The organism is Bacillus sp. hwrm1 (genome assembly GCF_040207805.1).
Taxonomy (GTDB): Bacteria; Bacillota; Bacilli; order Bacillales; family Bacillaceae; genus Bacillus; species Bacillus velezensis.
Map to the genome: position 1 here is coordinate 57,672 of NZ_CP157943.1, position 57,671 is coordinate 115,342.

At 45.3% G+C, this 57,671-nt stretch carries 57 protein-coding genes, 4 tRNA genes, 1 pseudogene and 1 riboswitch (2 of these 63 cut by a window edge); of the genes and pseudogenes, 49 read left to right on the forward strand and 13 right to left on the reverse strand.

Annotated elements, in window-relative coordinates; translation table 11 throughout:
- Positions 1–545: the 3' portion of a phosphotransferase gene (locus ABK447_RS00305; RefSeq protein WP_033574280.1), read on the forward strand. It extends 511 nt beyond the left edge of the window; only the last 545 of its 1,056 coding nucleotides appear in the window; the start codon falls outside the window, past its left edge; its stop codon occupies positions 543–545.
- Between the two features lie 22 nt (positions 546–567).
- A complete protein-coding gene (locus ABK447_RS00310; RefSeq protein WP_033574281.1) occupies positions 568–1,860 on the forward strand; it encodes a glycosyltransferase family 4 protein in 1,293 nt (430 codons plus the stop codon).
- A 79-nt stretch (positions 1,861–1,939) separates the two neighbouring features.
- Here ABK447_RS00310 and ABK447_RS00315 read toward each other — a convergent pair.
- Positions 1,940–2,191, reverse strand: a pseudogene (locus ABK447_RS00315) (hypothetical protein); the annotation flags it as partial.
- Between the two features lie 85 nt (positions 2,192–2,276).
- Positions 2,277–2,420, reverse strand: a complete 144-nt coding sequence (locus ABK447_RS00320; RefSeq protein WP_007407902.1) for a YycC family protein — start codon at positions 2,418–2,420, stop codon at positions 2,277–2,279.
- Positions 2,421–2,538: 118 nt separating this feature from the next.
- On the opposite strand from ABK447_RS00320, the gene ABK447_RS00325 reads away from it, so the two are divergent.
- Positions 2,539–2,748 (forward strand): hypothetical protein, encoded by a 210-nt coding sequence (locus ABK447_RS00325; RefSeq protein ID WP_015418617.1) that lies wholly within the window; start codon positions 2,539–2,541, stop codon positions 2,746–2,748.
- 30 nt (positions 2,749–2,778) lie between these two features.
- Here the strand turns inward: ABK447_RS00325 and ABK447_RS00330 are convergent, their stop codons facing one another.
- Positions 2,779–2,976, reverse strand: coding sequence for a DUF2188 domain-containing protein (locus ABK447_RS00330; RefSeq protein ID WP_015418616.1), 198 nt, complete (start codon positions 2,974–2,976; stop codon positions 2,779–2,781).
- Positions 2,977–3,146: 170 nt separating this feature from the next.
- On the opposite strand from ABK447_RS00330, the gene dnaB reads away from it, so the two are divergent.
- The 20 genes from dnaB (at position 3,147) to ABK447_RS00430 (ending at position 22,625) form a co-directional block, all read left to right on the forward strand.
- Entirely contained in the window at positions 3,147–4,511 is a 1,365-nt protein-coding gene (gene dnaB / locus ABK447_RS00335) for a replicative DNA helicase (protein ID WP_004393100.1), read from the forward strand.
- Positions 4,512–4,628: 117 nt separating this feature from the next.
- A complete protein-coding gene (locus ABK447_RS00340; protein ID WP_041482233.1) occupies positions 4,629–5,042 on the forward strand; it encodes a VOC family protein in 414 nt (137 codons plus the stop codon).
- 238 nt (positions 5,043–5,280) lie between these two features.
- The gene (purA, locus tag ABK447_RS00345) at positions 5,281–6,573 is read left to right on the forward strand and encodes an adenylosuccinate synthase (protein ID WP_004393102.1); all 1,293 of its coding nucleotides are present in this window, start codon (positions 5,281–5,283) and stop codon (positions 6,571–6,573) included.
- A gap of 202 nt (positions 6,574–6,775) precedes the next feature.
- Positions 6,776–6,851 (forward strand) — tRNA-Lys (locus ABK447_RS00350).
- Positions 6,852–6,859: 8 nt separating this feature from the next.
- Positions 6,860–6,931 (forward strand) — tRNA-Glu (locus tag ABK447_RS00355).
- An 84-nt stretch (positions 6,932–7,015) separates the two neighbouring features.
- A tRNA-Asp gene (locus ABK447_RS00360) sits at positions 7,016–7,092 on the forward strand.
- A gap of 36 nt (positions 7,093–7,128) precedes the next feature.
- Positions 7,129–7,201, forward strand: a tRNA-Phe gene (locus ABK447_RS00365).
- Positions 7,202–7,538: 337 nt separating this feature from the next.
- Positions 7,539–8,246 carry a cell wall metabolism DNA-binding response regulator WalR gene (walR, locus tag ABK447_RS00370; protein ID WP_004393104.1) on the forward strand — a complete coding sequence of 236 codons (708 nt, stop codon included), beginning with the start codon at positions 7,539–7,541 and terminating at the stop codon, positions 8,244–8,246.
- A gap of 6 nt (positions 8,247–8,252) precedes the next feature.
- Complete coding sequence (walK, locus tag ABK447_RS00375; protein WP_004393106.1) at positions 8,253–10,088, forward strand: cell wall metabolism sensor histidine kinase WalK; 1,836 nt, start codon at positions 8,253–8,255, stop codon at positions 10,086–10,088.
- On the forward strand, positions 10,078–11,436 hold the full coding sequence (gene yycH, locus ABK447_RS00380; protein ID WP_106080291.1) for a two-component system activity regulator YycH: 1,359 nt from the start codon (positions 10,078–10,080) through the stop codon (positions 11,434–11,436). The genes walK and yycH overlap by 11 nt, the downstream gene beginning before the upstream one ends.
- Positions 11,423–12,262 carry a two-component system regulatory protein YycI gene (locus ABK447_RS00385; protein ID WP_039063871.1) on the forward strand — a complete coding sequence of 280 codons (840 nt, stop codon included), beginning with the start codon at positions 11,423–11,425 and terminating at the stop codon, positions 12,260–12,262. Before yycH ends, ABK447_RS00385 begins: the two co-directional genes overlap by 14 nt.
- Positions 12,263–12,276: 14 nt before the next feature.
- Positions 12,277–13,071, forward strand: coding sequence for an MBL fold metallo-hydrolase (locus ABK447_RS00390; protein WP_007407895.1), 795 nt, complete (start codon positions 12,277–12,279; stop codon positions 13,069–13,071).
- Positions 13,072–13,157: 86 nt separating this feature from the next.
- Positions 13,158–14,354 (forward strand): S1C family serine protease, encoded by a 1,197-nt coding sequence (locus tag ABK447_RS00395; RefSeq protein WP_022554034.1) that lies wholly within the window; start codon positions 13,158–13,160, stop codon positions 14,352–14,354.
- A gap of 493 nt (positions 14,355–14,847) precedes the next feature.
- Positions 14,848–15,057: a winged helix-turn-helix domain-containing protein gene (locus ABK447_RS00400; RefSeq protein ID WP_099567235.1), complete on the forward strand. Its 210-nt coding sequence runs from the start codon at positions 14,848–14,850 to the stop codon at positions 15,055–15,057.
- Positions 15,054–16,472 carry a cell wall metabolism sensor histidine kinase WalK gene (locus tag ABK447_RS00405; protein ID WP_191973988.1) on the forward strand — a complete coding sequence of 473 codons (1,419 nt, stop codon included), beginning with the start codon at positions 15,054–15,056 and terminating at the stop codon, positions 16,470–16,472. Before ABK447_RS00400 ends, ABK447_RS00405 begins: the two co-directional genes overlap by 4 nt.
- A 231-nt stretch (positions 16,473–16,703) precedes the next feature.
- Complete coding sequence (locus ABK447_RS00410) at positions 16,704–17,711, forward strand: ThiF family adenylyltransferase (protein ID WP_191973989.1); 1,008 nt, start codon at positions 16,704–16,706, stop codon at positions 17,709–17,711.
- A complete protein-coding gene (locus ABK447_RS00415; RefSeq protein ID WP_191973990.1) occupies positions 17,708–19,030 on the forward strand; it encodes an ABC transporter substrate-binding protein in 1,323 nt (440 codons plus the stop codon). The genes ABK447_RS00410 and ABK447_RS00415 overlap by 4 nt, the downstream gene beginning before the upstream one ends.
- Before the next feature lie 18 nt (positions 19,031–19,048).
- A complete protein-coding gene (locus ABK447_RS00420; RefSeq protein WP_014306161.1) occupies positions 19,049–20,239 on the forward strand; it encodes an MFS transporter in 1,191 nt (396 codons plus the stop codon).
- 27 nt (positions 20,240–20,266) lie between these two features.
- Entirely contained in the window at positions 20,267–21,892 is a 1,626-nt protein-coding gene (locus ABK447_RS00425; protein WP_053104168.1) for an ABC-F family ATP-binding cassette domain-containing protein, read from the forward strand.
- Positions 21,893–21,905: 13 nt separating this feature from the next.
- On the forward strand, positions 21,906–22,625 hold the full coding sequence (locus ABK447_RS00430; RefSeq protein ID WP_033574289.1) for a cupin-like domain-containing protein: 720 nt from the start codon (positions 21,906–21,908) through the stop codon (positions 22,623–22,625).
- Between the two features lie 41 nt (positions 22,626–22,666).
- On the opposite strand, the gene ABK447_RS00435 is transcribed toward ABK447_RS00430, so the two are convergent.
- On the reverse strand, positions 22,667–24,052 hold the full coding sequence (locus ABK447_RS00435; RefSeq protein WP_033574425.1) for a sigma-54-dependent Fis family transcriptional regulator: 1,386 nt from the start codon (positions 24,050–24,052) through the stop codon (positions 22,667–22,669).
- A gap of 204 nt (positions 24,053–24,256) precedes the next feature.
- Between ABK447_RS00435 and ABK447_RS00440 the strand changes: the two genes are divergently transcribed.
- The 8 genes from ABK447_RS00440 to ABK447_RS00475 all read left to right on the forward strand — a co-directional run bounded on the left by ABK447_RS00440 (position 24,257) and on the right by ABK447_RS00475 (position 31,077).
- Positions 24,257–24,544 carry an autorepressor SdpR family transcription factor gene (locus ABK447_RS00440; RefSeq protein WP_015240946.1) on the forward strand — a complete coding sequence of 96 codons (288 nt, stop codon included), beginning with the start codon at positions 24,257–24,259 and terminating at the stop codon, positions 24,542–24,544.
- Positions 24,541–25,176: an SdpI family protein gene (locus ABK447_RS00445; protein ID WP_015418604.1), complete on the forward strand. Its 636-nt coding sequence runs from the start codon at positions 24,541–24,543 to the stop codon at positions 25,174–25,176. The genes ABK447_RS00440 and ABK447_RS00445 overlap by 4 nt, the downstream gene beginning before the upstream one ends.
- Positions 25,177–25,405: 229 nt before the next feature.
- A complete protein-coding gene (locus ABK447_RS00450) occupies positions 25,406–26,611 on the forward strand; it encodes an ornithine--oxo-acid transaminase (protein WP_004393130.1) in 1,206 nt (401 codons plus the stop codon).
- Between the two features lie 223 nt (positions 26,612–26,834).
- Positions 26,835–28,235, forward strand: coding sequence for an amino acid permease (locus ABK447_RS00455; protein WP_015418603.1), 1,401 nt, complete (start codon positions 26,835–26,837; stop codon positions 28,233–28,235).
- 73 nt (positions 28,236–28,308) lie between these two features.
- A complete protein-coding gene (rocF, locus tag ABK447_RS00460) occupies positions 28,309–29,199 on the forward strand; it encodes an arginase (protein WP_007407883.1) in 891 nt (296 codons plus the stop codon).
- A gap of 130 nt (positions 29,200–29,329) precedes the next feature.
- Positions 29,330–30,445: an aspartate phosphatase gene (locus tag ABK447_RS00465; protein ID WP_203249423.1), complete on the forward strand. Its 1,116-nt coding sequence runs from the start codon at positions 29,330–29,332 to the stop codon at positions 30,443–30,445.
- The gene (locus ABK447_RS00470) at positions 30,432–30,566 is read left to right on the forward strand and encodes a hypothetical protein (protein WP_007407881.1); all 135 of its coding nucleotides are present in this window, start codon (positions 30,432–30,434) and stop codon (positions 30,564–30,566) included. Before ABK447_RS00465 ends, ABK447_RS00470 begins: the two co-directional genes overlap by 14 nt.
- 37 nt (positions 30,567–30,603) lie before the next feature.
- Positions 30,604–31,077: a GNAT family N-acetyltransferase gene (locus tag ABK447_RS00475; protein ID WP_033574290.1), complete on the forward strand. Its 474-nt coding sequence runs from the start codon at positions 30,604–30,606 to the stop codon at positions 31,075–31,077.
- Positions 31,078–31,106: 29 nt separating this feature from the next.
- Here the strand turns inward: ABK447_RS00475 and ABK447_RS00480 are convergent, their stop codons facing one another.
- Positions 31,107–32,087, reverse strand: a complete 981-nt coding sequence (locus ABK447_RS00480) for an aldo/keto reductase (RefSeq protein ID WP_033574291.1) — start codon at positions 32,085–32,087, stop codon at positions 31,107–31,109.
- 182 nt (positions 32,088–32,269) lie between these two features.
- Between ABK447_RS00480 and ABK447_RS00485 the strand changes: the two genes are divergently transcribed.
- From ABK447_RS00485 to ABK447_RS00515, 7 genes are all read left to right on the forward strand, one after another.
- Positions 32,270–33,019: a YiiX/YebB-like N1pC/P60 family cysteine hydrolase gene (locus tag ABK447_RS00485; protein WP_007407878.1), complete on the forward strand. Its 750-nt coding sequence runs from the start codon at positions 32,270–32,272 to the stop codon at positions 33,017–33,019.
- A 10-nt stretch (positions 33,020–33,029) separates the two neighbouring features.
- The gene (locus ABK447_RS00490) at positions 33,030–34,193 is read left to right on the forward strand and encodes a hypothetical protein (protein WP_033574292.1); all 1,164 of its coding nucleotides are present in this window, start codon (positions 33,030–33,032) and stop codon (positions 34,191–34,193) included.
- Between the two features lie 319 nt (positions 34,194–34,512).
- On the forward strand, positions 34,513–34,683 hold the full coding sequence (locus tag ABK447_RS00495) for a hypothetical protein (RefSeq protein WP_168796716.1): 171 nt from the start codon (positions 34,513–34,515) through the stop codon (positions 34,681–34,683).
- 153 nt (positions 34,684–34,836) lie between these two features.
- On the forward strand, positions 34,837–35,007 hold the full coding sequence (locus tag ABK447_RS00500; RefSeq protein ID WP_004393147.1) for a CxxH/CxxC protein: 171 nt from the start codon (positions 34,837–34,839) through the stop codon (positions 35,005–35,007).
- An 80-nt stretch (positions 35,008–35,087) separates the two neighbouring features.
- Complete coding sequence (gene rlmH, locus ABK447_RS00505; protein WP_033574293.1) at positions 35,088–35,567, forward strand: 23S rRNA (pseudouridine(1915)-N(3))-methyltransferase RlmH; 480 nt, start codon at positions 35,088–35,090, stop codon at positions 35,565–35,567.
- 475 nt (positions 35,568–36,042) lie between these two features.
- Positions 36,043–36,906, forward strand: a complete 864-nt coding sequence (locus tag ABK447_RS00510; RefSeq protein WP_349909225.1) for a hypothetical protein — start codon at positions 36,043–36,045, stop codon at positions 36,904–36,906.
- 52 nt (positions 36,907–36,958) lie between these two features.
- Positions 36,959–37,921 (forward strand): hypothetical protein, encoded by a 963-nt coding sequence (locus ABK447_RS00515; RefSeq protein ID WP_349909228.1) that lies wholly within the window; start codon positions 36,959–36,961, stop codon positions 37,919–37,921.
- Between the two features lie 324 nt (positions 37,922–38,245).
- Here the strand turns inward: ABK447_RS00515 and ABK447_RS00520 are convergent, their stop codons facing one another.
- Together ABK447_RS00520 and ABK447_RS00525 are read right to left on the reverse strand one after the other, a co-directional pair.
- The gene (locus tag ABK447_RS00520; protein ID WP_017418518.1) at positions 38,246–38,407 is read right to left on the reverse strand and encodes a hypothetical protein; all 162 of its coding nucleotides are present in this window, start codon (positions 38,405–38,407) and stop codon (positions 38,246–38,248) included.
- A 58-nt stretch (positions 38,408–38,465) separates the two neighbouring features.
- Positions 38,466–39,020: a Pathogenicity island protein gene (locus ABK447_RS00525; RefSeq protein WP_234631090.1), complete on the reverse strand. Its 555-nt coding sequence runs from the start codon at positions 39,018–39,020 to the stop codon at positions 38,466–38,468.
- Between the two features lie 344 nt (positions 39,021–39,364).
- Between ABK447_RS00525 and ABK447_RS00530 the strand changes: the two genes are divergently transcribed.
- From ABK447_RS00530 to ABK447_RS00555, 6 genes are all read left to right on the forward strand, one after another.
- Positions 39,365–40,381 (forward strand): aromatic acid exporter family protein, encoded by a 1,017-nt coding sequence (locus tag ABK447_RS00530; protein ID WP_033574295.1) that lies wholly within the window; start codon positions 39,365–39,367, stop codon positions 40,379–40,381.
- Between the two features lie 68 nt (positions 40,382–40,449).
- Entirely contained in the window at positions 40,450–41,466 is a 1,017-nt protein-coding gene (locus ABK447_RS00535) for an XdhC family protein (RefSeq protein WP_033574296.1), read from the forward strand.
- Positions 41,463–42,083, forward strand: a complete 621-nt coding sequence (locus tag ABK447_RS00540; protein ID WP_033574297.1) for an NTP transferase domain-containing protein — start codon at positions 41,463–41,465, stop codon at positions 42,081–42,083. Before ABK447_RS00535 ends, ABK447_RS00540 begins: the two co-directional genes overlap by 4 nt.
- A gap of 5 nt (positions 42,084–42,088) precedes the next feature.
- A complete protein-coding gene (locus tag ABK447_RS00545) occupies positions 42,089–44,419 on the forward strand; it encodes a xanthine dehydrogenase family protein molybdopterin-binding subunit (protein WP_033574298.1) in 2,331 nt (776 codons plus the stop codon).
- Positions 44,406–45,248, forward strand: a complete 843-nt coding sequence (locus tag ABK447_RS00550) for a xanthine dehydrogenase family protein subunit M (protein ID WP_033574299.1) — start codon at positions 44,406–44,408, stop codon at positions 45,246–45,248. The genes ABK447_RS00545 and ABK447_RS00550 overlap by 14 nt, the downstream gene beginning before the upstream one ends.
- Positions 45,241–45,699: a (2Fe-2S)-binding protein gene (locus ABK447_RS00555; RefSeq protein WP_015418586.1), complete on the forward strand. Its 459-nt coding sequence runs from the start codon at positions 45,241–45,243 to the stop codon at positions 45,697–45,699. Before ABK447_RS00550 ends, ABK447_RS00555 begins: the two co-directional genes overlap by 8 nt.
- 39 nt (positions 45,700–45,738) lie before the next feature.
- Here ABK447_RS00555 and fbp read toward each other — a convergent pair whose 3' ends face one another.
- On the reverse strand, positions 45,739–47,664 hold the full coding sequence (gene fbp, locus ABK447_RS00560) for a fructose-1,6-bisphosphatase (protein WP_014419314.1): 1,926 nt from the start codon (positions 47,662–47,664) through the stop codon (positions 45,739–45,741).
- A 297-nt stretch (positions 47,665–47,961) separates the two neighbouring features.
- A riboswitch (glycine riboswitch) is annotated at positions 47,962–48,042 on the forward strand.
- Between the two features lie 145 nt (positions 48,043–48,187).
- Between fbp and ABK447_RS00565 the strand changes: the two genes are divergently transcribed.
- Entirely contained in the window at positions 48,188–49,534 is a 1,347-nt protein-coding gene (locus ABK447_RS00565) for an amino acid permease (protein ID WP_007614904.1), read from the forward strand.
- A 139-nt stretch (positions 49,535–49,673) separates the two neighbouring features.
- Complete coding sequence (locus ABK447_RS00570; protein ID WP_038460494.1) at positions 49,674–50,906, forward strand: Fic family protein; 1,233 nt, start codon at positions 49,674–49,676, stop codon at positions 50,904–50,906.
- 44 nt (positions 50,907–50,950) lie between these two features.
- Here ABK447_RS00570 and ahpF read toward each other — a convergent pair whose 3' ends face one another.
- Entirely contained in the window at positions 50,951–52,480 is a 1,530-nt protein-coding gene (ahpF, locus tag ABK447_RS00575) for an alkyl hydroperoxide reductase subunit F (RefSeq protein WP_007614902.1), read from the reverse strand.
- A gap of 13 nt (positions 52,481–52,493) precedes the next feature.
- On the reverse strand, positions 52,494–53,057 hold the full coding sequence (ahpC, locus tag ABK447_RS00580; RefSeq protein ID WP_004393188.1) for an alkyl hydroperoxide reductase subunit C: 564 nt from the start codon (positions 53,055–53,057) through the stop codon (positions 52,494–52,496).
- 298 nt (positions 53,058–53,355) lie between these two features.
- On the opposite strand from ahpC, the gene ABK447_RS00585 reads away from it, so the two are divergent.
- Positions 53,356–54,042 (forward strand): VOC family protein, encoded by a 687-nt coding sequence (locus ABK447_RS00585; RefSeq protein ID WP_038460492.1) that lies wholly within the window; start codon positions 53,356–53,358, stop codon positions 54,040–54,042.
- A gap of 36 nt (positions 54,043–54,078) precedes the next feature.
- Here ABK447_RS00585 and ABK447_RS00590 read toward each other — a convergent pair whose 3' ends face one another.
- The 3 genes from ABK447_RS00590 to ABK447_RS00600 all read right to left on the reverse strand — a co-directional run bounded on the left by ABK447_RS00590 (position 54,079) and on the right by ABK447_RS00600 (position 56,160).
- Positions 54,079–54,534, reverse strand: a complete 456-nt coding sequence (locus ABK447_RS00590) for an RDD family protein (RefSeq protein ID WP_014419310.1) — start codon at positions 54,532–54,534, stop codon at positions 54,079–54,081.
- A 69-nt stretch (positions 54,535–54,603) separates the two neighbouring features.
- On the reverse strand, positions 54,604–55,770 hold the full coding sequence (locus ABK447_RS00595) for an MFS transporter (RefSeq protein ID WP_038460489.1): 1,167 nt from the start codon (positions 55,768–55,770) through the stop codon (positions 54,604–54,606).
- Between the two features lie 78 nt (positions 55,771–55,848).
- The gene (locus ABK447_RS00600) at positions 55,849–56,160 is read right to left on the reverse strand and encodes a helix-turn-helix transcriptional regulator (protein ID WP_007407855.1); all 312 of its coding nucleotides are present in this window, start codon (positions 56,158–56,160) and stop codon (positions 55,849–55,851) included.
- 142 nt (positions 56,161–56,302) lie between these two features.
- Between ABK447_RS00600 and ABK447_RS00605 the strand changes: the two genes are divergently transcribed.
- Both ABK447_RS00605 and ABK447_RS00610 read left to right on the forward strand, forming a co-directional pair.
- Positions 56,303–56,722, forward strand: a complete 420-nt coding sequence (locus ABK447_RS00605; protein ID WP_015240917.1) for a DUF5391 family protein — start codon at positions 56,303–56,305, stop codon at positions 56,720–56,722.
- A gap of 103 nt (positions 56,723–56,825) precedes the next feature.
- Positions 56,826–57,671: the 5' portion of a PQQ-binding-like beta-propeller repeat protein gene (locus ABK447_RS00610; protein ID WP_033574303.1), read on the forward strand. 402 nt of this gene lie beyond the right edge of the window; the window shows 846 of its 1,248 coding nt (coding positions 1–846); its start codon is at positions 56,826–56,828; its stop codon lies beyond the right edge, outside the window.

Below are 57,671 nucleotides of genomic sequence, written 5' to 3' on the forward strand. Positions count from 1 at the left end.
AGACAGCGGAATTATTGGATAGGGCTCTTAAAGATGAGCGCACAAAAGATATCGTGAAGCCTCATTATTGGCAAATCACAAACTTGCTTGAGCAGGAGGAGCCGGATTTTTTCCCTGAATTGATACAAAACGGCTCAGCCATCACACACGGTGATCTTCATATGCAGAATATCTGCACCCACGATGCGACCGGACATGAACCGTGGGATATTCAATTCATCGATTGGGAATCCGCAAAATACGCGCCGGTTTGGTTTGATATGACGGTGCTGGTTGAAATTCTGCTTGGCTTCAGAAAAGATTGGAGCCGGCACGCAGAAGATATTCGGACGTATTGCGTAAAAGTGTATACGAAAGAAATGAAAAAGCGGGGCATTCATTTTCAGACCCCTCCTATGACGCTTTACAAAATGGCTTATTTGCAGAGAACACTTGAAAAAGGGCTTCATACCCAATTGCGGAGAATCTTCGACAATCGGGGAGGAGAACTGCTGCCGTATCATGTTGACAAAGTGTCAAAATGGGGACGGGAATTAGGATTATAAGTTTGAGAGAGGGGGAGCGGATGTGAAAGAAGAGATCGGCAAGCCGAACGGTCTGGTGCCTCTAGCCTTATTGCGCGTCATGGATCAATTTTACGGGATCGAACATCAAGGTGAGCCAGAGATGCTGTATTCGTTCTGTGCGGAAGGAAAAAGCTCCCCTAAACGAAAAAAGCCATTGCGTATTCTGTACGCAACTTTTCTCCGTTACCCGAATGTCGGAGGGTTGGCGAGTTATATCACATCAATTAAGACGGGTTTTGAGCGCATCGGTCATCAGGCGGATGTCATCTCGCCGCTCCAAATGCCGCCAACTTTTTTTCAGGAAGATATCCCGCGGGCCGCTGACGAGATCAGAGCGTTTCTTGTTGGCAGATACGGCGCCGCAAACGAAAAGTTTGTGAAGAATCTCAGCTATTTACATGTCTTTCAAAGATTTTTGAAGGAGAAAGACTTAGAACAATATGACCTGTTTCACGCGCAGGATTTATTTGCGGTATTTTTGCTGGGATACCTTAATCAAACGTACCAGCGTCCTCTTTTTTTCACGCCGCACGGACATTTTACGAAAAGCCGGATGAAGTTTCATAAAATCCAAAAGGGTTCAATAGAAGAGGCATATTTCAGTGAAATAGAAAGGCAGGGTATTCGGGCTTCGGATAAAATCATTACAATCAGCGACTCCTTTCACGAGCCCTTGCTGGAGTACGGAGCGAAGGAAGCCCAGCTGAAGACTGTTCATACCGGTATTCACATTCAGGATGCCCCTGAGTCAAAACGTGCTGAAAAGCTCGTGATCGCGTGCGTTTCCCGTCTGACCGAGCGAAAAGGACATGATGTGCTGCTGGACGCTCTCGCCCGCATCCGGCACCATTTATCCGGAGTTGATATATGGATCATCGGAGACGGAAACATGAGAGGGTTTCTGGAAGAGAAGAGACGGAAACTGGGCCTCTCAAATGTGTTTTTCCTCGGAAAACGACGTGATGTGCCGGCGCTTTTGGCTGAATCATCTATATTTGTCCTGCCGACATTGAATGATAATTTCCCTATAGCGATCATCGAAGCGATGTTCTCAGGTCAAGCCATTGTCGCAACTGACTGCGGAGGAATCCCTGAGATGATCCGGCATGAGGACACAGGGCTTATTTGTCAGCCCGGCAACAGCCGCGAACTTGCTGATGCTCTCGTAATGCTGATTACGGATCAGTCTCTCAGGGAACGGCTTGGAAAAGAAGCGCGCTCCTATGCCGGCCGGCATCTGCGTCAGGAACTGATGGTTTCAAAAATAGAAAGGATTTATCAATCATTTTTCTGAATGATACCGGCGCCGCATGGCAGGTGCTTCAAGAGCAAAATAAAGAGGCCGGCGTTTAACTATCCAGCCTCTTTCCGAACTATTTTTTCATCTCATACAGAGTCTGCTGACTTTGTCCGCCCGGGCCGCCTGTCATTCCTTGCCGGGCTGAGCTTGTTTTTCCGGTGCTGTATCGGTCAGCTGAGATTTTTGTGCCGTTCTTTTTCTTCCATGAGACAAGCTTTGTGTTGCCTGAATTGTTTCCGGATAATAAGAAATATTTCACTTCTCCTTCGTCAACAAGTTTTTTCAGCTGTGAGACGGTTAAAATCGGATCGGTTCCGTTCAAAGAATGTTTTGCCAAAATTTTCTTCACAAAAAAAGAGGCGGAAAGCCATCGCTTCCGCCTCCCGCACATATATATGAGAGAGCAGCCTTTATTTGTGATCGTTCTCTTTTTGGACTTCAGCTAATTTGGCAAGCAGAATGTGCTGAGGCATGTGCATGATTCTCTCAAGCGGCATATTCAGTGATTCTGCGAGCTTTTGCGCCGTTTCGGCGGAAATTTGCAGCGGTTTCATGTGATCACTCCTTCCGTTTCTTTATTGTACTAAAATCAGAAATCTATCGTAAGAGGATATGACAAAGGAATGGAGGTTTGAAAAGCGGGGCTTTATAACAGAATGGGGGAGGTTTTTTATGCAATCGCCATTGATGTTATTACAGCTGAAGCTGGCTGATTATCAGAAAAAAGCCGCAGAACTGCGGACAATTGACGAATTTATCATACTGAAACAGACATTGCAGGACATGATGAAAGTATTCGCCGCCTGTGAAGAATGGGAGCTGTATCAAAAAACGGCCGATCTCATGGCGCAGACGGTGCTGCACATCCGTTTCATCGAATAAGAAAAGCCCTCGCTCGGGCGAAGGCTTTTCTTAAAAGGATCGTTCTTCTTCAATGTTTTTATGCTGATCATAAATGACAAGCTTAGACGGGCTGTTCTCTTTAGCCGTCTGCTCCGCTTTCTCGATCGCCGCGTCCTTTGATGTATAAAGAGCCGTCGGCGCCACATTTTCAACCTTCACAAACCATCCGTCCGCATCAACATTGGGTGTTACTGCATATGTTTTCATCCTTCTTACCTCCTGGTTTCGATTTATTTATTTGTTTCCCAGCATTCGGAATGGTGAAACACGCAGCCGCTGTTTGACAAATACAGGGAAAATGATGTTTTTCTATTCTTTTTCTTGAGAAATGGTAAAATGGAGTTTGGATATTTTTTAAGGAGAGGACGGTGCTTAGCATGACAGACCTTCTGAATGATCGGCTGCCGCCGCAAAACATAGAAGCTGAGCAGGCCGTGTTAGGTGCTGTTTTTTTACAGCCGTCTGCGTTAACACTGGCTTCTGAAGTGTTGATTCCGGATGATTTCTACAGAATGTCACATCAAAAAATTTACAATGCCATGCTCGTGCTCGGAGACCGCGGTGAACCGGTTGATTTGGTCACGGTAACGTCAGAGCTTGCGAATACCGATTTGTTAGAAGAGGTGGGAGGCGTCTCTTACCTGACGGACATCGCGAATTCCGTTCCGACAGCGGCTAATATAGAATATTACGCGAAAATCGTTGAGGAAAAATCGATTCTCCGCCGTTTAATCAGAACGGCGACCTCAATCGCTCAAGACGGGTATACGCGCGAGGATGAAGTTGAAGATTTATTAAGCGATGCGGAAAAAACGATTATGGAGGTCGCGCAGCGAAAAAATTCGGGCGCCTTCCAAAATATTAAAGACGTGCTTGTGCAAACATACGACAACATTGAGCAGCTTCACAACCGGAAAGGCGATATTACCGGGATTCCGACTGGTTTTATTGAGCTTGACCGGATGACGGCGGGGTTTCAGCGGAATGATTTGATCATTGTCGCGGCCCGTCCGTCTGTGGGGAAAACGGCATTCGCCTTAAATATTGCGCAAAACGTAGCCACCAAAACGGATGAGAGCGTCGCGATATTCAGTCTTGAGATGGGTGCCGAGCAGCTTGTCATGCGTATGCTCTGCGCTGAAGGGAATATTAACGCCCAAAATCTCAGAACGGGTAATCTGACGGAAGAAGATTGGGGCAAGCTGACGATGGCGATGGGAAGCCTGTCTAACAGCGGTATCTTTATAGATGACACCCCCGGCATCCGCGTCAGCGAAATCCGTTCAAAATGCCGCAGGCTGAAGCAGGAAAACGGATTGGGCATGATTTTAATTGACTACTTGCAGCTCATTCAAGGAAGCGGCCGTTCAAGCGACAACCGCCAGCAAGAGGTATCGGAAATTTCACGGGCGCTAAAAGCGCTGGCGCGGGAGCTTGAAGTCCCGGTCATCGCCCTGTCTCAGCTCTCCCGGGGTGTTGAGCAGCGGCAGGATAAACGTCCGATGATGTCAGATATCCGTGAGTCGGGAAGTATTGAGCAGGATGCCGACATCGTCGCCTTCCTGTATCGTGATGATTACTATGATAAAGAATCCGAAAACAAAAACATCATCGAAATCATTATCGCCAAACAGCGTAACGGCCCGGTGGGCACCGTCTCACTGGCTTTTGTGAAAGAATACAATAAGTTCGTAAACCTGGAAAGGCGCTTTGATGACGGCGGTGTTCCGGCAGGTGCGTAAAGCCTCAAGCAATGTCTTGAGGCTTTTTTTCATCCGAAAGAATGAGAGAATGCCGTCCGTTCGGCAGACGAAAAAAGGAAAGCGCTTTTATATAATGGAATTAAGGGAGGGATGATGATGGCAATTGAATTTCCGCAATTTCAAGCGGCGCAAATCCGGATTGCCCGGCCGACCGGACAGCTTAAGGAAATCATCAGGTTTTATGAAGAGGGCCTCGGGCTGAAGAGGGTCGGCAGTTTTTCCGGACATGAGGGCTACAGCGGCGTCATGTTCGGCCTGCCCCATACGCAATATCACTTAGAATTCACCGAAGAAACCGGCGCGTCTCAGCCGGCGCCCGTTCCGCACGGCGACAGCCTGCTTGTCTTTTACATCCAGGATCAACAGGAGGTCATCCGCATCAGCACGACATTAAAGCAGATGGGGTATGAGGAGAAAGCACCCGAAAACCCGTACTGGGAAGAAAAAGGCGTGACCATCGAAGATCCTGACGGCTGGCGGGTCGTCCTGATGAATACAAGCGGCATATAAGTGACTGTCTGAAGAACCCTGATTACGGGTTCTTTTTCTTGTTAAAGCATGAAAGTTTCGGGAGTAATAGATAGCAAATGAAAGAGAAAACGCTTTTAATCATGTTTAAGGCGAACAAACATAGATTGATAAGATTTAAATGTTCGGATTTACGATTGACTTTCTGTTTCGGCACTGATACACTTAATTTGTTTGAATGAGATATCGTTTTGAAAGGTTAACGGAGGTGCACGGATATATGTCTTCAGTAGTCGTAGTAGGTACGCAGTGGGGCGATGAAGGAAAAGGTAAAATTACAGATTTCCTATCAGAAAATGCAGAAGTGATCGCACGTTATCAAGGCGGAAACAATGCAGGACATACCATCAAGTTTGATGGCGTCACGTACAAGCTTCATTTAATCCCATCAGGAATTTTTTATAAAGAAAAAGCGTGTGTCATCGGGAACGGAATGGTTGTTGATCCGAAAGCGCTCGTAACGGAGCTTGCGTATCTTCATGAACGCAATGTGAGCACGGATAACTTGAGAATCAGCAACAGAGCCCACGTCATTCTTCCATACCATCTGAAACTGGATGAAGTAGAGGAAGAACGCAAAGGGGCCAATAAGATCGGCACAACGAAAAAAGGCATCGGACCTGCTTATATGGACAAAGCGGCGCGGATCGGCATCCGGATCGCAGACCTGCTAGATCGTGACGTGTTTGCTGAAAAGCTTGAACGGAACCTTGAAGAGAAAAACCGTCTGCTTGAAAAAATGTATGAAACAGAAGGCTTCAAAATTGAAGATATTCTGGATGAGTATTATGAATACGGCCAGCAGATTAAAAAGTATGTATGCGATACATCCGTCGTCTTAAATGACGCGCTGGATGAAGGCCGCCGCGTTTTATTTGAAGGCGCTCAAGGGGTTATGCTTGATATTGACCAAGGGACATACCCGTTTGTCACTTCATCCAACCCGGTCGCCGGAGGGGTGACGATCGGTTCAGGCGTAGGCCCGACAAAAATCCAGCACGTCGTCGGTGTATCTAAAGCGTACACAACCCGTGTCGGTGACGGTCCTTTCCCGACTGAGCTGAAAGATGAAATCGGAGATCAAATCCGTGAAGTCGGACGCGAATACGGCACAACGACAGGCCGTCCGCGCCGTGTCGGCTGGTTTGACAGCGTTGTTGTCCGCCACGCCCGCCGCGTCAGCGGAATCACAGATCTTTCTCTGAACTCAATCGATGTGCTGACTGGCATTGAAACATTGAAAATCTGTGTCGCTTACCGCTACAAAGGTGAAGTGATTGAAGAATTCCCGGCAAGTCTGAAAGCTCTTGCAGAGTGTGAACCGGTATATGAAGAAATGCCTGGCTGGACGGAAGATATCACAGGCGCAAAAACATTAAGCGATCTTCCTGAAAATGCGCGCCATTATCTGGAACGCGTGTCTCAGCTGACAGGTATTCCGCTTTCTATTTTCTCTGTCGGTCCCGACCGTTCACAAACGAACGTCATCCGCAGTGTATACCGCGCTAACTAAGAATTTGCAGCAAACAAGCCTCCGGTCACGGAGGCTTGTTTTTTTATGTAGGAAAAAAATAATAGATTTTTTTCAAAAAAGTAGTTGCCACTTTCGAATGTTCTATGATATTATAAATCTCGTTGTTACGGAACAGCTTCAATAGAGTACTGCAAGAAAGCTTTTGTCTGAATGCTCTATGATACATAATCCGACACATCAGGAGCCATTAGCTCAGTTGGTAGAGCATCTGACTTTTAATCAGAGGGTCGAAGGTTCGAGTCCTTCATGGCTCACCACTTTTTATGGCCCGTTGGTCAAGCGGTTAAGACACCGCCCTTTCACGGCGGTAACACGGGTTCGAATCCCGTACGGGTCATTGATTTACTTTAGCGTTATTGCTAACTCCTTATTTGTCCTCGGAGGGCCGCCACGATACGGCTCTCCGGACAAATTACTGTAAGGTCCGGTAGTTCAGTTGGTTAGAATGCCTGCCTGTCACGCAGGAGGTCGCGGGTTCGAGTCCCGTCCGGACCGCCATTTTACTTTACTTTATAGTATAGAAAAGAAACATCTGGCTCGGTAGCTCAGTTGGTAGAGCAACGGACTGAAAATCCGTGTGTCGGCGGTTCGATTCCGTCCCGAGCCACTTACCCAAACGCATCTGCAATAGTAGGTGCGTTTTTTCTTTTGTTATAAAAAAAGGGAGAGCCGGCTTTTCAGCCGGCCCAGAAGAAGACGTCAAACACTAGACGGCGTTTTTTTTCGTGAGGTTTCAAAAAAATATTATTTTTTAAAAGAAAATAAAAAACATGACAAAAGGATGGCAGTTCAATACGTTTTTGCGCTGTTCTCTTTAATTTTTTTATCTTTTGACCTGAAACCGTTATAATAGACGGGGAACGTTTTTCACGATCCGAATTGTGATCATCATGAAACATCAATAGATGAAATGAAGTCATTCTGGCAGGAGGAAAATCAAGATGATGGATAAGAAAATCCTTGTAGTCGATGATGAAAAACCGATTGCAGATATATTAGAGTTTAATTTAAGAAAAGAAGGCTATGACGTGCATTGTGCGTACGACGGAAACGAAGCCGTGGAAATGGTGGAGGAGCTTCAGCCTGATTTAATTCTTTTAGATATTATGCTTCCGAATAAAGACGGAGTTGAAGTGTGCCGGGAAGTCCGGAAAAAATATGATATGCCGATTATTATGCTGACGGCAAAAGACTCGGAGATTGACAAGGTCATCGGGCTTGAAATCGGAGCGGATGACTATGTCACGAAGCCTTTCAGCACGCGTGAGCTTCTGGCCCGCGTCAAAGCGAACCTGCGCCGCCAGCTTACGGTTGCGCCGGCTGAGGAAGAATCAGCTTCTAATGACATTCATATCGGTTCTCTCGTCATCTTCCCTGACGCTTATGTCGTATCAAAAAGAGAAGAAACGATCGAGCTGACTCATCGTGAGTTTGAATTGCTTCATTACTTAGCCAAACATATCGGACAGGTTATGACCCGTGAGCATCTGCTGCAGACTGTGTGGGGCTATGACTATTTCGGTGATGTGAGAACGGTGGATGTAACAGTGCGCCGCCTTCGTGAGAAAATCGAGGATAATCCGAGCCATCCGAACTGGATCGTCACAAGACGGGGTGTCGGTTATTACTTGAGAAACCCTGAACAGGACTAACCGGCGATGAATAAGGTTGGTTTTTTTCGGTCGATTCAGTTTAAGATCACGCTGATCTATGTGCTTCTCATTATCATCGCCATGCAGATTATCGGCGTGTACTTTGTGAAACAGGTGGAGAATTCTCTTCTCAAGTCCTATGAATTATCGTTAAATCAGCGGATTGACAATCTTTCCTATTATATTGAGCAGGAATATAAAGGAGATAATGACAGCACCGTCATTAAAGATGACGTCAAACGGATTTTGAATGATTTTACGAAGAATAATGAAATACGGGAGATTACATTTGTTGATAAAAGCTATGAGGTCGTCGGTTCCTCGAGGCCTTATGGTGAGGAAATAGCGGGGAAACAGACGACTGACCCGATTTTTAAACGGATTTTCTCAACAAAGCAGGCCTATTCAAAAAAATATTATGATCCTAAAAGCAAAAACAGAGTGCTGATTTCGGCAAAACCTGTCGTCACAGAGAATCAGGAAGTTGTCGGCGCGATATATGTCGTGGCCAGTATGGAAGATACCTTTAACCAGATGAAAACCGTCAACTCGATTCTTGCTTCTGGAACAGGCTTAGCCCTTGTTCTGACGGCTCTTCTCGGTATATTTCTCGCCCGCACCATTACCCATCCGCTGTCGGATATGCGTAAGCAGGCGATGGAACTGGCAAAAGGGAATTTCTCCAGAAAGGTGCGGAAATACGGGCATGATGAAATCGGTCAGCTCGCAACGACGTTCAACCATCTGACGAGAGAGCTTGAAGATGCCCAAGCCATGACGGAAGGGGAGAGAAGAAAGCTTTCTTCCGTTATCGCGTATATGACGGACGGTGTCATCGCTACGAATCGCAATGGAGCTATTATTCTTTTAAACAGCCCTGCGCTTGAGCTGCTGAATGTTTCACGTGAAACGGCTTTAGAGATGCCGATTACGTCTTTATTAGGCATAAAAGAGAACTTTACATTTGAGGATTTAGTAGAACAGCAGGATTCCATGCTGCTGGAGATCGAACGTGACGATGAAACGACTGTACTGCGGGTGAATTTTTCCGTTATTCAGAGAGAGCACGGAAAAATCGACGGTTTAATCGCGGTTCTTTATGATGTCACCGAACAGGAAAAACTCGATCGGGAACGCAGAGAGTTCGTTGCCAACGTGTCTCATGAGCTGCGGACACCGCTGACGACCATGCGAAGCTATTTAGAGGCGCTTGCAGAAGGCGCGTGGGAAAACAAAGATATCGCTCCGCGTTTCTTAATGGTGACCCAAAATGAGACTGAGCGCATGATCAGATTGGTGAACGACCTGCTTCAGCTTTCTAAATTCGACAGCAAAGATTATCAGTTTAATCGGGAGTGGATTCATATGATCCGCTTTATGTCACTGATTATCGATCGTTTTGAAATGACAAAAGAACAGCATGTCGAATTTATCCGCGAGCTGCCGGACAGAAATCTGTACGTGGAGATTGATCAGGATAAAGTGACGCAGGTTCTCGATAATATCATTTCTAACGCACTGAAATACTCACCGGAAGGCGGACATGTCACTTTCTCAGTCGATGTGAATGAGAAAGAAGAGCTGCTTTATATCAGCGTAAAAGATGAAGGTATCGGCATTCCGAAAAAAGATGTGGAAAAAGTCTTTGACCGTTTCTACAGAGTGGATAAAGCGCGCACGAGAAAACTCGGCGGCACCGGGCTCGGCCTTGCGATTGCAAAAGAGATGGTTCAGGCGCACGGCGGAGACATTTGGGCCGACAGTGTAGAAGGCAAAGGAACGAAGATTACATTTACTCTTCCATATAAAGAAGAGCAAGAGGATGATTGGGATGAGGCGTGAAAATATAAAAACAGTCATACTGTCAGTGCTGGTCGTCATTAGTCTTGTTTTAACATGGGGAATTTGGACATTCCAGCCCAATTTTTCAGAAGGCACGGCCTCAACCAAATCGACTGTCCGGGAAAAGCATAAAATTGATAAAACGAGTCAAAAAGTAGCGCAAACGGTAAAACCCCGGGATATGTTTATTCATACAAACGGCTCTCATTATAAAGTGGATGATGAGACGCTCTTTAATGACCTGTGGGCGGATTTGCCGCAATGGGAAGTAAAAGGGATGAAGGATATTTCCGATCAATACGACAAGCTCGGTTTTAAAAATTGGCTTTACGGCAGAAACGGCAATTCGGCAAAGCTCGATCTGCAATTCAATGACACCATTCCGATTGATTTCTTCCAATCGATGTTTAAATGGTCGAATCCGTCAATGGAATACAGCTCATTTGACCATATTGTCATTCCGTTTAATGAGAATAAGACGAATAAGAAGATTTACATGGTCTCGTACAGCAAGCAGCTGATTTTGGAAGTGACTGTGGAATCGGCGAATTACCGCAATCTGATGAATGAGCTGTACAGCAAAAAGTCGAGTATGCCGTTATACCACCTCTATTCGGTCGGAAAAAGCAAAGAATTTCTCATGCCGAATGCGCGGTTTAATATGAAGGAAAAAGAATTTATCACTGAAACCATTAAGACGAACCTGTTTAAGCAGACGCTTTTTAATGATCCGAGCACGGTCAGAGAAGACCCGAATTACAATCGGAATGTGCTGACTGACGGAATCAGCCGTCTGGAAATCAATTCGACACAGCGGCAGATTCAATTCCAGCATCGGAACCTGGCACAAAGCGCTTCTTACCAAACGGGTGAGCTGATTAAGAAAAGCTATAAATATTTAGAGGATACGGGAAGCTGGACGGATCATTATCAATTTTTCAATGTGAGTGATAACCAGCAGCTGAGTTTCTACATGTTTAAAGACCAAATGCCTGTGATCAACAGCACGTCTAAGCCTTTCGGATCCGGACCTGTTTTGACCCTGCAATGGGCCAATGACGAGGTTCTCAGCTACAAGCGGCCGAACTATGTTCTCGGACCGAATCCGATTAAAACAAAAGACGTGAAAATGATGAGCGGCAATGAGGTTGTGTCTTTGCTGGAGCAGCAGGTTAAATACGACGTGAATAAAATCGACCAGATCTTCCTGTCCTATCAAATGGTATCTTCGTCAACGAATGATCTTGTTGAACTGGAACCCGTCTGGAGTATGAAAATCAACGGGAAGATCGTCCCGATTACGAAAGATCTGCTGGGGAAGGAGGAGGACGATAATGGAGTGGAATAAGACAAAAACGATCTTCATCATTGCCTTCCTCATCCTCGATATTTTTCTAGGCTATCAGTTTTTTGAAAAACGCTCGAGCAGTGAATACGAAGTGATTAAAAATTCAAATGTGGAAAAAGACATGGAGATGGATCACATCACATTCGGAAACCTGTCTTCTGATTCCGCGACGGGCTACCGGCTGACGGCGGGCCAAAAGGTATTTACCGCTGAAGATATTGATGCTTTGAAGGATCAAAAGCCGTTAATGGAGATGCCGGCGGATGATCACAAGGTCACAACGCTGAAAATGAAATTTACCGATCCGGTCGGTTTATCGAAGCAAAAACCGCAGGAGGATGCGGAATCGCTCGTCAGCTCTAAAGTAACCGGCGGTGAAAAATATAAACTGTGGAAAGTCGACAAGGATCAAAAACAGATCATTTTTTACCAGACGTATGACGGACAGTTTATTTATCAGGATTTTGACTCGTCCACGGATGCGATCGGACAGGTGATTCTGCATCTGAACGATAAAAACGAGGTCGTATCTTACGAGCAGACCATGCTGGAGTCATTCAAGCGGATCCAGACGGAGAGCCTGATTCCTGAGCTGGATGCGGTCGAATTATTGTATTCTCAAAATTACTTAAAAGCGAATTGCGCCGTTAAAAGCGTCAAGTTCGGCTATATTGCCCAATACCCGCTGACAAGTACGCAGGTGCTGGCGCCGGTATGGAGAATTACAATTGAAGATAAGTCAAAAGGGACGAAGAAAAAGATACAGCAAACGTACACTGTGAATGCATTGGAAAGCACAGTCATTGATAACAATCAAAATAAATAATGGAGTGAGACACAATGGGCTTGCAATTTAGCGTGCTTGCGAGCGGGAGTACCGGAAACGCGTTTTATCTGGAGACAGAGGAGCACTCTTTTCTGGTGGATGCCGGCCTGAGCGGTAAAGCGATGGACGGGCTGATGGAGAAAATCGGCCGCAAGATAGACGACGTCGACGGCATCTTTGTCACTCACGAGCACAGCGACCATATTAAAGGGCTCGGCGTCATTGCGAGAAAGTACGGTCTTCCCGTCTACGCCAATGAAAAGACGTGGAAAGCGATGGAGAATCAGATCGGCAAGCTGGATACCGGACAAAAGTTTCTGTTCCCGATGGAAAGCGTAAAATCCTTCGGCGGGCTTGATGTTGAGTCATTCGGCGTCTCTCATGACGCGGCCGAGCCGATGTTTTATGTTTTCCACTACCAAGGCAGAAAGCTCGCACTGATGACGGACACAGGGTATGTGAGCGACAGAATGAAAGGCATTATCCGTTCGGCCAATGTGTTTGTGTTTGAAAGCAACCATGATGTCGGCATGCTGCAAATGGGCAGATACCCATGGAGCATTAAGCGGCGGATTTTAAGCGATGTCGGCCACGTCTCCAATGAAGATGCGGCGCTCGCCATGACTGATGTCATCGGCGACGGCACATCGCGCATCTATTTGGCGCATCTGAGCCAAGACAACAATATGAAGGAACTGGCGAGAATGTCCGTGCAGCAGACATTGGCTGCGAAAGGATTTGTCGCCGGGGAAACGTTTCAGTTATTTGATACCGATCCGAAAATCCCGACGCCGCTGTGCGCCGTGTAATTTTTCCAAATGAATCATGATTATTAATCCGCGATCTGACCCACACTATAAGCAAATCGAGTACTCTTGAAAGGATTTGAGATAGGGTGGATTATAATCGCGATGATGAACAGTACGCCTCCGAACAGCCCCGCCGCAGCAAGAGAGGGTACTTTCTATCAAGTCTGATCGGCGTCATCGTCGGGGCCGCGCTCATGGCTTTCCTGCTGCCGTACTGGACAGGCGGAGACCATGGGGAAAGCAGCAAAAGCACCAGCCAGCGTCTCGGCAGCGAACAGGTGAAAACAGTCAACGTAAATGTCAATGATGCTGTCACGAATATGGTCAGCCGTGTATCAGATTCGGTAGTCGGCGTTCTCAATATCCAAAAGACCGATATTTGGGGAGAGGGCGGCGAAGCGGGAAGCGGGTCGGGCGTCATTTACAAAAAGAACGGTAACACTTCTTATATCGTAACCAATCACCATGTCATTGCAGGTGCGACTGAAATTGAGATCAGCCTGAAGGATGGCTCGCGCGTGCCTGCTGAGCTGATCGGGAGCGACCGTCTGATGGATCTCGCTGTGCTGAAGGTGAAGTCTGACAAAATCAAATCGGCCGCCCAGTTCGGCAATTCTGATCAAGTCAAAGTCGGAGAACCGGTCATTGCGATCGGAAATCCGCTCGGGCTTGAATTTGCGGGATCAGTGACACAGGGGATCATTTCAGGCACGGAAAGGGCGGTGCCCGTTGACTCAAACGGCGATGGACAGCCGGATTGGAATGCGGAAGTGCTGCAGACCGATGCCGCGATTAACCCCGGCAACAGCGGCGGCGCTTTGATGGATATATCGGGCAAGGTGGTCGGCATCAACTCAATGAAGATCGCTGAATCCGCCGTTGAAGGCATCGGCCTGTCCATCCCGTCAAAGCTTGTCATTCCCGTTATTCAGGATTTAGAAAAATACGGAGAAGTCAGACGGCCTTTCCTCGGTATTGAGATGAAATCCTTAACGGATATTGCGAGCTACCATTGGAGCCAGACGCTGAAACTTCCGAAAGGCATTAAAACCGGGGCGGTCATTATGGGTGTCGACGCGTTTTCACCGGCCGGAAAAGCGGGTTTGAAAAAGCTCGACGTGATCACCGGGTTCGACGGACATAAGGTCAATGACGTTGTGGATCTCCGTGAGCGCCTGTATCGCAAAAAGATCGGCGACCGTGTGAACATCACGTTCTACCGTTCGGGAAAGAAAAAAACAGCGGAAGTCAAACTGACAGAAGCGGATCGATTACAGAAATAAAAAAACAGCCCGGACAACCGGGCTGTTTTTTATTGATTTATTTGTTAATATTATACTATTATGAAAACGGGAGGTGACACACATGAAAACGGCTGATGTGATCATCGTATTGAATGAAATTGAAGGTGAATGTGAAGGAAGAATTATTTTAGAATGCAGAATTTAAGAACATGAAACATGTCATATCAAACGTCCTTTTTCAGGGCGCTTTTTTTATGCCTTTTTTCAGAAGCCATAAAAAAAGAACTGAACGCGGGTCACAACACGTTCAGTTAAAAATGGGTATATTTAGAAAAAGGCAGACATGAACTTAGAATTGGTGCTGCTGAATTGAAGCGGCAGATAATGATTTTTATTTGCAGATTGCTCCGTTTTCAGCGTTTCCTTTCACCAATTCAGCTTAGATTCCGTTTTGTTTCAGATAAAAGCGAATAATAGAAGGGGAAGCGAAAAAAATAAACACAGGCTGATACATCTAAGGAGAGACTGCATCATGGAAAAGTTGAAAGGCATCAAGCTGAGTGCAGACGGCGAGTCTGCACTCATTGATTCTTTAACGATGGGGCTTCATTACGGAACGGTCCTTAGGGAAGACAATATCGTCGAGGTGTACATCCGTTCTCTGCGCGAAAAGCTGAAGGACAAAGAGCACAAGGTGATTCGCACGGTTCGGGGCGCCGGGTACAGGGTGGATCTGGAATGAAACGGCTGTACAGAACCCTGCGGTTCCAGCTCCTGTTCAGGTCACTGGCGATTTTGGCTTTGCTGTTATGTTTCATCGGCGGCACTCAGTACATGTTTATGACACGGACGATGTATGAAAATCAGGCGATCAGCATTCAGAGTGATATCAATTCAATGGATCAAAGCGTATGGAGGTCCATCAAAACCCTTGCCCGTTCCGAAACACCGGCTCATCCGAATTTGATTTACCCCGGGGTGACGGTTGCTTTTATCAATCAATCATACAAGATGTCTGTTTTATCAGAAGACCCGCACGCGGCGGCTGCTCCTTCTTTCCCGAAAAAAGTGTACCGGGATGCGCTGACAGATACCATGGCGCTTCACTATCAGGTGGCTCACAATAAGTCAGGTCAGGAAATCATCGTCGTGTTTCAGGCGATTTCCGTTGACGGAAGGCAGGCGGGAGTTGTGCAGATGAGCACGCTGACCCAGCCTTTGAATGATTCGCTTTTCCGCCAGATCAGCATATTTGCGGTGCTTTCCTTTGCGGCTTTGGTCATCGGCCTGTTTGTTTTCTTGCCGGTGATCCGGCTCACACTCAAGCCGCTGTCCCGCATTGTGCGTATGATGGGTGACATTCATGCCGGCAGTCTCGATAAACGGCTGCCGATTGATAAAAGGCAGGCCGAAATTGAGTCATTGGGTATCTCCATCAATCAGATGCTGGAACGGATTGAAACCTCTTTTCAGGCGGAAAAAGAAGCGAAGGAGCGCATCCGGCAGTTTGTATCAGACGCATCACATGAGCTGAGAACGCCGCTTACCTCCATTCACGGCTGTATCGAAATGTTAATGCGCGGAGCGGCGGAGAAGCCGGAGCAGAAAGAAAAAGCGCTTCAAAGCATGTACGCGGAATCCGCCAGGGCGAATAAGCTGATAGAGGATCTTCTGTTTCTCGCGAAGATTGACCGGGTGCCGAGCTTTGAAATGAAAAAAGGCGCATTGGGAGACGTCATTTTGGAAATGGAGGCTCAGCTGAAGCTGCTCGCGAGAAACCGGAAGCTCGAGTTCTTTGTCGATCAAAAGATAGAAGCCGTTTTTGACAAAGACAAAATGAAGCAGGTCATTCTCAACCTCTTTTACAATGCGGTGCAGCATACGGATGAAGACAAGGGTGTCATCACCGTCTCCCTGCAGAAAGACGGAGGAATCATGCTTATGATTGCGGATAACGGAACGGGAATCGCTCCGGAGCATGTGCCTCATTTGTTTGACCGGTTTTACAGGGCGGAAACCTCCCGATCCCGTCAATCCGGCGGCGCGGGGCTGGGCCTTACCATTACAAAAACCATTATCGACAGCCATAACGGAACAATTGAAGTGAAAAGTGAGCAGGGAAAAGGCTCCGTGTTCATCATCCGGCTGCCGGGATAAACCGGGCAGAAGGAAGAAAAATCACAATTTATATATAAATTCTAAATTTTCAAAAAATAACTTGTCATTTTCCAATATTGGTGATAATATCTAGTTATTGGTAAAGGGGGTGTGTACTGATGAAGATTGAAGAACTTGATCTTGATACAGAAACAGCAAGCTTGGTGCATCGTTGCTAGTAAAGCCGTGACTCCCCTCATTGGGGAGTTATTATCTTTCAGGGGGTATGTCATGATGTCAACGTACTGTAAGCGCTGGAAGTTTAAAGACAGCGTGCAGGTGCTGACCTACACGGCGCATATTATCATTCAATATCGAAAGGCGATTAAGCTTGCGCATACGAGTGAGATCAAAGAGGCGATTGAACGGCTGACCATCGGCTGTGAAAAACAAGAGCTTTCTGATCTTCTGGGAGAGGAAGCGGGAAACCAGTTTTTCGATGCGTTAATGAAATTGGATGCTTTAATAGAGCCATGGCAAAACGGCCGTGAAGGCCGCATCACTGAAAAGCAGCTGTACCATTTTGAGAAATACAACCAAAACCCCAATCTGATCCAAAAGAGATTAGACGGCAGCAGGGCAGCGATCGTGGGTCTGGGGGGCGTCGGAACGATCATTCTTCAAAACCTTTTGGCGGCGGGCTTGCAGCATTTTATTCTCATTGATTTCGATGCCGTATCAGTACATAACCTGAACAGACAATTCGTCTATAATCAATCTTCTGTAGGCAAATTAAAGATCTCAGAATGCAAAGATTATATTGCGGGTATCAATCCCAATGCGGACGCAGCACTTTACCATCAGGAAATGACACAGCCGCAGGATCTGCGTGTGTTAGATCCGTATGAAATTGATATCGTCATAAATGCTGCTGACAAACCCCATAACATTTCTGAATGGGTTTACCGGTATTGTAAGGAGCGGAATATCGCGTTTATGACCGGGGGTGTCGGCAGCTTCAGCGGCCAATGGGGGCCTCTGCTCACGCCTGAATCCTATCAATCCGGCGTCACCTATGAAAAAAACATGCCGGCCGGACTTCTGAACTGTTACCCCGATGAACCGATCAAAGGTTCCTTAGGAGCGACAAACGGTATTATATCCTCGTTTATGTCTCATGACATTATCACATACCTTGCAGGCGGAAGCCCGAAATCCCTGAATACCCGCATCGGCCTGGACTTTGACGGCCTTCATATTACAGAAACGAAGCTTTCTCAAAAGGAAAGCGCTTTATGAAGACGATGCATCGTACGGCGAGAAAACCGGGCGACCCTCTAAAAATAGAAATCGACACAAGCCCGATACGCTTGAACCCATTAGATACGCAGGATTACACAAGCAAGATGATTTGCAGCATTATGTATGAAAGCCTGCAGGACGGCTATAACTGCCGGATCATCCGCAAAGATCCCCGCACCTGTCAGGTGGACATTCACCCGGACTATTTAGGTGACGCCGAGGGTGTGGTTCAAACGATCATCTATCATCTGACGAAAGAAAATCAAAGCCCCCATCTCGGCAGTTTCCTGAACATAAAACAGGCCGTTCCGTATGTAAAAGGCCTCGTCTCTTCCGATCAGCTCGGGGTGAACGTAACAGGCGAAAAACGCTTTGAAGTCACCTTGGACGAGCCGTCTGATGAGATAGAAGCCGTTTTGCAGAGCAGCTTTCTGATTCCGGGGACCGCCGGGGGCGATGTGCCGGAAAACGGCCCGTACCGATTCAAGCGCACGTTTGAGAAGGGGCTGGAATTTGAGCGGAATCCGCAATATAAAATGACGCCCGCGGATGACCGCACGGTTCAGACCATCCAATTTATTTTGAATGATGATCTGGAAAAAAGCATCGGGCTGTACGAAGCGAATCAAACGGACGTGACCTGCCACACCCAGTTTCATCATTCAAACATGAGGTATCGGCAGTATGCTGATTTTAAAGAAAATCATTTGCCGATGTTATTTACCTTCAAGGTAAAGGACGACATGCTGAGAACTTTCATTCAGCATTATTTTGATAAACAAAAGCTGGCCGGCGATTTGGGGCATATCATCACACCGACTGATTCACTGATCGGAATATGGGAAAGCGGGAGGACACCGCAGAAAGATCTGCCCCTTTTGACAAAAGAAGAACCGATCCGAATCGTTTATGCCGATTATTATCCCAACGGAGAGATCATTGAAAGGCTGGCTGATCTGTTGCGGCGGGCCGGAGCGGACGTATCCGTCTCCCAGGTCAGTCATTTCAATGATTATTACCATATGGATAAAAGCGGGTTTGATATTGAGCTCCATTTGTTCCTGCCGGCTTACCTGCATGAGCTGAGCTATATCAAATATTTCATCCGCGACATCAGCGATCCAGAGAAGAAAAAAACGATCATTGATGCCATAGGATCTGAAAAAAAGAAGGAACTTTTTGGGTTATTCGAGAATACAACTCATTACTGCCCAATTTGTTTTGGGAAAAGTCTGTATCTGCAAGATCCATGTATAGAGGGTTTTAGTGTAAAGACTGACGGGCTCCTTTCTGTTCATGATGTTAAATGCAGATAGCTGGAAAGGGGTATTCATTTGCGGAATCGAAATTTGCTTTACTTCTCCGGTTTTTTCGGAAACTTCTTTTTCGAACGGGGAATTTGGATTTTATATTTAACAAGCATGAATTATTCATTATTTCTTGTGGGCATCCTGCAATCGGTCCTGAATTTGGCGATGTTTCTGGCGGAAGTGCCGAGCGGCGTCATCTCGGACAGAATCGGGAGAAAAAAATCGCTCTTGCTCGGCCATTTTATGGTCATTGTCTATTTGGTGATGTTCCTGAGCTTCCACAACTTCATCGCCCTCTTCATCGCCCATATTATATACGGTATCGGGCTGACGTTTATATCAGGAACGGATCATGCCTTTTTGTTTGATTCACTGAAAGAACAAGGGAAAGAAAAATGGTACGGCAAATCCATCGGAAACTATAACGGACTTGTCATACTCGGTCTTGCGATCGCCATGGGCATCGGCGGCTACTTGCAGGAAATATCATGGTCGTATGTGTTTATCGCCGGGATTGTCACTCAGCTGATTGCAATGGCGGTCATTACACAGCTGACGGAAATCAAATTTGAAAACAGTGAACACGAAACGCAGACGGTCGGTGACATCTTAAAAGAAGTCAAAGATTTCTTCAGGCTGAACAAAGCCTTTAAATATCTGGTGCTGTCACTCTCCGTTTTCTTTGCGATTACCTCGGTTTTTTATATGTACGGACAAGATCTGTTAAGTCAGGAAGGGCTGTCCGTGCGCAATATATCCATTATTTTTGCGGGACTGTCCATCTTGCAGGCGCTGTGCTCCATCTTTTCTTCCAAGCCGGCGGAAAAATTCACGCCGAGGCGCGTGCTTCTGCTGACATTCTGCATCATCGGGGCGGCCTACCTGTTTATACCTTCGGGCAGTCTGTACGTGACGATTGCAGCTTTTGTCGTCATTAACGCGCTCTATGATGTGATAGAACCCGTATCCAGTCAGGTGGTGAATAATGAGATTCCGTCCAGAACGAGAGCCACGCTGCTGTCCATTATCAGTTTGATGACCTCGCTCTTCATGTTCATTGCCTTTCCGTTTATCGGATTCTTAACGGACTATTTTGATTCAGCTTTGCTGCTGACCGCAATCGGGGTATTATCCATCTTATTGTCGCTGTTTATGATGCTCAGCTTTTACAAACTGAAAGCGAGCGTCGCCATCCAGAATAAAGTCGAGCTTTGAACCAGAATGACAAAGGGATGATGTGAGTTGCTGAATATTCATAATATTACGGTAAATTTAGCGGGAGATACCATTTTCAAACAAGTTTCTTTTTTCATCAATGAAGGCGAAAAAGTGCTTGTGGCCGGGCCGAACGGTTCCGGCAAAAGCACGCTGTTCAGGGTGCTTTCCGGAGAGCTTGAGGCAGATGAAGGAACGATTGCGATCAACAAAGGGGCGAAGGTCGGTTTGCTGAAGCAGATCGCTGATCCCAATGAGGATCTGACGTTGTATCAATATCTGGAAAAATCGTTTGAAGCTCTCGCGGCGATCCAGAATGAAATGAAGGCCATTGAGCTGAAGCTTTCGGAACCGATGAGTGATGACGAGCTGACTGCTTTATTGGAAAAGTACAGTCAATACACGGAAACATTTGAGCGGAACAACGGCTACCAGATGCATGCAATGATTGACGAGGTATGCAACGGGCTCAGCCTCAGCGAATTAAAGGATCAGCCGTTTTCAAAGCTGAGCGGCGGCGAAAAAACAAAAGCCGGCCTTGCCGAAATTTTAATCCGCAACGACGACGTTATACTGCTGGACGAGCCGACCAACCATTTGGATGTCCATGCGATTGAGTGGCTTGAAGGGTTTATTAAAAAATCGAACAAAACCATTCTGTTTACGACCCACGATAAAACGTTTGCCGACCAAACGGCGATGAAGGTGCTCGAGATTGACGATACCGAGGTGAAGATTTGGCCTTACGGATTCAGCGAATACTTGAAAAAGCGGGAAGAATTCATCATCGCCCAGTTTGAGAAATATGAAGAACAGCAGAGAAAAATACAGAAGATGAAGGAATCCATCGCCCAGCTGAGAGATTGGGCCAACCGCTCAAATCCGCCGTCTGTCGGCCTGCACAGACGCGCGAATAATATGGAAAAGGCGCTGAAAAGGATCGAGCTGATCAATAAGCCGGTCCGGACGGAGCAAAAATTAAAAAACGCATTTCAGGAAGCGGGCGCCGGTTCAAAAGATATTGTGTTCATTGAAAACGGAAAGGTGACCAACGGATCTTCCCTTTTATATCAAAATGTGAATCTGCGCATAAAGCATAAAGACAGAATCGGCATCGTCGGCAGAAACGGCGTCGGCAAAACAACGCTGATCCGCTGTATCATCGGGGAAAGAGAACTGTCGGACGGCACCATTAAAGTGGGAGAAAATCTTAAAATAGGCTACATTGATCAAAAGAGCCATGTAGGAGATTCGAGTCAGACGATTCTGCAATTTTTTAAAGAAAATCTGCTGACTGAAGAGGGCATGGCCCGGAATATGCTGGCCAAGTACGGATTTTACGGGTCGTCGGTCTTTAAAAAACTTTCCGTCCTGTCGGGCGGTGAGAGAATCAGGCTGAAGCTGTCCATCTTAATGGAAAAAAAGCTGAATGTCCTGATCCTGGATGAGCCGACCAACCACTTGGATATTGAATCTCAGGAAATTCTCGAAAACAGCCTGATGCAGTTTCAAGGCACCATCATCTGCGTTTCTCACGACAGAAACCTGCTGGAGAAGTTCAACAAGATTTTCTGGCTTGAGAATCAAAACGTCACTATCTTTTCAGGTCCATACAGTTACGCCAAACAAAAAAAACGGCAGATTGCCGAATAAAAGGGGAATGGATATGACCATTGACAGACTGACAATCAATGAGTTATCGTACGATCTTTTTGTAAGCGAGTATGCTGATAAGAAACCTTTTATTTTGACGGGGGCAATGGATCACTGGGAATGCAGGCCGTGGACGCTTGAATACATTGAAGAACACTATGGGGACAGAATGGTCACCATCCGAAAATCAGATATCGAAGGGGTCAAAACGTTTAAACAAGTAAAGCTTTCCAACTATATCGAGTATATTGATCAGAATGATGACAAATGGTACTGTGACTGGAATTTTACGCAGCTGAACCAAAATGACTTAGACCTTGTCTATTCCGCACCCGAGTATTTTACAAAAGACACATTGAGAGCGGATGAAGAAACGGGACGGGACTGGAAATGGTTCTTTCTCGGTTCTAAGCAGACAGGCACACCGCTGCATCAGGATTTTAACAACACGCACGCGTGGAACGGCGTCATTTTCGGGGAGAAGGAATGGATCTTCTATCATCCGGACGACTCTCCGTATTTGTACGAAGGAAATATCAATGTCTTTGATGAAAAAGACATTGAGCAAAAACCGCTGGTGCAAAAGGCGTCTCCGATCCGCTTCAGACAAAAGGCGGGAGAAATCATTTACGCGCCGCGCCATTGGTGGCATCAAGTCGAGAATACGGAACATACATTGGCAGTGAGTGAGAACTTTTGGTTTACCGGAGAGCGGCTTGCCAATCAGATATAAACGAAAGGCTGAGGAGCAACTCAGCCTTTTTTTGTATGGATTTATTTCATCCGGTCCAGACCGAATTTTTTCAGGCGGTATTGCAGGCTCTGTCTGCTGATTCCGAGCTCGTTTGCCGTTTTGGATATGTTATTGCCGTGTTTTCTCAGGATCTTTTCGATCATGTATTTTTCGAAGTTTTCCATTTTGTCTTTTAAATCGGTGCCGGGCTGGGTGCTTGCGGCGGCTTTGGTTTCCGTGTCAGCCGGTTTGATTTTCATGCGGTATTGATAAGGCAGGTGGGCCGCCGTAATTGTCGTTTCATCCGTCATAAAGTTCATGGCGCCTTCAATCATATGTTCAAGCTCGCGAATGTTGCCCGGCCAGTCATATTCCAAGAAGAATCGCTGCACATCGTCACTGATCGAATCGACATGCATTTGGAACAGGTGATTGTTTTTCTGGATAAAGACTTCGGCCAGAGGCAGAATGTCCTCCTTGCGCTCCCGGAGCGGGGGAATGATCAGTGTGACAACGCTTAAGCGGTAGTATAAATCTTTGCGCAGCCGCTCTTCCGAAATGGCGGTGATCGGGTCTTCATTCATCGTGGCGATGATGCGGACGTCAATCGGTTTGTCCTGCGCTGATCCGATGCGCCTGATTTTCTTTTCCTGAAGGGCGCGGAGCAGTTTTGCCTGCAGGCTGAGATTGAGCGAGTTGATCTCATCGAGGAGCAGGGTGCCTCCCTGCGCCTGCTCAAATAAGCCGGGCTGGTCGATGGCTCCGGTAAAGGCGCCTTTTTTCGTGCCGAATAGAATACTTTCGACCAGGCTATCCGGCAGGGCGGCGCAGTTTTGTGAGATGAACGGGGCGCCTGAGCGCTGGCTGCCGTTGTGAATGCTTTGGGCGAACAGTTCCTTGCCCGTTCCCGTCTCGCCGGCCAAAAGCACCGATGATGATGTGCGGGTTGCCCGTTTCGCGTTTTCGATGACTTCCCGAATGACCGGGCTGTTGCCGAGAATACTGTCAAACGTGTAGCTGTTCTGTTCTTTCCTGTGCATGTTCTCCCTGATCAGCCGTTCGAGCTTGGTGACGTCCTTGGCGATTTCCACGGCTCCCTTGATCTCGCCGTTTTGCACAATCGGGAAGGTGTGGTTGATCGTCGTGATTTCCTGGCCTTTGTTATTGAAATAGCTTTGCTTCACGTTTTTAATCGTTTTGCCTTCTTGAAGGGCCTGAACGAGCGTGCTGTCCTGCTGATTGGAAAACATAAATACATCAGTCAGGTTTTTATGCAGGACGTCCCGTTCATCCATATCTTCAATCTGCATCATTTTCTTATTGTAAATGACGGTGCTGCCCTTTTCGTCCACCACATGCAGCCCGACATCAATCTCTTCCAGAATGCTTTGTAACACGAGTGTGTAAAATTCGCTGGTTGTGTGCAGGTCAATTCCCCCTCTTAATCATCTTAACATTCATTATTTTAAAATAAATCGAACGGGAAACGCAAAAAAATTTTGCGCTTGGACGATGTTTAAAAGTAAATGGAAATTGAGGTAATAAAACCATTGACTTTTTTAGGGAAATGGTTGATATTTAGATATATACTTAAATATCTAAATCATGTATGTATGAGAGGGGGAAAGTTTTTGAATAAAGCTTTTAAAGCACTGGCCGATCCTACAAGGAGACGAATTTTGGATTTATTAAAGAAACAAGACATGACCGCTGGAGAAATTGCGGAACACTTCGACATGTCAAAACCCAGTATTTCTCATCACCTTACCATATTGAAAAATACTGATTTGGTTCACGATGAGAGGAAAGGCCAATTTATTATGTATTCATTAAATACCACTGTATTACAGGATCTTATAGGCTGGTTCTTTTCTCTGACTGATTCAGAACATGATAATAAGAAAGGCGGGGAATCATGAAAAAATATCTCTTTTCGGCAGGAATCATAGTTTTAACTGTTTTCACATGGGTTTGCACATATTCATCTTTACCGGACAATTTGGCGACACACTGGGGATTAAACGGAAGTGCAAATGATTACCAAACGAAAGCTAATGCGATGATGATGCTTATTGGCATCATGATTATTCTATATATTTTAATGGTTATCATCCCTAAGATTGATCCTAAAAATAACTACAAAACGTTTATCCGGCCATATATGGCTATCTTTAATACAATGTTTGCGGTTCTGTTTGTCATTAATCTGATTACCATCTTGACCGGCCTGGGATATGATCTCCCTATATCTTATTTAGGAAACTTTATAGTGGGAGTCATTTTCATGGTGTTTGGAAACTTCATTCAGATCGTTAAGCCTAATTTCTTTTTAGGGATAAGAACACCTTGGACGCTGAGCAGTGAAAGAGTTTGGAAGGATACACACAGGGTTAGTTCGAAACTTTTTGTCTTAGCGGGCATGCTCATGATGCTTGCAGCTTTTTTGCCGCCGGTGTATAGAGTGTCAGTCATTTTCATGGCTGCAATCGGCTGTATCATATTATCTTTACTATATTCTTACATTGTATATCAGAGACAATTGAATAAATAACTGTTGAGTAGGAGCAATCTAATTGGATTGCTCCTATTTTGTCAGCGGGAAACGCAAAAAAATTTTGCGCTTGGCTGAAGTTTGCACGCAAACTGCCGGAAAATTTTGCGGGAAAAGAAAGAATGCTGGCGAAACATCCCGTTTTTTCGGATTGGCACGGAACTTGCTTTATAAAAAGGGAAAGCAAGATCTAATGTTGAATGATTACAAAACAAGGGGGAATCAGATTATGTCAGCTTTCACAAAATCTCAAGAAATTATCAGCCAAACTTCACATTACGGCGCGAACAACTATCATCCTCTGCCGATTGTTATTTCCGAAGCGCAGGGTGTTTGGGTAAAAGACCCTGAAGGTAATCAATATATGGATATGCTGAGTGCTTATTCTGCGGTGAACCAGGGGCACAGACATCCGAAGATCATTCAGGCGCTGAAGGATCAGGCGGATAAAATCACTCTGACGTCACGCGCGTTCCATAATGATCAGCTCGGTCCGTTTTATGAGAAAACAGCCAAGCTGACCGGAAAAGATATGATTCTGCCGATGAATACGGGGGCGGAAGCTGTTGAATCCGCTGTCAAAGCGGCGAGACGCTGGGCATATGAGGTCAAAGGAGTAGCGGATAATCAGGCGGAAATCATTGCGTGTATCGGCAACTTCCACGGCAGAACGATGCTTGCGGTATCCCTTTCTTCAGAAGATGAGTATAAACGCGGTTTCGGACCTATGCTTCCGGGTATAAAATTAATTCCATACGGAGACGCAGAAGCGCTGCGCAGGGCGATCACGCCGAACACAGCCGCTTTCTTATTCGAACCGATTCAGGGAGAAGCGGGCATCGTCATTCCGCCGGAAGGATTTTTACAAGAAGCGGCCGCCATTTGTAAGGAAGAAAATGTGCTTCTGATCGCTGATGAAATTCAGACGGGACTCGGCCGCACAGGGAAAACATTCGCGGTTGACTGGGAAAATATCGTACCGGATATGTTCATCTTAGGCAAAGCGCTCGGCGGGGGCGTCTTCCCGATTTCGTGCATTGCGGCGAACCGTGACATTCTCGGTGTGTTTAACCCGGGTTCCCACGGCTCGACATTCGGCGGAAACCCGCTCGCTTGCGCGGTATCGCTCGCATCTCTTGAAGTCCTTGAGGAAGAAGGGCTGGCAGAGCGTTCCCTTCAGCTTGGCCGTTATTTTAAAGAAGAGCTTGAGAAAATCGATAACCCGATCATAAAAGACGTGCGCGGACGCGGCCTGTTTATCGGCGTTGAACTGACAGAAGCGGCCCGCCCGTACTGTGAAAAGCTGAAAGGCGAAGGGCTTTTATGCAAAGAAACACATGATACCGTGATCCGTTTTGCACCGCCGTTAATGATTTCCAAGGAAGACTTGGACTGGGCGATCCAAAAGATCACAAACGTGCTTCAAAACGCGTAAAACCTTGATGCGGCAATGCTTTCCCTCGGCTTGTATGGAATTTACAAATAAAAAATTCAGCACACTCTATTTGCGCGGCGACAGTATTTTAGTATAATGTATCTTTATGTACGAAAATGAATTTCATATAACATTCATATACAAATAGAGGCTCTTTGGACAGCAAATCGGTTTCAAAGCACCGGCTTGGTTCCAATACAAGTTGCTGAAGGGGTGCAGAATAGTGAATACAAATCAAAAAGAGAATCAGCTTCAGCGCACAATGAAATCACGCCATTTGTTTATGATTTCTTTGGGCGGAGTGATCGGCACCGGGTTTTTCCTGAGTACCGGATTTACAATTAACCAGGCGGGACCGCTGGGCGCGGTTCTGTCTTATCTGGTCGGCGGTTTTATAATGTTTTTGACAATGCTCTGCTTAGGCGAGCTTGCGGTTGCCCTTCCCGTATCAGGGTCGTTTCAGACGTACGCAACCAAATTCATCAGCCCCGCTTTCGGTTTCGCATTCGGCTGGCTGTACTGGCTCGGCTGGGCGGTGACATGCGCCATTGAGTTTTTATCTGCGGGACAATTGATGCTCCGCTGGTTTCCGCATGTTCCCGTATGGGTGTGGTGCCTCGTGTTTGTCGGACTGATGTTTCTTTTGAACGCCATTACCACAAAAGCGTTCGCTGAGTCGGAATTTTGGTTTTCCGGTATTAAAATTTTAGTCATTCTGCTGTTTATTATTTTGGGCGGCGCCGCCATGTTCGGCCTGATTGACATGAAACACGGCGAGCAGGCTCCTTTCTTCTCTCATTTTTATGAGGATGGATTGTTTCCGAACGGCATTAAGGCTATGCTTATTACGATGATTACCGTAAACTTCGCGTTCCAGGGAACGGAGCTGATCGGGGTTGCCGCGGGAGAAAGTGAAAATCCCGAGAAAACGATTCCGCGCTCTATCCGGCAGACGGTATGGAGAACGCTTGTCTTTTTCGTTCTTTCCATCATCGTCATTGCCGGGATGATTCCGTGGAAGCAGGCGGGAGTGGTCGAAAGCCCGTTTGTCGTGGTGTTTGAACAAATCGGTATTCCATATGCCGCCGATATTATGAACTTTGTTATCTTAATTGCGCTGCTCTCAGTGGCCAACTCAGGCCTGTTTGCATCGACGCGTATCCTATATGCCATGGCGAACGAAGGACAAGCCTTTAAATCACTCGGCAAAACAAATAAACGCGGGGTGCCGATGAACGCTCTGATCGTGACGCTGGCCGTCGCCTGCCTGTCACTGCTGTCTAAAGTGGCAGCGCCGGAAACCGTTTATATGTTTCTCTTATCATTAGCCGGACTAAGCGCGCAGGTCGGCTGGATTACGATTTCCCTGTCACAGCTGATGTTCAGACGGAAATACATCCGCGAAGGCGGCAAAGTGGAAGACCTGAAGTTTAAAACACCGCTGTACCCGGTGCTGCCTATTATCGGGCTGACGTTAAACACGGTTGTTCTGATCAGCCTCGCATTTGATTCAGAACAGCGGCTCGCCCTTTATTGCGGCATCCCGTTCATGGCGGTGTGCGTTATCGTCTATCATCTGTATGTAAAAAAGCATAAGCAGTCAGAAAAACAGATAGAGCTTTAAATCTTTTCGTGTCCAAGTCATCTTTGAGAAACCCGCACAGGACAACATACAACATGTTGAGGTGGAAAAACGGATGAACAAGAATATCTCAGTTATTGGAATGCCGATGGATTTAGGACAAGCACGACGCGGAGTGGACATGGGCCCGAGCGCCATCCGCTACGCGCATCTCATTGAACGGTTATCTGACATGGGGTATGCGGTGGAAGACTTAGGCGACATCCCCGTCAATCGTGAAAAACTCAAAAATGATGAAGAGCTGAAAAATCTGAACTCCGTGCTTTCGGGGAACGAGCAGCTTGCCCAAAAGGTGGACAGCGTCATTGAGAATGAGCGGTTCCCTCTCGTCTTGGGCGGCGATCACAGCATCGCGATCGGAACGCTGACAGGAACGGCAAAGCACTATAAACAGCTCGGCGTCATCTGGTACGACGCGCACGGCGACTTAAACACGCTGGAAACATCGCCGTCAGGCAATATTCACGGAATGCCGCTGGCCGTCAGCCTCGGCGTCGGGCACGACACGCTGGTGAACCTGGGCGGGTATGCCCCGAAAATCAAGCCGGAGAACGTCGTCATCATCGGCGCGAGATCGCTTGATGAAGGTGAGCGTGAATACATTAAGGAAACAGGCATGAAGGTCTATACGATGCATGAGATTGACCGCCTCGGCATGACAAAGGTCATTGAAGAAACCATTGACTACTTGTCAGACTGTGACGGCGTTCATCTCAGCCTTGACCTCGACGGCCTTGATCCGAGCGACGCACCCGGCGTAGGCACACCTGTCGTCGGCGGCATCAGCTACCGTGAAAGCCATTTGGCAATGGAGATGCTGTATGATGCCGACATCATCACTTCAGCTGAATTTGTCGAAGTCAACCCGATCCTCGATCACAAAAACAAAACCGGCAAAACAGCGGTCGAGCTGGTGGAATCTTTGTTAGGAAAAAAACTGTTATAAAATATGCGCCTCCGCACCTGCGGAGGTTTTTTTGTTGCCACGAGGAAACTAGCGGGCTGCCACCCTCTTTTTGAACCTGTAAATATGATATATTTATTACACAAAATGGGAAAGGGAGGTGTCCTGACAGATGGCTGAAGTGATGGCCCACGAAACAGTTGCGAAAAAAATCAGTGACTGGTATGAGGAAATCAAAAAGCACAACACCGAATCGGCTGAGGAGTTAAGAGAACAACTGCTTACGGATCTGCAAAATATGACACAAAATCAAACGGTGCTCCTTTATTTTAATTTAATTGATTCCCGCTATAAGCTTTTGATGGAAGAGTATGAGAAAACAGACGGCATTTTAAAAACGATCCAGCTGAACGCCGATAAAGAAAAAACAGACCAGATGATTCAATACTATTATTATTTCTTTTCCGGAATGCACGAGTTTTACCGTAAACGGTTTATGAATGCCATTAATTTTTACCGGATTGCTGAAAGCAGGCTCCGGCACATACCGAATGAGATTGAAAGAGCCGAGTTTAATTATCAAGTGGCGATTGCCTACTATGAAATCCGCCAAAACTACTTTGCGATGAACCACGCGGAAAAAGCGTTGGAGATCTACAAAGCCAATGAAATGTACGCGGTCAGAGAAGCACAGTGTTTAATGGTGATCGGCTGTAACAGAATGGACTTGTTTCACTATCAGAAAGCCGAAGAGCTCCTGCAGACGGCGGTTCATCAAGCCGCCAAAGCGGGTGATCCGCATATTGAGGCGCTCGCCCACTTTAACGCAGGTATTTGCTATGAAAGACAGGAAAAGCTTGAGGAGGCGCGGATCGAGTTTGAAACGGCTCTCGATCAAAAGGAGCATTTGCAATCAGCGTATTCGGTGCGGAGTCTGTACATGCTGGCCAGAGTGTTATTGAAACAGGAACAGGCGGATGAGGGCCGGTTTTGGCTGCATAAAGCGCTGAATGCCGCTGAAGAAAAAAACGAGCCCGTATACACCCAAAAGCTGCGCATCTTACAGCATGTCTTTATTGACCGCAATGAAGAAGCGCTTGAATCAGCTTTCGCCGAGTTAAGAAGGAAAGAGCTGTGGAGTGACGTTTCCGACTTGTCGTATCAGGCCGCGGCGCATTTTAAAAAACAGGAGAATTACAAACCGGCGGCGAAGTATTTTCAAGAATCAATTAATGCCAATGACCAAATTTTGAGATTAACGGAGGGGATTCGTAATGAAAACATGTAAATTCATTGTACTCTCAGCAGCCTTGGCAAGTCTCATTTCGATTGGATTATTTGCGCAAACTGGTTCAACGGCACAAGCCGAACAAATCATAAAACCGGCGGAAAACGGAGCCTTCGGATAATACTGCATGATATCGCTTTCGTGTAAGGAGTGATTCAATGGCTATCACGCTGCAGCCGATGACAGGACAAGAGTTTCAGTCCTATCTCGCTCATTCAACCAAGCATTACGCTGAAGAAAAGGTAAAAGCGGGAACGTGGCTGCCTGACGAAGCGCCGGAATTAGCGGAGCTGGCGTTTGAAGACCTGCTTCCAGACGGCTTGGAGACAGCCGATCACTATTTATGGACGCTGACATTGGACGGAAAGGAAAATGCTGGCTGGTTGTGGCTGCACGCCGATCCGGACCACCCGCAGCAGGGCGCATTTATTTATGATTTCGGCCTTCATCCGCCTTTCCGCGGCAAAGGCTATGCAAAAGAGGCGCTCGCAAGGCTGGAGGACAAAGCCAAAGACCTGGGTGTCCGCAAGATTTCTCTCCATGTGTTCGCTCATAACGAAACGGCGCGGAAGCTGTATGAGAAGACGGGATTTCTGGAGACGGATGTCATCATGAGCAAAAAGCTGTCATGAAAAGAGGCCCGCACGATGGGCCTCTTTTGTTATTCATCTAACAATGTCATCATTTGTTCCGGATAACGCTCGCCGGCCGCCGTTCCGATCGGAAACATCTCATCCAACCGCGCCTTCACATCCTCCGGAAGCACAATGTCGAGAGCGGCGAGGTTCTCTTCCAAGTAGTGTTTCTTTTTTGTACCCGGAATCGGAATGAGGTCATCGCCGTTTGCGAGAACCCATGCGAGCGCAAGCTGAGGCGCGGTGATATTCATTTCCCGGGCAATGGCGGTAAGTTTTTGGACGAGCCCTATATTCACCGCCAAATTGTCTCCCTGGAATCTCGGCGTTCTTCTTCTGTAATCATCGGCATCCAGCTGCTCGGTCGACGTCATCTTTCCGGAAAGAAAACCTCTGCCGAGCGGACTGTAAGGCACAAATGAAATGCCGAGCTCACGGCAGGCGGGCAGCACATGCTCCTCTGCTTCCCTGCTCCATAAAGAATATTCCGATTGAAGCGCGGCAATCGGGTGAATGCGGACGGCGCGCCTGATCGTTTCTGCGGAAGCCTCTGACAATCCGATATATCTCACCTTTCCTTCGTCTATCAGCTCCTTCATGGCGCCGACGGTTTCTTCAATCGGCACCCGCGGATCAACCCGGTGCAGATAATAAAGGTCGATATAATCCGTCCCAAGGCGTTTCAGACTGGCGTCACACGCTTTTTTCACATAATCGGGCCGTCCGTTAATTTCGATAAACTCACCCTTTTCGCTTCGGACATAACCGAATTTCGTCGCGAGGTAAAGCTCCTTTCTGAATGGGGCGAGTGCTCTGCCGACAAGCTCTTCATTTGCACCCAATCCATATTGATCAGCCGTATCAAACAAATTCACGCCGAGATGAACGGCATGATGCAGGGTGGAAATCGACTTTTCCTCACTCTGGCTGCCATAGTATTCCGACATGCCCATGCACCCTAACCCCATTGCGGAAACCCGCATCGAACCGATCGTTCTGTCCTTCATATGTCCTCCCCCTTTCTTGTATGATAACCGGATTTCCTGATATTTGAAAATGATTTATGCATATGATTTACATATTGTTATAAAATTTTTAAAAATCTGTAAATTATCTATTTTTTTATCGCAATTCCGTCATATAATACAAATGTGGAAAAATTATACTCAAAGAAAAGAGGCGAAGTAATATGTGTAAAAAGCTGTTCAAAGCCGTCCTCCCGTTTGCCCTGTCATTCACCATGGTTCTGTCATTCTCCGGTATGAATGTAAAAGCGAAAGAAACAGAAACAGCCCGCTACGCAAAAGAAATCGCAGAGCTTCAGCAGGGCACGACTCCTCAAGACGTTCTCCAATCCGCCAAAGAGCTTGCCAAACAGAAGCACGTTTCAACAGAAGCAATTCTCAAGCAGTTTCATCAAGAAATCACGGCAGACAAGGTGCAGGGAAATGTAATCGCTTCCAAAGAAGGGCTCTCTGCGATGGGCGGATCGTCAGGAACCAAAAAACTTCCGAAAAGCACAAAAGGCAATATTTATTACACGAACTCATACACGGCTTATTACAACCACGGGCATGTCGGCATGTATTCATCCGCTGATAAAATTGTGGAATCCGTGCCGGGAGACGGTGTCCGCCAGATTGCTTATAACGGCAGAGAAGTCGAAGACAATTCAATCGTTCAGACCGTGAAAGTTACCGATGCCCAAAAACAAGCCGCCGCTGACTGGGCTGTATCAAGAGTCGGTGATGAGTACTCCTTCAACTTCGTCAATAACAGAAATACGGGCCATGAAGGCGCCAAAAACTGCTCAAAACTGCTGTGGTCGGCATTCCTCTTAAAAGCCGGGATTGATATCGACTCTAATGGCGGCTTAGGCGTATACCCGCGCGACATCACAAGCTCGTCCTACACGACCACGATTCTGACCATTCACTAAGGAGAACAACGTGAAAAAAATCATCTGGATACCCTTAGTGATCATCGCCGCCGCAGCGGTTTTATGCTTCTTCTATTTCCGCACGGAAGACCCTGCGGAGGTTGCGAGAGACACATTAAATGACCCTGATTTTCTGAAAGATAAAGAGGCGCTGCTGTACTTCTCCACGGCGGCTGACCAAGACACGTTCGGCGGCGGAAAAAGCTACGCCCTCTTCGCCGATGAAAAAGGACGGCTCTCTTCTTATCACATGAAGGGGCTTGAGCTCGGATCGGCCAAAGTGCATGACGGCAGCTTGCTGCTGGAGGACAAAAAAGGAATCTACACCGTTCAGGACGGCCTTCACACATATAAAAGAGCGTACCAGCATACGGGAGACAGCGCGGGATATATCGAGCGGGCGAAAGGCTTTTACACGCTGTATAATTCGGGCTACGACAAGAGCGGCGGCAGCTATCGCTCAGAGCTGTACCGCCAGATGGACGGCAGGTGGAAGCAAGACGTCATTCCGCACTATATCCGCGCTTCAGGCTTTTTTAAAGATCATCTTTTCGCACTCACGCCGACAGATGACGAAAAAGGCTATCACGTCCAAGACATTCAGGCTGATAAAGAGAAGCTCCATACAAAATCAATCGCGACGTGGACGTATAAAGAAGGCACGTCTGTCGAATCCCAGCTCGCCGCGGACGACAGCGCCGTCTGCTTTGTCACCAGAGGGGAAAAAGCAGATCACATCTATCAAATGGTGAAAGTCATGAAAAACAGCGGCGCCATCAAAACGTATGACATCGCCGCTTATAAAAATGACGAACAGACGATCTATGACTCCATGCCGTTCAGCTTCAAAAAAAGCTTTTTCATGGAGCGGCGCAGCTTCTATTTCGTTGACGGCTTCGGAACCGTCTACCGCATCAACCCTGAGACCGGAAAAAGCAAAAAAGCCTTCAAGCTCCCCGCATCACGAATGAAAGCCGACTTCAAGGAGCTGACCCATCAAAACGGAAAGCTGTATCTGTTCACGTACAGCTACAAAAAGCCCGCCAAAATCGAGTCCTTCGACCTGAAAACGGGCAAAAAGCTGAACGACCTGACCATCCCGAACCTGAAAGATATCGTGACGCCGAAAAGCCATCTCAAGCTGTATGATGTGCAGGTGATGGGTGGGTTTTGAAGAGTATAAACATTTCGGAAGAGCTTACCGCTTTCGGTAAGCTTTTTATAATGAAACGTTATCGCAAGAAAGAAGGTGTTCATTTGAAATCATTCAGTATCTTCTTATTGTTGTCCGTCATTTGTATAACCATTGTTTTTGTCATAATGAATATATTGATTGGATACCCTGATGTGAGCAACGGGGCATTGATTATGATTGTATATATCGTTGTGACCCTCTTAATCAGGCTATATAGCAAGAAAAAAGCCGACCGAACATAGAGATAGAGGAATTTGAACCGTAAAAGCAGAAGACAGTCAGATGAAGGAGGGAGCCGATGAAGAAAAAGCTTGCCGCGGTGACTGTCACCATTCTCCTGGTTTCCATAATAACCAACTCTTTTTTAAACGGCGGAAAGCCGGACTGGATCGATGTATGCTGTACGCTGCTGGCGTGTCTATTAGGAATTCTGTTCGTCCTTCGCTTAGAAAAAAGAGAAAACACGTAAAGAGCCGGATGCTGCAAACGCCGGCTCTTTTTGCGCGTGATTTGCCGAATTGTGGATAAAACTCAGCCCGAAGCACTACTAACATGTGTATAAATAGGTTATATTGAAAAGAGAACAATTGCCGCGTGCAAAAGAAAACCGGAGGACGTAACGATGAAAACCGCTTATTATTCTTGTGAAGAACATATCGAAACCGTGCTGGACATGTACATAGATGATCATGAGCTTCCGCCCGAAATCAGAAAAATCGAACATACTAACAGTTTATCCACAGCCTGTGAATTATGTGGGGACACTGCAACATATCTAGTAGGGAACGAATGATCCTACACAAAATACAGAAAAGATATCCACAATTGTGGACAATATATATGAATAACTTGTTTCTAAAGTGGGGATGACCTGTGAATATCAATATTGTGACAATCGGAAAACTAAAAGAAAAATACCTCAAGCAAGGCATTGAAGAATACAAAAAACGACTCTCAGCCTACGCAAAAATCGACATCATTGAACTCCCGGACGAAAAAGCGCCGGAAAACCTGAGCGACCAAGACATGAAAATCGTCAAAGACAAAGAAGGCGATCGCATCCTGGCCAAAATCAGCCCGGACACCCACGTCATCGCCCTTGCCATCGAAGGAAAAATGAAAACATCCGAAGAACTGGCCGATACAATAGATAAGCTGGCGACTTATGGAAAAAGCAAAATCACCTTCGTCATCGGCGGCTCACTCGGCCTAAGCGACGCCGTCATGAAACGGGCAGACGACAAACTGTCATTCTCGAAGATGACATTTCCCCATCAGTTGATGCGGCTGATTTTAGTGGAGCAGATTTATCGCGCGTTTCGGATTAATCGTGGGGAGCCTTATCATAAGTAGAGGGAAATATTGTTGTAGATAAGGTAATAACCCATTATTAGAAGAGGTACTAAAGTTTGTTTTCATTATCCGTTTCACGATACAATAAGTGAACAAGTATATTTTTTCAAAATGATTACAATTAGTAAAATCAAATTCAGGTTCAATATTGAACTTGAGTTTGATTTTTGTTTTAATGTGAATCTTATCAATTAACTACTGAGTAGCTGTTTTATAAAGGCGTCGGGAGCCCGCCAGCAAATGCTTTAGGTCGTTTAGTCAGTATTCCTTTGGATAACTACAGAACTTAAAAAATTTTATCCAAATTTCATAAGAACCAAACTTAGCTTTTATTTCGGCTAATTTACTCCCATAGATGTTGAACTTCGTAGAATTAATATGTGATCAACATTTCAATACCAATGGATACTCATTGTATGAGAAAGATATTTTAAACATAGCTTTAAATTCAGGATTATGTAAAGGGTGATTAATATTGAAGAAATTCAAACATAGAATTAAAGGAATTAAGCACTCTTTAATAAGAGGAAAAAATTATTTAGATTTAAAGATAAGATTTGTATTATATAATTGGATGATGTTTATATTCAAAATACTAGAAAATATCATCTTAATAACATATGTTGGATTAGTCCTCCAATTAACAAAAATTATAAACTTTGATTTTCTACAGAAAATATTGTCTTACATACCTGTAACTAATTCTGAAATAAATACCAGACTTGTAATAGCCCAAATAAGTATAACTTTTTTAATTCTTTCGCTGTTTTCTCTTATCTCAAATATAAAGAAAGAAAAGATGTTGGGAACTTCAATTTATAGCGTAGCTTTTTCAAATTCGATACTAAGCAATATTCTATTATTAACACCATTCATATTTGTTCTTTTATTTATAAATTTATACCTGATGATGACTAAGCCTGATTCAGAGAGTATTGTCTTCTTATTTCTATCTTCAATGATAGCAATAACAATTTTAATTCTAAAAGTTATTACTTATACTAATTTTCCACAGTTAACGAGAAACAAGATTATCGCACTATATTACTTGGAAAATAGAAAAATTATAAAAAAGTATGCAAAGAAATCTTTTGACCCAACTTATGAACTGTCTAACAATCTATTTGAATTAGTTAACGATACAGTAGAAAGAATCTGGCGTGATGATATAGAATATAAAATGAATTTAAAGGTTTTTGAAAAGATAACAGATCTTTCATTGAAGAATTACGGAAAAGAAATACAGGAAAATCATACGGAGATGATGAACAAATCCGATATCATCTCTTTGTGGTCTAATTGTATTAGTGAATTAGTAAAGAAAAACAAAAAAATTTGAAGCTCTGTATCAATATAACAGGATGTTAAGTGTTTTTATTAAAAATGAAACAGTGATTTTTTCATATGAAATTGGAAATCATTTTAAGGAAATTATAGATCTCATAACAATTTCTAAAGATGAAATAACTTCAACACAATACATAGAAATAAAGAGAGCTATGAAATTAAGTATGGAGTATTGTTTTCTTCTTTTAAATAACGATCTATCTTACACACGACTTGGAAAATTGAGGGGTGAATTATTGAGTGTTAGGGGAATTTACGGGAGATTCTTTGTAGATTACTATAAGATCCTAAATAAGAAGAGCGATTTGTCTTCTAGTAAGCATTACTATTCCAATAATATAACTGAGTACTTTGAAGATATAAGGATGATGTTAATCGATCTTCATTCTTCTCACCATTACTTTATTCCTCAAAAAATAAATCCACAATGGAATAGAGTAGCGGGGGATATCAGGGACCAGTACGATGGTGAATTATCAATGTCGGGAATTCCTTTAAGTGCACTACTAATAGAATTGATAAAGGAAGAAAAAAAAGAAAGGTTAATGTATTTCTTAATTGATTTTAACAACAAATCTATTTACTTTGCGTGTCTTATTGTTGCAGGAAAATTAACTGATTTGTTAAAGAGAACTAAAGATATAGATGAATTGCTAAAAGTAAAATACTACTTAAAACTCTTATTAGCTAAGTTGCTTGAATGGAACTATAATAATCTAAAGTTTAATGTTCATATAATGAAAGAAACCCTTTTAGGAATAGGTACTTTCCCCTATTCTGACATATGGTTATTTGAAGAGCAGTTTGAATATATAAAAAGAGTTAAAAATGCTGTTGAAATGAAAAGGCATAATGTTGATACCCCTATAATGCAAATAAAAGATTCAGCTATAAGGGAGCTTTTTATTTTGATGAAGGACATAAATGTATCTACCTTAAATAAAGAATTAAGAGAACAGCAGTTAGAAATTACTAAGGAAAAGGGAATACTGAATAGATTGAGATAAAATATTTGATTGCGGATTTAAAGAATATACTTAGTAGTAGTTAGGGTTTCACAGATGCCCAAATTATCAGTAAAAGAAAGTCAAGATGGTGGATGGGGATTAACTCAAGGATTCAAAAAGGGGAGAACTTATCGTGAACTAATAAAACCTCATTTAGATACATTCCTGTGAATCGTATCATAAATAAATGCCTGCCTAAAATTAAAATCGAATAAATATATATAGAGCGTCTAGAATAGACTTTTTATATATTTAAATCTGGTTTCTGCTTATACAATTCATTAAGATATGGATTTATTTTCTACACATGGTAAAAGAAGCAACCTACTGTTGCTTCTCTTTCACCATCTTTATAAAGAGAAAGAAGACAATGAATACGATAAAATAATTCAATGGATTCTTAACGATGTTTATCTCCAGAGAAATCTGTAAGAGTATCCAGAGAATGAAGATGGCTAGTATTGAAGGAATGATGATTTTGTACATGTCGACCACCTTCCATAGTTAGTAAAAGAAAGGGGCGCGGGCCCCTTTTTCTTTATGGTTAAAAGCAAGATGCGGCAGCTCCTGTCATTGCACCGCCAACAGCGCCGGTAATTGCTCCAACGGCTCCCGCTCCTACTGTTCCGATGCCGGGTATTGTGACTGTTCCTACAGCAGCTCCTGCGAGACCCAGTGTGCCGCCGCCAGTTACCGCACCACCGCCAGTACCTAAAATACATTTCCCGACTGATTGGGTGCTGATTGAACCGCTCGTTTTTCCAGAGTCGTTGTTTACGACTTTGACTAAAACGCCATTTTTGGTTTTTTCATATTTCAGTGTAACGGGGTCACCATTTTTGTCAGTAGAGCTTTTCGGAAGAGCCTGCTCCTCGCCCGTTATGTTGTCTTTTAGGGTTGCCTTGCCTTTAGCGTCAATATGAACATCTGCATGATTGAACGTCATCTTCAGCTCACTGTCGTTGAGGTTTTCAACTTTGTATGTAGCTTGGGATTCTGCGGCATCCGCAGCATGGGGTAAAACCGGGAGGGCAAAGGCACCTGCTAGGAATACCAAGGCTGCCAGTTTCACTGCGGTTAGCTTCATTTTGCTTTGCATAATTGATCCTCCTCCTTTGGTTGCCATACTAACAAAGGCACTCTGGTTGTTAAACCCTTACCAGATAAAATGATAAAAAATTCACCCAATTTCATTACATTAACCAACAAGGTTTGTATGTTTCCCTTCGAAAGTCATAGGGGAGCAGGGTTCATATCTGATGCGAAGTTATCAAGGAGGGCAGAAACCAGACCTTTTACTACTCTTTCCCCAACCCCAAAAAGAAGCTGTCATTCAAGAATTCCCCCTTGAATCACAGCTTCTTCCGCATTTCCCATATGTCAGTATAAATCCCTTTGCGTCACGGAAACCTAGTGGAAAAGGTTTCTGAAAGGAGGGGGCGTATGATGAAGAGTAAAAAAATTCAAAACAAAACATCTTTGGTTTGGAAGATGGCGATTGCATCTGCTGTTTCGTGGGAAGCGGCAAAACTGGTCGGCTCTGATCACCCCTATTTAGCGCCTCTTTCTGTTATTTTATGTTTGCAGCCAACGATAGATCAGTCAATTCGCTTTTCTTTTCATCGTATTGCGGGAACTGCGATTGGGATCATGCTAACGTCCTATCTTGTCAGTCACTTGCCAATGAATGGCTGGATGCTGGGGCTGTTCCTATTAGGCGGAACCTACATTGCGAAGTGGTTGCGAATAGATGTAACGGTTTTACATCAGGTAGCGCTCACCATTTTATTGGTATTTACCTTTGAACGAAACTCTAAAGATTATGCATTCGACCGAATCATCGATACGGTGATCGGCGTCATCATTGCCATTCTGGTTCACATGTTCCTTTTTCCGCCGGACTACACAAAAAAGGCAGCGGACTCTTTTCAAACATTGGCTCGTCAGCTTTCCGGCACACTTTCAGACCTTTCCAAATGGGTGCAATCAGAGTGGGGGCAAGGAAAAGGGAACCTTATGGCGTATAGAATGAACAATCTTCTGCAAGAGCTGCATATGACAAAAGAGATGCTGCAAACAGCCTCTGACAGTTTAAAATTCAACCCCGTCAGAAAAAAACATAAAATCATCATTTCAAGCTATCAAATAGAGATGCAAAAGTTGAACGCCGGATTTGAGTATCTATCAAATATAGTGAAAACGTTAAAAGAATGGGAAAAAGAAGGAGCTTTATCTTCAAGTGACAAAAGGGAGCTGGGGAATGATTTACAAGTGTTAAGTGAATACTTTGCGGGCTTTAAAGGCATACAGCAGGGTGAAACAGACAATTGGAAACAGAGGGAACAGGACATGTTATTGGAATCTCTCCGTTCCGACATGCTGTCGCACCCGCCGCCCGGTCATAAGGTCTATAAAGACTCTTTTTTTTTAGAAACGAAGAAATTGCTGAAGCGTTTGTAATGTTTTCTGGAATTAAAGAATACGGATATACAGATGCAGATATGATCAGGTAAAACGGGGGACATGAAATGGATGATATACACCGGATTTTGGATGTCATCGCCACTTCTAAAAAAGCTAAGGTACTGGCTACCATTATTAAAACAGAGGGGTCCGCTTATAAGAAAGAAGGGGCTTCGATGTTGATTTTAGGGGATAAAACAAGAGTCGGAATGTTATCCGCCGGCTGTCTGGAAGAAGACCTCGTTGAACGGTCGGAACAGGTCTGGGCTGCAGGAGAGCCGGTGATTGTCCGCTTTGATATGAGTGCGGAGGACGATTTATCCTGGGGACAGGGCATTGGCTGTAATGGTGTTTTGACGGTTTTACTTGAGCCTGTAAAAGGGGAATTGGAACGAAATCTGATGACAGTCAAGACATGCTTAGATGAAAAAAAGTCTGTGACCCGAATGAAACGATTCACTAAAACGTTAGAGCCGAAGGAAGATCTGTACATAGTGGAAGACGGCAGAGTGTTTGGAACCGGGGATGTTAGGGAACAAGGCCGTATTCAAAAACTGAGACAGACGGAAAAGGGAATCAAGAGGGATGAACATACCTCTGATTTATTTTTTATCCATCAGATGGTGCCAAAACCTTGTTTATATGTCTTCGGAGCAGGGGAAGATGCGAAGCCGTTAGTTTCTTTGGCAGCTGGCACTGGCTTTCATGTGACGGTGATTGACTGGCGTCCCGCTTTATGTCATCACGCCCATTTTCCTGAAGCCGGCCATTTGATAACAGGAGCACCGGAAGAAGTCATGGAAGGTCTGAGCATGACAAAAAGGGATTTTGTTGTCATTATGACGCACAGCTTTCAAAAAGATCAGATCATTTTACATACATTAAAAAACGAGAATGTGTTTTATAAAGGTGTATTAGGCCCCAGAAGGCGCACTGAACGGCTATTAGGCGGAGCTGAGATTCCGGAAGATATTCATTCCCCTATCGGACTTCCCATCGGGGCACAAGGCCCTGAGGAAATTGCTGTAAGTATTGTCGGCGAGATGATTAAAAAAATGCGAAAACAAAGGTCTCTCTTATGAAAACAGCAGCCATTTACCTGGCAGCCGGTACAAGCAGACGCATGGGGACGGATAAGCGAAGTTTAGTTCTCAATGGAGTTTCCCTTGGAAGTATGGCTCTTAAAAATGCCTTGTTATCTGAATTAGATCATATTTTCGTTATTACGGGAAAGGGAGATCCACTGCATTGGCTTTCGGATTTTTTCTTTTTAGATCCCATATCAAATAAGTGGAGTCAGGCAGAATGTGAGCAAGCGGATAAGGGCCAAGGCCATTCTATACAATGCGGTTTACAAAAAGCGGCAGAGTACGAGGCTGACGCCGTTATCATTCTCCTTGCAGATCAGCCGTTTGTCACCGCAGATATCATCAATACGTTAATTGATTCCTATCACAAGGAGCGCCGCTATTCATTTATCGCCGCTGAAAATCAACATCTTCCTATGCCCCCCATTTTATTCTCAAATCAATGTTTTCCAGTATTGCATCAGTTAAAGGGAGATCAGGGCGCCCGGCATGTCATCCGTGAAAGTATGATCAATACGGGAAAAATGATCAGCTTTCAAGACCCTTTGCTTTTTTATGACGTCGATACAGTTGAAGATTATACGCTGCTGCTGAATAAATTCGGGGAGTGAATGAGTTGGAGTATATCGGGAAGAGTGTCATTCGAAAAGAGGCCCTTGAAAAAGTGACGGGTAAAGCGAAATATACGGATGATTTTCAAGAAACAGGCACATTACACGCAAAAATGCTGGTAAGTCCATATGCGCATGCCGATATTGTGTCTATGGACTTTTCAGAAGCTTGGAAGATTCCCGGCGTGAGAGCGATATTGGGTGATGAACCTTTTCCGCTTGCAGGTGAGGAAATTAAAGACAGATCGCCGATTGCTTATAAAAGGGTCAGATACCATGGTGAGCCGGTTGCTGTTGTTGTTGCGGAAAATCCGATTACAGCTAAAAAGGCAGCGGATGCCATCAAAGTATCCTATAAACCTCTTCCCGTCGTCAATTCCCCCCGTGAGGCCTTTCAAAAGGATGCGCCGCTCGTCCATGAACATGCGGACCGCTATGAGAAGACAAAAGGTGTATTCCCGGTTCCGAAGACAAATATCGCAAACGTGGATAAGGTTAGAAAAGGAAATATTGAAGACGGGTTTAGGGAAAGTGATGTGACAGCAGAATTCCAGATTTCCTTTAACCCTTCTGATCACGCTGCGATGGAAACAAGATGCTCGATTGTTGAAATTCGGGCGGATGAGGAGATTATCATTACCACATCCTCTCAAGCTCCTTTTGCCATTAAAAAATTAATGCAGTGGTATTTTGGAATCGAACCCGGAAAGGTGATCGTCAAAACGCCTTTAGTAGGAGGAGCGTACGGGGGAAAAGCAGCCGTTCAGTTAGAGGTGATTGCCTATTTGGCATCAAAAGCGGTTGGAGGCCGGCCCGTCAAATTGTTTAATACGAGAGAAGAGGATCTGATCACATCTCCCGTTCATATCGGGTTGGATGCCATTGTCAAATTAGGGGCCACAAAGGATGGAATCTTAAAGGCGGCGGATATTCAGCTTTTATTTGATGGCGGAGCGTATTCTGATAAAGGAGTGGACATCAGCCGGGCTGCGGTGGTTGATTGTACGGGTCCGTACGCGATCGATCATATACGGTGTGATTCATATTGTATGTATACGAATCATCCATATCCAAGTGCATTCAGGGGCTACAGCCATGCTGAAGTGTTATTTGCCTTTGAGCGGACGATGGATGTATTGGCGGAAAAGCTGAACATGGACCCATTAGAACTCCGCTATAAAAATGCCATTCGCCCCGGTGACACCACACCGACTCAAGTTCTTCTCAATTCAAGCACGGTCGGAAATGTGCCGAAATGCATTGAGAGATTGAAGGAATTAATGAATTGGTCCGAGGGACAGCGAATTGAAATCGATGGCCGGAAGATACGGGCGAAGGGAATCAGCTGCATTTGGAAAACCTCAACATTTGATACAAATGCAACGTCCGGGGTGATTCTAACCTTTAATCCCGATGGAAGCATTAATTTGATGTCAGGGGTAGTGGAAATTGGAACAGGGACAAAAACAGTGCTAGCCCAAATCCTGGCGGAACGAATGAAAATAGATATAAGCAAAATTCATGTAAAAATGCTTATAGATACACAAACAACACCCGAGCATTGGAAAACCGTAGGGAGCAGAGGGACGTTAATGGCCGGAAATGCCGTACTGAATGCAGCGGAGGAAGCCATTCGAAAGCTTAAGGACGTGGCATCATGTGTGTTGCGGGTTCCTGTCGAGGAATTGGAAGTGGCCGACGGAAAGGTTTATTTTATAGATCATCCTTCTGTACATGTTGAAATAAAAGACATTGCTTACGGATATACGTTTCCAAATGGAAATACCATTGGCGGCCAAATCATTGCGAGCGGCAATTACACATTAACCCGGATGACGAATTTAGACCGGGAAACGGGAAGAGGAAAGCCGGGACCCGAGTGGGCTGTCGGTGCTCAGGGAATTGAAGTTGAGTTGGATAAACGGGATTATACGTATCGAATTACAAAAGCCTATTCTGTTGTGGATATAGGAACTGTACTGAATGAAAAAGCTGCTAGGGGTCAAGTGATGGGGGGGATGAGTATGGGAATCGCATTTGGAGGAAGAGAAACCTTTGTATTTGATCCATATGGAAGAGTATTAAATCCTCAGCTTAGAACATATCGCCCCCTTCACTATGGAGAGCAGCCTGAATATATCATTGAATTTGTTGAAACCCCGCATGTGATTGCGCCTTATGGAGCGCGCGGCGGCGGGGAACACGGACTGTTGGGGATGCCGGCAGCATTGGGAAATTGCCTGTCCGCCGCTTTAGGTGTCCAATTGAATCAACTTCCTCTCATTCCCGAACAATTATGGAGAACGCAAGAGGGGTGGAAAGATGATACCGTTTGATTTCGACTATTTTAAACCGAAGACCATTCAACAAACAATCAATCTATTTCACTCGCTTGCGGCCGAAAAGAAAACACCAATGTATTATTCCGGCGGCACGGAAATTATCACGTTAGGAAGGCTGAATATCATCTATACGGATGCGGTGATAGATATGAACGCGCTTCCGGAATTTCAAACCATCCGCTTTTATGAAAATGATCTGGTGATCGGAGCGGGCGTGTCATTAACGAAACTGGAGGAAGAAAATCCATTTCCGCTATTAAGTAAAACAGTCAGTGAAATAGCCGATCGGACGACTCGAAATAAGATCAGCCTGGGCGGAAACATTTGCGGGGGCATCTATTACCGTGAGGCCGTGCTGCCGTTGTTGATTTCTGATAGTTTGATAGGGATTGCAGGGAGAGCGGGGATTCATTACCGTCCCATAAATAAAGTATTTAACAAGGAAATACAGTTGCAAAAAGGTGATTTTTTATTTCATGTCGTTGTCGATCGAGCGTACGTTGACCTGCCATTTGTCAGTATCAAAAGAAGACAGCAGTGGAATGTCGGGTATCCATTGGTGACAGTCTGTGCGCTGAAAAAAGATGATGAGATCAGAATGGCCTTCAGCGGCGTATGTCCATTTCCGTTTCGTTCTGCTGAAATGGAGGCTGTGCTTAACGATAAAAGTTATTCATTAGAAGATAGGGTGCGCAGGTCTTTACAGTATGTACCCAAACCCGTTCTTGATGACGCAGAAGGCTCAAGTGAATACCGAATATTTGTCTTGCAAAATACAATTTTAGATGCCCTACGGGAATTAGAAGGAGGTCCAAATGTCTGATCCTATTACGTTGAAAGTAAATGGCGAGGAAAGACAGATTACGGTCAGGCCGGCTGATACTTTGTTATTTGCTCTTCGTCTTCGTCTCGGATTAACTGGTGCAAAACCGGGCTGCTTAAATGGGGATTGCGGCGCCTGTACGGTATTAACGGACGGGGTGCCGATGAAATCTTGCTTAATGCTTGCGGCAGAAGGGGAAGGAAAGGACATTACGACAATTGAAGGACTGATCAATACGCCGATTCAAAAGGCTTTTATTGAAAAATTCGCGTTTCAATGCGGTTATTGCACACCGGGTTTTCTCATGAATTGTCATGCTTTAGTGAATACTGAGCCGAATGCAAGTGATGACACGATAAAAAATTGGCTGGAGTCCAATATTTGCAGATGTACGGGTTATAGGGAGATTGAAGAAGCGGTTAAATCCGTTTTACATACAGGGAAACCGTAAAAAAAGAGCCCAGAGAATCATCCCTGAACTCCATATTCTTCACTTCATATACCGATACTCCCGCAGCTTCTCCAAAATCGCCACTTCTTTCATCAGTTCTTCACCGACGTTTGTTTCTTTCACTTTCTTCCGCTCCAGCTCTTTGTCGACTAATCGTTTCACTGTTAAGACGTCGGTTCCGGTGCTCAGCACTTCGGCCTTGGAGTTAAAGTGTTTATGGGCGACGAGCTGCATGCCGTAGGAGTTGTATAAGAGCGTGTAGCCGGCGATGCCTGTTGTGGATTGGTAGGCTTTGGAGAAGCCGCCGTCGATGACGATCATTTTTCCGTTTGCCTTGATCGGATCTTCGCCTTCGATTTCTTTTACCGGTGTATGGCCGTTGATGATATGGCCGTGATCTGGATTAAGGCCGAATTCCTTCAGGATGTTTCGGCAGGCTGCTTCGTCTTCGCGCAAATAGTAATACGGGTTTTTCTTTTCTTTATGCGTTTCCTTCTCTTTAATGAAATACCGCTCAAAGGTTGTCATGGCGCGTTTTCCGAAGAGGGAGGAGTATTCGCCTGTCCATAAGTACCAAGTCATATCTGTCGCCAGATCATCGGTTTCTTCCGGATGGGCAAACGCTTCCCGTAAGAACCGTTCAAAAACATCTAGCAGCTCACGGCCTGCATAAGCTTTATCCTCTATCATCATCGTTTCCATGCTGCCGTTTTCATCGACGGGAATACAGCCGTGAATCAGCAGGTTGCCGTTATATTTTAAATAAAGGCTGCCTTTTTTCATCATAAAATTCATATGGCGGCCCAGCTTTTCGGAGTTCTGAACAGAGAACAGCAGCTTGTCCATGACTTCTGCTTCTTCTTCTAACAGCTCATCAGGCTGTTTGGGATTCACCGTCGCAAAGCAGGTGTTTTCCAGTTGATATGTTTTTCCGTTCAGCGTGATTTCATTGCGGTCATAATCGATCTTTTCCAGTAACAGCCGTTCCTCCATATTAAAGTTCGGCCGTCTCTTAATAATCGGGCTCTCAAGCTTGAATTGGATCATCGCGATCGCCTGATGAATTTTTGTGATTTGTTTAATCTCATCTTCCGGTCTGTTTTCGTCCGCTTTCGGGCGGAAAGACGGGTTATCATCGTAATATTTTTCGGCAAGGTTCAATAGCGGTCTCAGATTGATGCCGTAAACGTCTTCAATAATATCCAGATTGTCATAGCGGGCACAGATGCGGATAATGTTTGCCAGGCATACTTTTGAGCCGGAATAAGCGCCTATCCAGAGAACATCATGATTCCCCCATTGAATATCCACTGAATGATAGTTGATCAGTTCTTCCATGATCTTATCCGGCTGCGGTCCGCGGTCATAAATATCGCCGACAACATGCAGATGGTCGACCACTAAACGCTGCGTGCTGTAGGCAAGGCCGGTGATCAGCTTATCGGCCTGGCCGAGCGCAATGATCTGTTCTATGATTTCGGAATAGTATTGTTCTTTGTTGGCGGCTTGTTCTGTTTTGTACAGCAGCTCTTCAGAAATATAAGCAAATTGGGCGGGCAGTGCTTTGCGCAATTTGGAGCGGGTGTACTTGGAAGAACAATAAGAAACGAGCTTAATCATCCGGTGAATCGTTTCTTTATACCACTCGTTTAATGCCTCTTTCGTATCAAAGTCATGTTTGATCAGCTTCAGTTTGTCTTCCGGATAATAGACCAAAGCCGCCAGTTCATCAATTTCTCTATCGTAAATGACGCCGCTGAAAATATCGCGGATCTTCTCTTTTACCCTTCCTGAACCGTTCCGCAGCACGTGCTGGAATGCCTGATACTCCCCGTGCAGATCACTGACGAAATGCTCGGTTCCTTTCGGCAGGTTCAGTATCGCTTTCAGATTAATGATTTCCGTGACCACTTTTTCTTCACAATCGTATTTTTGTGCGAGCAGATCTAAATATTTCGTTTCCAATCTCGTCCATCCCCTTTTTATTTACGAGCAATTGTATGATAAAGTGAATTTAAAGTATGACATAATGTTTAAATGATTAGACCTTATATGATAGTACCGCATAACGCCTTTTTGAGACAATGAAAACGGAAAATACGCGCTTCAGGCATCAAAATTGGACCGGGATAACGCCGTGCAGCTCATCCCTCTATTGACAATGCATTCAAGTTCCATTAAAATAAAAAGTTAGCTGATAGGTATTTCTATCAGAAACTCAATACGTAGCAGGCTATGATTGCTGTGGGTCGAACTACAGCAGGAGCGGCTTCTGGAGAGACCGCGGGTTTTCCGCGGCGCCGAAGGGTTCACAATCTCAGGCAAAAGGACAGAAGAGTACCGAATATGTATTTGTCATGCTGTTGATTGTCAGCGGCGCAGATATAATTTGATATTCTTATGACCATGAGATTGGAGGGCATCCAATCTCTTTTTTTATTGGCTTTTTTTGCTCGTCGTTCACTAGAGAGGTAAGGAGGAGTCAGATGTGGAGCAACGAGAGCTAAAGAGGGACTTATCGAATCGGCACGTGCAGCTGATCGCCATTGGCGGCACGATCGGCACCGGATTGTTTTTAGGGTCTGGTAAGGCGATTCAGCTGGCGGGTCCTTCTATCATCTTTGCGTATTTTATTGTAGGTATTGCGCTTTTTTTCGTCATGCGGGCGCTGGGAGAACTGCTGTTATCTAAAGCGGGATACCAATCATTAACGGATATTGCCGAGGCGTACTTAGGGCCGCGTGCAGCGTTTGTCACCGGCTGGACCTACTGGTTTTGCTGGATTATGACGGCTATGGCTGATGTGATCGCCGTCGGTGTGTATGTGAAATATTGGTTTGATATTCCGCAGTGGATTCCGGCACTTATCTGTTTGCTCATTTTATTAGGGCTTAATCTGTTAACGGTTAAGATTTTTGGAGAATTGGAGTTTTGGTTCGCCTTAATTAAGGTAGTCACGATTCTCGCGTTAATTGTCATCGGTGTGGTTCTGCTGGTGATTGGGTTCAAAACGCATACCGGAACGGTTTCAGCGGCGAATCTGTGGGAGCACGGCGGCTTGTTTCCGAACGGATTTTCCGGCTTTTTGCTTTCGTTCCAGATGGTGATCTTCGCCTATGTCGGTGTGGAATTAGTGGGTGTGTCGGCGGCGGAAACGTCAAATCCGAAAAAAAATATTCCGTCCGCTATCAATAAAATTCCATTGCGGATTTTATTTTTCTACGTCGGGGCATTGCTCATTCTTTTATGTATTAATCCGTGGATGCAGCTGAATGCGGCGGAAAGTCCTTTTGTAAAGACCTTCAGTCTGGTCGGCATCCCGTTAGCCGCGGGAATCATTAATTTTGTCGTATTAACGTCTGCCGCTTCTGCTTGTAACAGCGGGATGTTTTCAACAAGCCGGATTTTGTATAACTTAAGCAAAACGAAACAAGCGCCGGCAAGTTTTGCGAAGCTGAATAAAAATCATGTGCCGAGCCGCGCATTATGGATATCGGTTATTGTGCTGTCAGCTGGCGCTCTTTTAAGCAAATTAATACCGGAAGCGGCTTTTGGCATCGTGACAACCATCAGCGCGATTTGTTTCATTTGGGTGTGGGGCGTGATTCTTGTCTGTCATATCAGATACAGGAAAACCCGTCCGGACTTACACGCAAGCTCGTCTTTCAAGGCGCCGTTTGCGCCGTTTATCAATTACGCCGTGCTGGCGCTGTTTGCCGTCATTCTGGTGATTATGCTGTTTGCGGATGCAACGCGCCCGGCTTTGCTGCTGACGCCGCTGTGGTTTATTGGATTATTTCTTATCTATCGGGCGAGAGGGAGAAAGACAGATTGAATTGCTTCAGACGGTGTACTGCCATGCAGTATGCCGTTTTTTGTTTTGATTGGAAAGCAAGAATATTTGTTAGAAATCAGGCTATAATGATTGTATAATTTAAAAAAGTGTATAATTTTAAATTAAGAGAGGTGATGATATGAAGTATGAGAAGTTATCTAAGCTTTTTTATAAAATGGATGCTGATTCATATGAGAAAGAAGTTAAAAAGAGAACAAGCAGCTATGGCAGTTATTCAACATCATTAAACATACGGGGGTTCCGAAAAGGCCGACCCACGGACGATTCATTTGAGCTATTTTATGTGAATACACATAAACTCATGAAGCTGAATAATGAAGTGTTGTTAAACAGTTCCAAAATTTCATCCCTTATCAGTCAGCTCCCCGAATTTGCCGTCAAACCTTATTTTGATAAATTAATTATTAATGAAGCACAGAGTAATAATGAAATTGAAGGAATCCGCAGTACAAAAAAAGAATTGAAAGAGGCTCTTAAAGCGTTAGAACAATCCGAGCCCTCACATAAGCGGTTTGTCGGATTGATGAAAACATATCAATTTATAGACCGAATTCCGTCGTTTACAAGCATTCATGACTTTAGGGAATTATATGACGAGCTGGTCGCAGATGAAATCGGAACAGAAGATGCGCCGGATGGTGAGCTATTCAGAAAAGGCTATGTTGAAGTGAACGATGGGAACATGACCACCCATATCGGCGTTAATTCTGAACAGAAGATAACAGAAGCGCTTGAGGCTTTAATTGCTTATCTTCATGATGAAACACATCCCCAGCTGTATCGTTACATGACAGCTCATTACTACTATGAATACATTCATCCTTTTTATGACGGCAATGGAAGAACAGGACGCCTTATCGTTGGGAGTTATTTGTCCCGATATTTAGAAAAATATTCAGCCATCACTTTTTCTTACGCAGTTAATAAGAACAAAGATAAGTATTATAAGGCATTAGAGGAAATTCCCGCACCTTTAAACCGGGGAGAGCTGACTTTTTATTTAATGGATATGCTGGAATTGCTTCTGTCAGGACAAAAAGGAATTATTGAGGATCTTGAATTTAATTTAATGAAACTGAAACGAATTAGGAACTATATTGATAGCGATCAATGGGCTGATTATAAAGATGAACGTGATATTTTTAATATCATTATCACGATTAATGTATTTGTAAATGATCAGGTTACGCTGTCGGTGCAAGATTTAATGGAGCTCTCAAATAACTCGAGACATAAAATTAACAGAGTAATGGATTATTTAGAACAGCAAGGATTTGTTGAGCTGGTAAGCAGAAGGCCAAAATCTTATAAAATCAGCGAGGATTGTTTAGAGGAAATACTGCCTTCTTAATTAGTATATGTAAAAAAGCCGCCATTCATATGGCGGCTTTCACATTAATTCCGGATCAAATAATCAAATGCGCCTAAAGCGGCAGTTGCACCTGATCCCATGGAGATAATGATTTGGTTGTACGGGCCGTCTGTGCAGTCCCCTGCGGCAAATAGGCCGGGAACGCTTGTCGCGCCGCTCTTATCGACGATGATTTCGCCGATGCGGTTGCGTTCGACCGTTTCGTCTAACCATTCTGTATTAGGCACGAGGCCGATTTGGACGAATACACCTTGGAGTTCAACGTGTTTTTCTTCGCCTGTTTCACGGTCAACGAACGTAATGCCGTTTACGTTTTGGTCGCCTGTGATTTCTTTCGTTTGTGCATTTTTGTGCACAGTGACGTTCGGCAGGCTGTAAAGACGTTTTTGCAGGACTTCGTCTGCTTTCAGTTCAGGCGCGAACTCCAGCACAGTCACGTGATTGACGATACCTGCAAGGTCAATCGCCGCTTCGATTCCGGAGTTTCCGCCGCCGATAACGGCTACGTCTTTGCCTTCAAACAATGGTCCGTCACAGTGCGGGCAGTATGCAACACCTTTGTTTTTGAACTCTTGCTCACCAGGTACGTTGACATTGCGCCAGCGGGCACCTGTTGAAAGGATCACTGTTTTACTTTTCAGTACAGCGCCGTTTTCGAGTTCAAGTTCGAAGAGGTCTTTTTTCTCAAGGCGTTTCGCGCGCTGAAGGTTCATGACGTCAATATCATAATCTTTCACGTGCTCTTCAAGGCTTGCAGCGAGCTTCGGTCCTTCAGTCGCTTTAACGCTGATGAAGTTTTCGATGCTCATGGTGTCGAGTACCTGGCCGCCGAAGCGTTCAGCGACGACACCGGTGCGGATGCCTTTACGCGCCGTGTAGATCGCCGCGCTTGCGCCGGCAGGTCCGCCGCCGACAACAAGAACGTCAAACGGCTCTTTGTCGGCAAACTCAGACGCATCTGCGCCGCTGCCCATTTTTGCGAGAATCTCTTCGATGGTCATACGGCCGCTTCCGAAAGATTCACCGTTTAAGAATACAGTCGGAACAGCCATGATGTTTTTGCTTTCCACTTCTTCTTTGAATGCTGCGCCGTCAATCATTGTATGAGTGATATTCGGGTTGAGCACGCTCATCATGTTTAATGCTTGGACGACATCAGGGCAGTTGTGGCACGTCAGGCTGATATAAGACTCAAAGCGGTATTCTCCGCTGATGTTCTTAATCTGGTCAATGACCTTTTGATCAGCCTTAGGCGCTCTGCCGCTGACTTGAAGCAATGCCAGCACTAATGATGTAAATTCGTGGCCGAGAGGAACACCGGCGAATGTAACGCCTGTGTCTTCTCCGGTACGATTAACGCTGAAGCTCGGTGTTCTGTTTAATTCAGTTTTTTCAACTGAAATTTTAGATGACATGGAAGCCAGCTCGTCAACGAGAGCCAGCATGTCCTTAGAAGTGTCATCGTCACCGGCGCTTACTTTGAGAACAATGTCGTTCTCAATTAGCTGCATGTATTGATTTAATTGTGCTTTGATATTTGCATCAAGTACCAATGGAATGCACTCCTTAGATTTTACCTACCAAATCAAGGCTAGGTGTAAGTGTTTCGCCGCCTTCTTCCCATTTAGCCGGGCAGACTTCACCTGGGTTTTGACGAACGTATTGAGCTGCTTTTACTTTGTTAACTAGGTTGCTTGCGTCACGGCCGATACCGCCTGCATTGATTTCAACTGTTTGGATAACGCCATCAGGATCGATGATGAATGTTCCGCGGTCAGCAAGACCAGTTTCTTCGTCAAGAACGTCGAAGTTGCGGGAGATCGTTTGAGATGGGTCACCGATCATTGCGTAAGTGATTTTGCCGATTTTTTCAGAGCTGTCATGCCAGCCTTTGTGTACGAAGTGAGTATCTGTAGAAACAGAGTATACTTCAACACCTAATTCTTTCAGTGCAGCGTATTGTCCTTGAAGATCTTCAAGTTCAGTCGGGCAAACGAAAGAGAAATCCGCTGGGTAGAAGCAGAAAACGCTCCATTGACCTTTCAAATCTTCGTTTGTTACATCGATGAATTCACCGTTTTTGAAAGCTTTTGCTTCGAATGGCAGTACTTCTTTTCCGATTAAAGACATAATATCTTCCTCCTGAAATGTGATTTGAAATATATTAAAAAGACAAAGCATTCACTTTATCTTTCAATAATAATTCTAATTATATATAGATTATTAAATAACATTTATTTTTTGTCAAGCTATATGGGGTATTATTTTCTGCTTTTTTTGCTTTAGATGTTTAAAAACGCCTGGTATAAGCGGTTTGGCGCTGTTTGTCATGTTTAGCGCCGGGCGAAAGGAGGATTCTCAATTGGTGAATCGAAACAGTAGGAATCAACCCTTCTATATGGCAGTATAAACCAAAGGGGGTATGATCATGCAAATAAATAACATTACTTTGTACAGTTGTGCGTTGGAGGAGACGAAACACTTCTATGGACGGGTGTTAGGTTTTTCTTTAATTGATGAGTCCGGTGATTCGTTTACCATCAAGGCGGGGGAAAGTGAGTTGGAATTCAGGCGCGCCGATTCTCACTCTCATCCTACGTATCATTTCGCGTTTAACATTCCGAATAATCGTTTTGATGAGGCGAAGGAGTGGATAAAGGATAAAGTCGTTTTTCAAACGGAAGATGGGGAGGATGAGGTGTATTTCTCTCATATTCAGGCGCGTTCCTTTTATTTCAAAGATCCGTCCAACAATCTGGCGGAATTCATCGCGAGAGAAACATCGCCGCCAAGCGCGAAACATTTTTCGATTGAGTCCGTTCTGAATATCGGCGAGGTGAATCTGACGGCTGCCGAAGTCGTATCAACCGGGAGGGAGCTGCAGCGTTTCGGCATTCCGGTGAGAAAGCATGCGCCTCTTAGTGAAAATGGGTTTCATTTTATGGGTGATTACAATGATGGGGCGTTTTTGCTTTTAGGGCCGAGCGGCCGCCGCTGGATTTTTTCTGATCAGCATGCGGAGTTCCATCCGCTGTCTGTCATTGTGAACGGGACGATCCGCATTGAGGCTGACGGAAAGGGCGGCATTGACATCAGGCGGGCACAGCCGTCATAAAAAAGCCCGGGCTCAAAAGGCCCGGACTTGAGGTCATTATTTATAGACAACACGGGTGCTGCACATGATGTCGTGCAGCGTTTTTTTCTCTCCGAAGGCGCCCATGATGAATCCGATATAAAGAATGAGCTTAGATATGATATATGCGAAAGCGCGTCCGAAGGCCTGGCCGATGGATATCCGTCCGCCATCCTCATTGACGACCTTAAGGCCGAGCAATGCTTTTCCCAGTGTCCCCTGCATCTTTGAGGCCGTGAGCAGGCTGAAATATAAGATACTGATCACAAAAGAGCTCGCAAGAATCGGGATGACGCCGAACACCAGAAAAGAGATGTTAAACTGATTTTCGGTCATGAAGGGGTCAGCCGCCGCAACGCCTGCCGCAAATAAAAAAGAGACCATAAATTGAATGATAAAAATCGGAATTCCTATGATGATTTGATCAATGACGTAAGCCAGAAACCGAATCCAAAATCCTGCCGGTCTTTCCATGTATCTTTTTCTCTCCCTTGCTTTAATCTGGAATATTATACGTAATCATTCCGGATTTTGCAACGGAGCTTAAGCTTTTGCGAGCAGCCTCTTTCCCCATGCCAAGCGTCCCATGATCAGCCCGAAAGCCAGAAGGGCAAACATGATGCCGCACCACATCAGCTGATGGATTCCCAAATGTGAAATAAACCAGCCGCCCGCCGCCGTTCCGATGGTGATGCCGAGGTTGGAAAAAGAGACAAACAGGCTGTTGCCGAATTCGGGCGCCTCCTTTGCTTCCGCAGTAAGCCATGTCTGGCTGACAATGAGACCGCCGGAATGAACGGCGCCCCATACGAAGACGAGGACGGCCATCGGCGCAAAAGACGTCCCAAACCCGTATATGAGCAAGTAGGCGGCTGTATAAAGAAGCGGAAACAGGATGACGGTCTTTTTCATATTTTTATATAACAAAGCGCCGAAGACGAAATTCCCGGCTATCATAATCACTCCGAAGCTCATCAGCATGAAGCTGACCCATGTGCCGTTCATATGGGACACCCGTCCGAGGTACTCCGCAAAATAGCTGTAGACAGAAAACATGGCCGCAAAGAGACAGGTGACGGCAGCGATATTGAGCCACAAAGCCGGTTTGCGAAGGATGCCGAGCTGACTTCTGAAAGACATTTTTTCTGTGACCGGCATGGATGGCAAAAAGAGAAGAATGCCCGTGAATGCGATGAGACTGATGATAGCGCCGAATAAGAAGGCGGCTTCAAGGGAGAGACGCTCCGCCAGATAAGACGTGAAAGGCACGCCGAACGCAAAGCCGGCGGTGATGCCTGAAAAGACTTTCGTTACGGCTTTTCCGGATTGGCCGGCGGGGACAAGCCGGGCCGCGGCCGCAAGCGCTACAGAAAAGAACACCGGGTGGCATAAAGCCGGAATGATCCGAAACGCCAGCATGACACTGAAATGCGCCGTATACGCGTAGACCGCATTTGAAACGGCAAACATCAGCACCGCCAAAAGCAGAATGACTTTCCGGTTTATACCTGAAGCAAGCAAGGTCAAAAACGGTCCCGACACAGCGACGATGAACGCGAAAATACTGACAAGCCACCCCGCTTTTGAAGCAGAAATATGAAATCTGTCCGCCACTTGCGGAAGAACGCCGATAATGCCCATTTCGGTCGTGATAATTCCGAAAACCCCTAATGCCAAAAACAGAATGAAGATGGAACTGCTTTTTTTCATTGTTATGTATGCCCCCTTTTATAACTACATATACAGAAAAATAGATATGTTAGAACAAAAAAAGCCCTCCTTTCATGGTTATAGCTGGTGCTGAACATAGTCAGCAAAGGCTTTAATTTGTTTTTCATTCCTTCTGTAATAGGTCCACTTTCCGATTCGTTCGGATTCCAGCAGACCGGCTTTTTGCATGGTCAGCAGGTAGCTGGAGATGACGGACTGCGCAAGCCCCGACTTTGCCTGAATATCACCGACGCAAATTCCGGTGCGGAAACTGAGTCCCTGATCAAGATAAGGTCTTTCATCAAAATGGTCTTCCGGGTGTTTAAGCCACGTCATAATATCACTTCGTGTTTTGTTAGATAGCGCTTTATGAATCAATATCGGTTCCATAACGTTTATTATATCTATTTTTCTGGATTTGTAAATTCGTTTTCGACAAAACATTCTCAAATTAAGTAAAAATCGTGCTAAAATATAACATATTATCAGATTACCGGTAAAAAAGCCGGGTTATTGTCAGGAGGATATTCACATGAATCAAAAGAAAAAAGGTGCGGTTGCGGTGACCTTGCTTTCCGCTCTGCTGTTTTGTTTATTGCCGGTCCTCGTCTCGCTTTCTCCGCTTGCGGAAACGGGGCCGAACGCGAATCGTTTTAATTCCGCGGGCATGTGGGCCGCCGTCGGCCAGATCTTTGTTATATATGCGGTCCCGCTCATTTTGTATATTCTCGGTATTCGTGTCATGAAAATCATCATGGCCGTTTTTTGCGGAATCGGGCTTATCATTTGCGCGGCTGTCTTGTTGGTGACGTTATTGACCGCAATTTCCTTAGGGCAGGAGCTGTCTCTTTATTACGGCCTTTTCGTTTGGTCAGGCGCGGCTTTCATCGTCAATGTGGTGTGGTATATTGCCGCGTTTCGATCATCCCCGAAGCATCAGCAGGCTATGTGACATTTGTTCTATAAATCTACCGAAAATACAAATATTTCATAGGTTAATTATGGTATGATCAAAGTGGTATAGCAGCTTTTAATAGAAACGGGAGGAACTGACATTGAAAAAAAAGACAGCTTCATTGCGAGTGAAAACATTGGCGGCCGGCGCTGCGGTTGCTGCGGCTTTATCTGTGGGAGCGGTTACTGATCTGCCGGGGGCAAAATGGCTGCATCCGGCGGCTGCTCAAGCCGCGGAAACGGCATTTAAACAAAATCATGCGGCATCCGGTTTCTTGGCGGGACGGTATGACGCGCAGGCGATGTCTCCGACGATGTTCAACTGGTCAAGAGAAAGCCGGTTTACAAGCACTGCCGATGGCGCATTAAAATGGGAAAAGAATGTTCCGGCCAATCCTCAAAACGGTGCGGGAGCCGCGGTTGATGGGGACGGCACCGTATTTATTCAATCAAAAGACGGGAAGCTGACGGCGTATCATCCGGACGGTACTGTGAAATGGGTGACGGAAAACCTCGGGACGACCTATACGCTGACTCCGGTGCTCGGAACAAACGGTGTCATTTATCTTCCTTCTCACGATAAAAAACTATATTTCATCGACAAAGAAACCGGAACCATTTTAACATCGGTTCCGTTGAGCGGAGCGCCGAGTTCCGATGCGGCTATCGGCTCTGACGGCACGCTGTATGTGTCGACGCTGGATAACTATATCTATGCGATTAAACCGACGTCGCCTTCGACATGGACGCAAAAGTGGAAGTTTAAAACAAACGGCGTGGTCGGCTCCGCTCCCGTGTTAGCGTCAAACGGCACGCTGTATACGGCAACGTACAATAATATCTTTTACGCGATCAATTCCGGAACAGGCCAAGTGAAATGGTCAAAAACGACGTCCAACGGGTTTAAAGGCTATCCGGTTATTGATAGAGACGGCACCGTTTACGCC

Coding starts and splice junctions, on each gene's coding strand:
- ABK447_RS00320 (WP_007407902.1), bottom strand. CDS start 2,420: ATGAAACCGCTGCAAATTTCCGCCGAAACGGCGCAAAAGCTCGCAGAA.
- ABK447_RS00325 (WP_015418617.1), top strand. CDS start 2,539: ATGCAATCGCCATTGATGTTATTACAGCTGAAGCTGGCTGATTATCAG.
- ABK447_RS00330 (WP_015418616.1), bottom strand. CDS start 2,976: ATGAAAACATATGCAGTAACACCCAATGTTGATGCGGACGGATGGTTT.
- dnaB (WP_004393100.1), top strand. CDS start 3,147: ATGACAGACCTTCTGAATGATCGGCTGCCGCCGCAAAACATAGAAGCT.
- ABK447_RS00340 (WP_041482233.1), top strand. CDS start 4,629: ATGGCAATTGAATTTCCGCAATTTCAAGCGGCGCAAATCCGGATTGCC.
- purA (WP_004393102.1), top strand. CDS start 5,281: ATGTCTTCAGTAGTCGTAGTAGGTACGCAGTGGGGCGATGAAGGAAAA.
- walR (WP_004393104.1), top strand. CDS start 7,539: ATGGATAAGAAAATCCTTGTAGTCGATGATGAAAAACCGATTGCAGAT.
- walK (WP_004393106.1), top strand. CDS start 8,253: ATGAATAAGGTTGGTTTTTTTCGGTCGATTCAGTTTAAGATCACGCTG.
- yycH (WP_106080291.1), top strand. CDS start 10,078: ATGAGGCGTGAAAATATAAAAACAGTCATACTGTCAGTGCTGGTCGTC.
- ABK447_RS00385 (WP_039063871.1), top strand. CDS start 11,423: ATGGAGTGGAATAAGACAAAAACGATCTTCATCATTGCCTTCCTCATC.
- ABK447_RS00390 (WP_007407895.1), top strand. CDS start 12,277: ATGGGCTTGCAATTTAGCGTGCTTGCGAGCGGGAGTACCGGAAACGCG.
- ABK447_RS00400 (WP_099567235.1), top strand. CDS start 14,848: ATGGAAAAGTTGAAAGGCATCAAGCTGAGTGCAGACGGCGAGTCTGCA.
- ABK447_RS00405 (WP_191973988.1), top strand. CDS start 15,054: ATGAAACGGCTGTACAGAACCCTGCGGTTCCAGCTCCTGTTCAGGTCA.
- ABK447_RS00410 (WP_191973989.1), top strand. CDS start 16,704: ATGATGTCAACGTACTGTAAGCGCTGGAAGTTTAAAGACAGCGTGCAG.
- ABK447_RS00415 (WP_191973990.1), top strand. CDS start 17,708: ATGAAGACGATGCATCGTACGGCGAGAAAACCGGGCGACCCTCTAAAA.
- ABK447_RS00430 (WP_033574289.1), top strand. CDS start 21,906: ATGACCATTGACAGACTGACAATCAATGAGTTATCGTACGATCTTTTT.
- ABK447_RS00445 (WP_015418604.1), top strand. CDS start 24,541: ATGAAAAAATATCTCTTTTCGGCAGGAATCATAGTTTTAACTGTTTTC.
- ABK447_RS00450 (WP_004393130.1), top strand. CDS start 25,406: ATGTCAGCTTTCACAAAATCTCAAGAAATTATCAGCCAAACTTCACAT.
- rocF (WP_007407883.1), top strand. CDS start 28,309: ATGAACAAGAATATCTCAGTTATTGGAATGCCGATGGATTTAGGACAA.
- ABK447_RS00465 (WP_203249423.1), top strand. CDS start 29,330: ATGGCTGAAGTGATGGCCCACGAAACAGTTGCGAAAAAAATCAGTGAC.
- ABK447_RS00470 (WP_007407881.1), top strand. CDS start 30,432: ATGAAAACATGTAAATTCATTGTACTCTCAGCAGCCTTGGCAAGTCTC.
- ABK447_RS00475 (WP_033574290.1), top strand. CDS start 30,604: ATGGCTATCACGCTGCAGCCGATGACAGGACAAGAGTTTCAGTCCTAT.
- ABK447_RS00480 (WP_033574291.1), bottom strand. CDS start 32,087: ATGAAGGACAGAACGATCGGTTCGATGCGGGTTTCCGCAATGGGGTTA.
- ABK447_RS00485 (WP_007407878.1), top strand. CDS start 32,270: ATGTGTAAAAAGCTGTTCAAAGCCGTCCTCCCGTTTGCCCTGTCATTC.
- ABK447_RS00495 (WP_168796716.1), top strand. CDS start 34,513: ATGAAGAAAAAGCTTGCCGCGGTGACTGTCACCATTCTCCTGGTTTCC.
- ABK447_RS00500 (WP_004393147.1), top strand. CDS start 34,837: ATGAAAACCGCTTATTATTCTTGTGAAGAACATATCGAAACCGTGCTG.
- ABK447_RS00520 (WP_017418518.1), bottom strand. CDS start 38,407: ATGTACAAAATCATCATTCCTTCAATACTAGCCATCTTCATTCTCTGG.
- ABK447_RS00525 (WP_234631090.1), bottom strand. CDS start 39,020: ATGCAAAGCAAAATGAAGCTAACCGCAGTGAAACTGGCAGCCTTGGTA.
- ABK447_RS00530 (WP_033574295.1), top strand. CDS start 39,365: ATGATGAAGAGTAAAAAAATTCAAAACAAAACATCTTTGGTTTGGAAG.
- ABK447_RS00535 (WP_033574296.1), top strand. CDS start 40,450: ATGGATGATATACACCGGATTTTGGATGTCATCGCCACTTCTAAAAAA.
- ABK447_RS00540 (WP_033574297.1), top strand. CDS start 41,463: ATGAAAACAGCAGCCATTTACCTGGCAGCCGGTACAAGCAGACGCATG.
- ABK447_RS00550 (WP_033574299.1), top strand. CDS start 44,406: ATGATACCGTTTGATTTCGACTATTTTAAACCGAAGACCATTCAACAA.
- ABK447_RS00555 (WP_015418586.1), top strand. CDS start 45,241: ATGTCTGATCCTATTACGTTGAAAGTAAATGGCGAGGAAAGACAGATT.
- ABK447_RS00570 (WP_038460494.1), top strand. CDS start 49,674: ATGAAGTATGAGAAGTTATCTAAGCTTTTTTATAAAATGGATGCTGAT.
- ahpC (WP_004393188.1), bottom strand. CDS start 53,057: ATGTCTTTAATCGGAAAAGAAGTACTGCCATTCGAAGCAAAAGCTTTC.
- ABK447_RS00585 (WP_038460492.1), top strand. CDS start 53,356: ATGCAAATAAATAACATTACTTTGTACAGTTGTGCGTTGGAGGAGACG.
- ABK447_RS00590 (WP_014419310.1), bottom strand. CDS start 54,534: ATGGAAAGACCGGCAGGATTTTGGATTCGGTTTCTGGCTTACGTCATT.
- ABK447_RS00595 (WP_038460489.1), bottom strand. CDS start 55,770: ATGAAAAAAAGCAGTTCCATCTTCATTCTGTTTTTGGCATTAGGGGTT.
- ABK447_RS00600 (WP_007407855.1), bottom strand. CDS start 56,160: ATGGAACCGATATTGATTCATAAAGCGCTATCTAACAAAACACGAAGT.
- ABK447_RS00605 (WP_015240917.1), top strand. CDS start 56,303: ATGAATCAAAAGAAAAAAGGTGCGGTTGCGGTGACCTTGCTTTCCGCT.